This is a genomic window from Kitasatospora sp. NPDC097605 (assembly GCF_040302725.1).
Classification (GTDB): Bacteria; Actinomycetota; Actinomycetes; order Streptomycetales; family Streptomycetaceae; genus Kitasatospora.
Window position 1 is genome coordinate 114,158 of sequence record NZ_JBEOSF010000015.1, and the last position, 56,474, is coordinate 170,631.

51 protein-coding genes and 1 pseudogene (2 of these 52 running past the window's edge) are annotated in these 56,474 nt (G+C 73.3%); 27 read left to right on the top strand and 25 right to left on the bottom strand.

The features are described from left to right. A protein-coding gene (locus ABTX81_RS18965; protein ID WP_350546892.1) for a hypothetical protein crosses the window boundary here: on the bottom strand, positions 1–1,239 show its 5' portion. It extends 141 nt beyond the left edge of the window; only the first 1,239 of its 1,380 coding nucleotides appear in the window; its start codon is at positions 1,237–1,239; the stop codon falls past the left edge of the window. Positions 1,240–1,416: 177 nt separating this feature from the next. Between ABTX81_RS18965 and ABTX81_RS39670 the strand changes: the two are divergent. The 3 genes and pseudogenes from ABTX81_RS39670 to ABTX81_RS18985 all read left to right on the top strand — a co-directional run bounded on the left by ABTX81_RS39670 (position 1,417) and on the right by ABTX81_RS18985 (position 3,685). After that, a pseudogene (locus ABTX81_RS39670) lies at positions 1,417–2,573 on the top strand (dihydrofolate reductase family protein). 56 nt (positions 2,574–2,629) lie between these two features. Further along, positions 2,630–3,286: an HAD-IA family hydrolase gene (locus tag ABTX81_RS18980; RefSeq protein WP_350546898.1), complete on the top strand. Its 657-nt coding sequence runs from the start codon at positions 2,630–2,632 to the stop codon at positions 3,284–3,286. A 120-nt stretch (positions 3,287–3,406) separates the two neighbouring features. Then, complete coding sequence (locus ABTX81_RS18985; protein ID WP_350546900.1) at positions 3,407–3,685, top strand: peptidoglycan-binding domain-containing protein; 279 nt, start codon at positions 3,407–3,409, stop codon at positions 3,683–3,685. A gap of 83 nt (positions 3,686–3,768) precedes the next feature. Here the strand turns inward: ABTX81_RS18985 and ychF are convergent, their stop codons facing one another. Beyond that, positions 3,769–4,842, bottom strand: coding sequence for a redox-regulated ATPase YchF (ychF, locus tag ABTX81_RS18990; RefSeq protein ID WP_350546902.1), 1,074 nt, complete (start codon positions 4,840–4,842; stop codon positions 3,769–3,771). A 528-nt stretch (positions 4,843–5,370) separates the two neighbouring features. Between ychF and ABTX81_RS18995 the strand changes: the two genes are divergently transcribed. Then, on the top strand, positions 5,371–5,811 hold the full coding sequence (locus ABTX81_RS18995; protein ID WP_350546905.1) for a DUF6542 domain-containing protein: 441 nt from the start codon (positions 5,371–5,373) through the stop codon (positions 5,809–5,811). 36 nt (positions 5,812–5,847) lie between these two features. Here the strand turns inward: ABTX81_RS18995 and ppgK are convergent, their stop codons facing one another. Further along, positions 5,848–6,594, bottom strand: a complete 747-nt coding sequence (ppgK, locus tag ABTX81_RS19000; RefSeq protein ID WP_350546907.1) for a polyphosphate--glucose phosphotransferase — start codon at positions 6,592–6,594, stop codon at positions 5,848–5,850. A gap of 199 nt (positions 6,595–6,793) precedes the next feature. Further along, positions 6,794–7,771: a 4-hydroxy-3-methylbut-2-enyl diphosphate reductase gene (locus tag ABTX81_RS19005; RefSeq protein ID WP_350546909.1), complete on the bottom strand. Its 978-nt coding sequence runs from the start codon at positions 7,769–7,771 to the stop codon at positions 6,794–6,796. 87 nt (positions 7,772–7,858) lie between these two features. Between ABTX81_RS19005 and ABTX81_RS19010 the strand changes: the two genes are divergently transcribed. The 4 genes from ABTX81_RS19010 (at position 7,859) to ABTX81_RS19025 (ending at position 11,518) form a co-directional block, all read left to right on the top strand. Then, positions 7,859–9,220 (top strand): APC family permease, encoded by a 1,362-nt coding sequence (locus tag ABTX81_RS19010; protein WP_350546911.1) that lies wholly within the window; start codon positions 7,859–7,861, stop codon positions 9,218–9,220. Positions 9,221–9,230: 10 nt separating this feature from the next. Continuing rightward, complete coding sequence (gene xseA / locus ABTX81_RS19015) at positions 9,231–10,442, top strand: exodeoxyribonuclease VII large subunit (RefSeq protein WP_350546913.1); 1,212 nt, start codon at positions 9,231–9,233, stop codon at positions 10,440–10,442. Positions 10,443–10,497: 55 nt separating this feature from the next. Next, the gene (locus ABTX81_RS19020; protein ID WP_350546915.1) at positions 10,498–10,761 is read left to right on the top strand and encodes an exodeoxyribonuclease VII small subunit; all 264 of its coding nucleotides are present in this window, start codon (positions 10,498–10,500) and stop codon (positions 10,759–10,761) included. Between the two features lie 157 nt (positions 10,762–10,918). Next, complete coding sequence (locus ABTX81_RS19025) at positions 10,919–11,518, top strand: malonic semialdehyde reductase (RefSeq protein ID WP_350546917.1); 600 nt, start codon at positions 10,919–10,921, stop codon at positions 11,516–11,518. Between the two features lie 127 nt (positions 11,519–11,645). Here ABTX81_RS19025 and ABTX81_RS19030 read toward each other — a convergent pair whose 3' ends face one another. Beyond that, positions 11,646–12,200 carry a DUF4245 domain-containing protein gene (locus tag ABTX81_RS19030; RefSeq protein WP_350546919.1) on the bottom strand — a complete coding sequence of 185 codons (555 nt, stop codon included), beginning with the start codon at positions 12,198–12,200 and terminating at the stop codon, positions 11,646–11,648. Between the two features lie 196 nt (positions 12,201–12,396). Here ABTX81_RS19030 and glpX point away from each other — a divergent pair, with 196 nt between their 5' ends. Beyond that, entirely contained in the window at positions 12,397–13,437 is a 1,041-nt protein-coding gene (glpX, locus tag ABTX81_RS19035) for a class II fructose-bisphosphatase (RefSeq protein ID WP_350546923.1), read from the top strand. A gap of 97 nt (positions 13,438–13,534) precedes the next feature. On the opposite strand, the gene ABTX81_RS19040 is transcribed toward glpX, so the two are convergent. Both ABTX81_RS19040 and ABTX81_RS19045 read right to left on the bottom strand, forming a co-directional pair. Then, on the bottom strand, positions 13,535–13,891 hold the full coding sequence (locus tag ABTX81_RS19040) for a WhiB family transcriptional regulator (protein WP_350547079.1): 357 nt from the start codon (positions 13,889–13,891) through the stop codon (positions 13,535–13,537). Between the two features lie 345 nt (positions 13,892–14,236). Continuing rightward, complete coding sequence (locus tag ABTX81_RS19045; RefSeq protein WP_502892807.1) at positions 14,237–14,968, bottom strand: DUF1707 SHOCT-like domain-containing protein; 732 nt, start codon at positions 14,966–14,968, stop codon at positions 14,237–14,239. Between the two features lie 223 nt (positions 14,969–15,191). Between ABTX81_RS19045 and ABTX81_RS19050 the strand changes: the two genes are divergently transcribed. The 3 genes from ABTX81_RS19050 to ABTX81_RS19060 all read left to right on the top strand — a co-directional run bounded on the left by ABTX81_RS19050 (position 15,192) and on the right by ABTX81_RS19060 (position 17,534). Further along, positions 15,192–16,859: a fumarate hydratase gene (locus ABTX81_RS19050; protein WP_350546925.1), complete on the top strand. Its 1,668-nt coding sequence runs from the start codon at positions 15,192–15,194 to the stop codon at positions 16,857–16,859. Between the two features lie 145 nt (positions 16,860–17,004). Then, positions 17,005–17,277 carry a type II toxin-antitoxin system Phd/YefM family antitoxin gene (locus ABTX81_RS19055; RefSeq protein WP_350546928.1) on the top strand — a complete coding sequence of 91 codons (273 nt, stop codon included), beginning with the start codon at positions 17,005–17,007 and terminating at the stop codon, positions 17,275–17,277. Further along, on the top strand, positions 17,274–17,534 hold the full coding sequence (locus ABTX81_RS19060; protein WP_350546930.1) for a Txe/YoeB family addiction module toxin: 261 nt from the start codon (positions 17,274–17,276) through the stop codon (positions 17,532–17,534). Before ABTX81_RS19055 ends, ABTX81_RS19060 begins: the two co-directional genes overlap by 4 nt. Before the next feature lie 16 nt (positions 17,535–17,550). Here the strand turns inward: ABTX81_RS19060 and ABTX81_RS19065 are convergent, their stop codons facing one another. Further along, positions 17,551–18,312, bottom strand: a complete 762-nt coding sequence (locus ABTX81_RS19065) for a GntR family transcriptional regulator (RefSeq protein WP_350546932.1) — start codon at positions 18,310–18,312, stop codon at positions 17,551–17,553. Between the two features lie 218 nt (positions 18,313–18,530). Between ABTX81_RS19065 and ABTX81_RS19070 the strand changes: the two genes are divergently transcribed. Then, on the top strand, positions 18,531–18,809 hold the full coding sequence (locus tag ABTX81_RS19070) for a hypothetical protein (RefSeq protein ID WP_350546934.1): 279 nt from the start codon (positions 18,531–18,533) through the stop codon (positions 18,807–18,809). Positions 18,810–19,334: 525 nt separating this feature from the next. Here ABTX81_RS19070 and ABTX81_RS19075 read toward each other — a convergent pair. Next, positions 19,335–19,601, bottom strand: a complete 267-nt coding sequence (locus ABTX81_RS19075; protein WP_350546936.1) for a hypothetical protein — start codon at positions 19,599–19,601, stop codon at positions 19,335–19,337. A 217-nt stretch (positions 19,602–19,818) separates the two neighbouring features. Here ABTX81_RS19075 and ABTX81_RS19080 point away from each other — a divergent pair, with 217 nt between their 5' ends. From ABTX81_RS19080 to ABTX81_RS19090, 3 genes are all read left to right on the top strand, one after another. Beyond that, complete coding sequence (locus tag ABTX81_RS19080) at positions 19,819–22,797, top strand: AfsR/SARP family transcriptional regulator (RefSeq protein WP_350546938.1); 2,979 nt, start codon at positions 19,819–19,821, stop codon at positions 22,795–22,797. 614 nt (positions 22,798–23,411) lie between these two features. Beyond that, positions 23,412–24,179 (top strand): class I SAM-dependent methyltransferase, encoded by a 768-nt coding sequence (locus tag ABTX81_RS19085; protein ID WP_350546940.1) that lies wholly within the window; start codon positions 23,412–23,414, stop codon positions 24,177–24,179. Between the two features lie 120 nt (positions 24,180–24,299). Further along, the gene (locus tag ABTX81_RS19090) at positions 24,300–26,111 is read left to right on the top strand and encodes a SpoIIE family protein phosphatase (RefSeq protein ID WP_350546942.1); all 1,812 of its coding nucleotides are present in this window, start codon (positions 24,300–24,302) and stop codon (positions 26,109–26,111) included. A 67-nt stretch (positions 26,112–26,178) separates the two neighbouring features. On the opposite strand, the gene ABTX81_RS19095 is transcribed toward ABTX81_RS19090, so the two are convergent. Next, complete coding sequence (locus tag ABTX81_RS19095; RefSeq protein ID WP_350546944.1) at positions 26,179–28,377, bottom strand: MMPL family transporter; 2,199 nt, start codon at positions 28,375–28,377, stop codon at positions 26,179–26,181. Positions 28,378–28,610: 233 nt separating this feature from the next. Here ABTX81_RS19095 and ABTX81_RS19100 point away from each other — a divergent pair, with 233 nt between their 5' ends. Further along, positions 28,611–29,234, top strand: coding sequence for a TetR/AcrR family transcriptional regulator (locus tag ABTX81_RS19100; RefSeq protein WP_350546946.1), 624 nt, complete (start codon positions 28,611–28,613; stop codon positions 29,232–29,234). 6 nt (positions 29,235–29,240) lie between these two features. On the opposite strand, the gene ABTX81_RS19105 is transcribed toward ABTX81_RS19100, so the two are convergent. Beyond that, positions 29,241–30,197, bottom strand: a complete 957-nt coding sequence (locus tag ABTX81_RS19105; protein ID WP_350546948.1) for a LysR substrate-binding domain-containing protein — start codon at positions 30,195–30,197, stop codon at positions 29,241–29,243. Between the two features lie 191 nt (positions 30,198–30,388). On the opposite strand from ABTX81_RS19105, the gene ABTX81_RS19110 reads away from it, so the two are divergent. Next, the gene (locus tag ABTX81_RS19110) at positions 30,389–30,940 is read left to right on the top strand and encodes a peroxiredoxin (RefSeq protein WP_350546950.1); all 552 of its coding nucleotides are present in this window, start codon (positions 30,389–30,391) and stop codon (positions 30,938–30,940) included. A gap of 3 nt (positions 30,941–30,943) precedes the next feature. Continuing rightward, positions 30,944–31,486 carry an alkyl hydroperoxide reductase gene (locus tag ABTX81_RS19115; protein ID WP_350546953.1) on the top strand — a complete coding sequence of 181 codons (543 nt, stop codon included), beginning with the start codon at positions 30,944–30,946 and terminating at the stop codon, positions 31,484–31,486. Positions 31,487–31,562: 76 nt separating this feature from the next. On the opposite strand, the gene ABTX81_RS19120 is transcribed toward ABTX81_RS19115, so the two are convergent. From ABTX81_RS19120 to ABTX81_RS19135, 4 genes are all read right to left on the bottom strand, one after another. After that, entirely contained in the window at positions 31,563–32,993 is a 1,431-nt protein-coding gene (locus ABTX81_RS19120) for an AI-2E family transporter (protein WP_350547085.1), read from the bottom strand. Between the two features lie 434 nt (positions 32,994–33,427). Next, the gene (locus tag ABTX81_RS19125) at positions 33,428–34,198 is read right to left on the bottom strand and encodes an aggregation-promoting factor C-terminal-like domain-containing protein (protein ID WP_350546956.1); all 771 of its coding nucleotides are present in this window, start codon (positions 34,196–34,198) and stop codon (positions 33,428–33,430) included. A gap of 455 nt (positions 34,199–34,653) precedes the next feature. Further along, positions 34,654–35,988 (bottom strand): RNA 5'-3' helicase PhoH2, encoded by a 1,335-nt coding sequence (phoH2, locus tag ABTX81_RS19130; RefSeq protein WP_350546959.1) that lies wholly within the window; start codon positions 35,986–35,988, stop codon positions 34,654–34,656. A 251-nt stretch (positions 35,989–36,239) separates the two neighbouring features. Beyond that, complete coding sequence (locus tag ABTX81_RS19135; protein ID WP_350546961.1) at positions 36,240–37,034, bottom strand: isoprenyl transferase; 795 nt, start codon at positions 37,032–37,034, stop codon at positions 36,240–36,242. A 422-nt stretch (positions 37,035–37,456) separates the two neighbouring features. Between ABTX81_RS19135 and ABTX81_RS19140 the strand changes: the two genes are divergently transcribed. Continuing rightward, the gene (locus tag ABTX81_RS19140; RefSeq protein ID WP_350546963.1) at positions 37,457–39,070 is read left to right on the top strand and encodes a chitinase; all 1,614 of its coding nucleotides are present in this window, start codon (positions 37,457–37,459) and stop codon (positions 39,068–39,070) included. 151 nt (positions 39,071–39,221) lie between these two features. On the opposite strand, the gene ABTX81_RS19145 is transcribed toward ABTX81_RS19140, so the two are convergent. Then, complete coding sequence (locus ABTX81_RS19145) at positions 39,222–39,938, bottom strand: prepilin peptidase (protein ID WP_350546965.1); 717 nt, start codon at positions 39,936–39,938, stop codon at positions 39,222–39,224. Between the two features lie 249 nt (positions 39,939–40,187). On the opposite strand from ABTX81_RS19145, the gene ABTX81_RS19150 reads away from it, so the two are divergent. Continuing rightward, positions 40,188–41,402, top strand: a complete 1,215-nt coding sequence (locus ABTX81_RS19150) for a pyridoxal phosphate-dependent aminotransferase (protein ID WP_350546968.1) — start codon at positions 40,188–40,190, stop codon at positions 41,400–41,402. A 169-nt stretch (positions 41,403–41,571) separates the two neighbouring features. Here the strand turns inward: ABTX81_RS19150 and ABTX81_RS19155 are convergent, their stop codons facing one another. Continuing rightward, complete coding sequence (locus ABTX81_RS19155) at positions 41,572–43,413, bottom strand: phosphoenolpyruvate carboxykinase (GTP) (RefSeq protein WP_350546971.1); 1,842 nt, start codon at positions 43,411–43,413, stop codon at positions 41,572–41,574. 284 nt (positions 43,414–43,697) lie between these two features. On the opposite strand from ABTX81_RS19155, the gene trhA reads away from it, so the two are divergent. Continuing rightward, positions 43,698–44,375 (top strand): PAQR family membrane homeostasis protein TrhA, encoded by a 678-nt coding sequence (gene trhA, locus ABTX81_RS19160; RefSeq protein ID WP_350546974.1) that lies wholly within the window; start codon positions 43,698–43,700, stop codon positions 44,373–44,375. Here trhA and ABTX81_RS19165 read toward each other — a convergent pair. Beyond that, entirely contained in the window at positions 44,346–44,858 is a 513-nt protein-coding gene (locus ABTX81_RS19165) for a hypothetical protein (protein WP_350546977.1), read from the bottom strand. The two genes, trhA and ABTX81_RS19165, sit on opposite strands and share 30 nt — an antisense overlap. A 309-nt stretch (positions 44,859–45,167) precedes the next feature. On the opposite strand from ABTX81_RS19165, the gene ABTX81_RS19170 reads away from it, so the two are divergent. Together ABTX81_RS19170 and ABTX81_RS19175 are read left to right on the top strand one after the other, a co-directional pair. Then, positions 45,168–46,727 (top strand): MFS transporter, encoded by a 1,560-nt coding sequence (locus tag ABTX81_RS19170; protein ID WP_350546980.1) that lies wholly within the window; start codon positions 45,168–45,170, stop codon positions 46,725–46,727. An 8-nt stretch (positions 46,728–46,735) separates the two neighbouring features. Then, positions 46,736–47,392 (top strand): TetR family transcriptional regulator, encoded by a 657-nt coding sequence (locus tag ABTX81_RS19175; RefSeq protein WP_350546983.1) that lies wholly within the window; start codon positions 46,736–46,738, stop codon positions 47,390–47,392. Positions 47,393–47,398: 6 nt separating this feature from the next. On the opposite strand, the gene ABTX81_RS19180 is transcribed toward ABTX81_RS19175, so the two are convergent. Both ABTX81_RS19180 and ABTX81_RS19185 read right to left on the bottom strand, forming a co-directional pair. Beyond that, positions 47,399–48,262 (bottom strand): hypothetical protein, encoded by an 864-nt coding sequence (locus tag ABTX81_RS19180; protein WP_350546985.1) that lies wholly within the window; start codon positions 48,260–48,262, stop codon positions 47,399–47,401. An 8-nt stretch (positions 48,263–48,270) separates the two neighbouring features. Continuing rightward, on the bottom strand, positions 48,271–48,927 hold the full coding sequence (locus ABTX81_RS19185) for a papain-like cysteine protease family protein (RefSeq protein ID WP_350546988.1): 657 nt from the start codon (positions 48,925–48,927) through the stop codon (positions 48,271–48,273). A 286-nt stretch (positions 48,928–49,213) separates the two neighbouring features. On the opposite strand from ABTX81_RS19185, the gene ABTX81_RS19190 reads away from it, so the two are divergent. Then, positions 49,214–50,146: a hypothetical protein gene (locus ABTX81_RS19190; protein ID WP_350546992.1), complete on the top strand. Its 933-nt coding sequence runs from the start codon at positions 49,214–49,216 to the stop codon at positions 50,144–50,146. Between the two features lie 17 nt (positions 50,147–50,163). Here ABTX81_RS19190 and ABTX81_RS19195 read toward each other — a convergent pair whose 3' ends face one another. The 5 genes from ABTX81_RS19195 to mca all read right to left on the bottom strand — a co-directional run bounded on the left by ABTX81_RS19195 (position 50,164) and on the right by mca (position 55,215). Further along, positions 50,164–50,922 carry a sterol desaturase family protein gene (locus tag ABTX81_RS19195; protein WP_350546995.1) on the bottom strand — a complete coding sequence of 253 codons (759 nt, stop codon included), beginning with the start codon at positions 50,920–50,922 and terminating at the stop codon, positions 50,164–50,166. 145 nt (positions 50,923–51,067) lie between these two features. Then, positions 51,068–51,928, bottom strand: a complete 861-nt coding sequence (locus tag ABTX81_RS19200; RefSeq protein WP_350546998.1) for a GNAT family N-acetyltransferase — start codon at positions 51,926–51,928, stop codon at positions 51,068–51,070. Between the two features lie 40 nt (positions 51,929–51,968). Continuing rightward, positions 51,969–54,026: a thioredoxin domain-containing protein gene (locus ABTX81_RS19205; RefSeq protein ID WP_350547002.1), complete on the bottom strand. Its 2,058-nt coding sequence runs from the start codon at positions 54,024–54,026 to the stop codon at positions 51,969–51,971. 42 nt (positions 54,027–54,068) lie between these two features. Continuing rightward, positions 54,069–54,260 (bottom strand): hypothetical protein, encoded by a 192-nt coding sequence (locus ABTX81_RS19210; protein WP_350547006.1) that lies wholly within the window; start codon positions 54,258–54,260, stop codon positions 54,069–54,071. Between the two features lie 49 nt (positions 54,261–54,309). Beyond that, a complete protein-coding gene (gene mca, locus ABTX81_RS19215; protein ID WP_350547013.1) occupies positions 54,310–55,215 on the bottom strand; it encodes a mycothiol conjugate amidase Mca in 906 nt (301 codons plus the stop codon). A 240-nt stretch (positions 55,216–55,455) separates the two neighbouring features. Here mca and ABTX81_RS19220 point away from each other — a divergent pair, with 240 nt between their 5' ends. Continuing rightward, positions 55,456–55,866, top strand: coding sequence for a DUF4307 domain-containing protein (locus ABTX81_RS19220; RefSeq protein ID WP_350547016.1), 411 nt, complete (start codon positions 55,456–55,458; stop codon positions 55,864–55,866). Positions 55,867–56,138: 272 nt separating this feature from the next. Then, positions 56,139–56,474, top strand: the 5' portion of a protein-coding gene (gene greA / locus ABTX81_RS19225) for a transcription elongation factor GreA (RefSeq protein ID WP_350547018.1). Its footprint extends 162 nt past the window's final position; the window shows 336 of its 498 coding nt (coding positions 1–336); the start codon lies at positions 56,139–56,141; the stop codon falls past the right edge of the window.

A 56,474-nucleotide genomic window follows, 5' to 3' on the forward strand; every position in this document is an offset into this window, starting at 1 on the left:
CGGGACGTCCGGCGCGGCCTCCCAGCCGCCCGCGTCGGAGGTCGGCAGGTCGAGCAGCTTGACCGGCTGCGAGCCGGGCTGCCCGTCCCAGCGGTAGAGCGCGTACGGGTCCGAGTTGTCGTCCGCCGCCCAGGAGCCGGCCACGATCAGGTACTGGCCGAGCGCGTTGCGCCGCAGGTCGCGCACCGAGAGCCCGCCGAGGTCCAGCTCGATCGGCTCGCCGAAGGTGGCGTGCGAACCGCTGAACAGCGACGGGAAGTTGGTGACCGGGACGATCAGCGCCCGGCCGCCGGTGACCGCCGGGGTGAGCGGCGCGCGGAAGCCCACGTACGCGGTGGTGGTGCTGCCCGGCGCGAACTCCAGGCCCTCGACGTTGAAGCCGTCGACCTGCTTGGGCACCTGCCCGGCCGCCGAGCCGGCCGCGAAGCCGTAGCGGTTGCCGTGCGCCTTGTCCCAGTTGACCAGGTCGTTCCGCAGGACGGTGGAGGAACCGGCCAACGACAGCTGGGTGGTGGCGCCCGAGCCGGTGACCGTGGTGGCGAACACGGTGTGCCGGGCGGTCTTGATCTCGCCGTCCTTGTTGTTGCCCAGCGAGCCGGTCCAGTAGACGGTGTCGCCGACCCGGGTGGCGCCCTCGATGTCGATCTCCTTGGTGACGCCGAGCGCGGAGGAGAAGTCCCAGGTGCGCACCGGGGCGCCGGAGGCGTTGCGGTCGTACAGCCGCAGCATGTTGGACTCGTCGTCGGCCACCACGATGTACCCGTTGCCCGCGTCCACCGCCGCCGAGGCGTCGCTGGAGCCGGTCAGGTAGCGGCTGTCCGCCGAGAACCCCACCGCCGCCGAGGCCGCGTAGTGCAGCGTCTTCGACGCCGTCTTGCCGCCCAGCCCGGTGACCTTGACGGTGAGGTCGGTGTAGCCGACGCCCTGCGCGGCGACCGCGAGGGTGCGCGCGGAGCCGGTGCCGGTGACGGTGACGTCCCCGGTCCTGGCCACGGCGGTGCGGGTGCTGGCGGTGGCGGCGACGGTGAGCGAGGAGACCGGGGCCCCGCTCTGGGCGACCGTGACGGTGACCGTCGGGTCGCCGGTGGCACCGACCGCGCCGGACAGGTAGGCGGCGGAGAGCGTGATCGTCGGGGTGCCGTAGGTCACGGCGGCGGCGGGACCGGCCGGCAGCGCGAGCAGCGACAGGGCGGCGGTGGCGACGGCCGGCGGCAGCAGGCGGCGGGAGGGACGGGACACGGTGACTGCCCTTCGATGTGGGGGGCGGTGCGAGGTCCGGACCAGGGTGGGGCCCGTCGGCCAACGCCGCCCCGACGGCAGCGGGCCGTCCGGCGAACACCAGCCCTCGTCCGTCCTCCGCGCGACGCCCGCGCCGTACCGTTGGACGGGCAGCCGCCTCACAGAACGGTTCCCACCATGCCCGCGCCGCGCCCCTTCGTCCTGCTGAGCGCCGCGATGTCGCTCGACGGGCACCTCGACGACGCCTCCCCCGAGCGGCTGCTGCTCTCCGGCCCGGCCGACTTCGACCGGGTGGACGCCGAGCGGGCCGCGAGCGACGCGATCCTGGTCGGCGGCAACACCCTGCGCGCGGACAACCCCCGGCTGCTGGTCAACGACCCCGGCCGGCGGGCCGCCCGGCGCGCGGCGGGCCGCCCGGAGCACCCGCTGAAGGTGACGCTCAGCGCGAGCGGCCGGCTGGACCGCTCGCTGCGGTTCTGGCACACCGGCGGCGAGCGGCTCGCCTACACCACGGACGCCGGGGCCGCCGTGCTGCGCCCGGCGCTGGACGGGCTGGCCGAGGTGGTGGCGCTCGGTGCGGCGGTGGAGCTGGGCACGGTGCTGGACGACCTCGGCGCGCGCGGGGTGCGGCGGCTGATGGTCGAGGGCGGCAGCGGGGTGCACACCCAGTTCCTGGCCCAGGGGCTGGCGGACGAGCTCCAGCTGGTGGTGGCCCCGCTGCTGGTCGGCCAGGAGCGGGCACCGCGGTTCGTCGGCCCGGCGGACTTCCCCGGCGGCCCGGCCCGGCGGATGCGGCTGCTGGAGGCCCGTACGGTGGGCGACGTCGTCCTGCTCAGGTACGCCCCGAAGGAGTCCGCCCCGTGACCGACCCGCGCCCCGCCGACCCGCGGCCCGCCGACCTGTCCTTCCTGCGCCGGGCCGTCGAGCTCTCCCGCCGCTGCCCGCCCTCGGAGACCGCCTTCTCGGTCGGCGCGGTGATCGTGGCCGCCGACGGCACGGTGCTGGCCGAGGGGTTCAGCCGCGAGACGGACGGCCACGACCACGCCGAGGAGGCCGCCCTCGGCAAGCTCCCGGCCGGCGACCCCCGGCTGCGCGGGGCGACCGTCTACAGCTCCCTGGAGCCCTGCGGGCAGCGTGCCTCCCGCCCGGTGCCCTGCGCCGAGCTGCTGATCGCAGCCGGCGTCCCCCGGGTGGTGGTGGCCTGGCGCGAGCCGTCCACCTTCGTCGCCGAGACCCGGGGCGCAGCCCGGCTGGAGGCGGCCGGCGTCGAGCTGGTGGAGCTGCCCGAGCTGGCCGAGGAGGCCCGCGCGGTCAACGCGCACCTGCTGGGCTGAACCTCTTTTGTACCCTTGTTGAACAATCTCCTCCGACTCCCCCCTGGAGCCGCCCCGTGCCCGCGACGACCTTCACCCCCCGCGCCCTCCTCCTCGACATGGACGGCACCCTGGTCAACTCCGACGCCGTGGTCGAACGCTGCTGGCGCCGCTGGGCCGGGGCGAACGGCCTCGACCCGGCCGAGGTGCTGCGCGTCGCCCACGGCCGCCAGGGCCACGCCACCATGGCCGTCCTGCTGCCCGACCGCCCGGTGGAGGTCAACCTCGCCGAGAACGACCTGATGCTCGCCGCGGAGAAGGCCGACACCGAGGGCGTCGTCCCGATCCCCGGCGCCCCCGCCTTCCTCGCCGCCCTGGCCGGCCTCCCGCACGCCCTGGTCACCTCCGCCGACGCCCCGCTCGCCCGCGTCCGGATGGCCGCCGCCGGCCTCCCCCTGCCGCCGGTCCTGGTCACCGCCGAGTCCGTCGGCGCCAGCAAGCCCGACCCCGAGGGCTTCCTCAAGGGCGCCGCCGCCCTCGGCCTCGCCCCCGCCGACTGCCTCGCCTTCGAGGACTCCGAAGCCGGCATCGCCGCCGCCCACGCCGCCGGCGTCCCGGTCATAGGCATCGGCCCCCGCGCCGCCGCCCACCACCCCACCGCCCACGCCCCCACCCTCGAATCCCTCACCATCACCCCGGGCCCCGCCGGCGCCCTCACCGTCACCCTCGCCTGACCCCGACGGCGGGACCCCCGCCCGCGTGCGCTGCGCCCCTCCAGGACCTGTGCTTCTCTGGAAACACCCCCGGAAAGGCCCGTCCGCCCGTCCGGGTGCGATCGGAAAGGAATTCCGAAGGTGACAGACACCCAGCCGACCCAGCGCTGCAACTTCACCAACGCCCGTCCCACCCTCAAGCAGGGATCGTCGGGGGACACGGTGAAACAGGCGCAGTGTTACCTCAATTCCTCGCTGACCGGGGAGCCACTCGTCGTGGACGGCGTATTCGGCCCCGTCACGGACGCCGCGACCAGGCGTTTCCAGGTGTGCGCCAAAATCACCGTGGACGGCATCATCGGGCCCCAGACCTGGTCGTTCCTGACGTTCTTCTCGAACTCCCCCGGATTCGCCTGCTGAATGGCGCGCCGGATGCCGCCGGAAACGCCGAGAGGCCGCCCGAGCACGCTTTCGCGCGCGCCGGGCGGCCTCTTTCGGTGGTGTCAGACGTTGAAGCGGAACTCCACGACGTCGCCGTCCTGCATGATGTATTCCTTGCCCTCGATGCGGGCCTTGCCCTTGGCGCGGGCCTCGGTGAGGGAGCCGGTCTCGACGAGGTCGGTGAAGGAGATGACCTCGGCCTTGATGAAGCCCTTCTGGAAGTCGGTGTGGATCACACCGGCCGCCTCGGGGGCGGTGGCGCCCTTCTTGATGGTCCAGGCGCGGGCTTCCTTGGGGCCGGCGGTGAGGTAGGTCTGCAGGCCGAGGGTGTCGAAGCCGACGCGGGCGAGGGTGGCGAGGCCGGGCTCCTCCTGGCCCATCGACTGGAGGAGCTCCAGGGCCTCGTCGTCGTCCAGCTCGATCAGCTCGGACTCGATCTTGGCGTTGAGGAAGATCGCCTCGGCCGGGGCGACCAGCTCGCGCTGGGCCTGCTTGAAGGCCTCGTCGCCCAGCTCGTCCTCGTCGACGTTGAAGACGTAGAGGAACGGCTTGGCGGTCAGCAGGTGCAGCTCGCGGATCGGGGCGGTGTCGAAGCCGGCCTCGAAGAGGGTCTTGCCGGTCTCCAGGATCGCCTGGGCGGCCTCGGCGGCGGCCAGGACGGGGGCGGTGTCCTTCTTGAGGCGCGCCTCCTTCTGGAGCCGGGGCAGCACCTTCTCGATGGTCTGCAGGTCGGCCAGGATCAGCTCGGTGTGGATGGTCTCGATGTCGTCCTTCGGGGACACCTTGCCGTCCACGTGGACCACGTCGGGGTCGGTGAAGGCACGCACGACCTGGCAGATGGCGTCCGACTCGCGGATGTTCGCGAGGAACTTGTTGCCCAGGCCCTCGCCCTCGCTGGCGCCGCGGACGATGCCCGCGATGTCGACGAAGTCGACGGTGGCCGGGAGGATGCGCTGCGAGCCGAAGATCTCGGCGAGCTTGTTCAGCCGCTCGTCCGGGACGCCGACGACGCCGACGTTGGGCTCGATGGTGGCGAACGGGTAGTTGGCCGCCAGCACGTCGTTCTTGGTCAGGGCGTTGAACAGGGTCGACTTGCCGACGTTCGGCAGGCCGACGATTCCGATCGTGAGCGACATGAAGCGCAGTCCCGTGGGCTTGGAGGAGTTGGGCCGGCCCGGACGCCGGGCCGATCCCCCAGTCTACGGGCAGCGGGTCGGCCGTCCGCCGCCCCCGGCGGCGGCACCGGGAAGGCGCCGGAGCGGCACCGGGAACCCTCCACGCCCGCCGGGACGCCCGCCCCGGGGCGACGGCGCGGTTCGAACGGGAATCCGCTGGTCACGCGTTCCCCCCGGACAGTTGAGCGCCGGTCACATCAATACGCCGTCCGGAGACACGGACCGAGCCCCGACGGCCCATTACACAGTGTGGCGATGATCGGACCGTACGTTGGGTGGGTGGAGCAGAGCATCCGTACCCAGCCGCCAGGGCCCAGACGCCGACCGCCGAACGGCGCGGCCGGGGCCGCCGTCCCCGGGCCGGGCCGGGCCCGCGAGAGCGCGGGGGAACCGGCCGACCCGGCCGCGAGGGCCCGTGGGAGGAGCCCCGGGAAGGCCGCCGGGAAGGCCTCGGGGCGGTCCGGCGGCCCCGGCTCCCGGCTACGCCCCGTGTCCGGACCGCCGGACCGGCCCCGGATCGCCGGCCGGCTCTACGGCCGCCGGCGCACCGGCCGGCCGGCCCGGCTGACCGCGGTCGGCACCGGGGTGCTCGCGGTGGCGGCGACGGTGGCGGTGGCGGGCCTGGACCGGCTGCTCTTCGGCGAGCCCGGGATCCTGTTCGGCACCGGCTACCTGCTGGTCTGCTTCCAGCTGGCGGTCCGGGTCCGGTACGTCGACCTGCTGGCCGCGCCGATCAGCGGACCGATCGCCTTCGCGGCCGCGCTGCTGCTGTTCGGCCCGGTCACCTCCACCGGGGTGACGGCCCAGCTGGTGGCGCTGGCGACCAACCTGGCCACCCGTTCCGGCTGGCTGTTCACGGGCACCGGGCTGGCCGCCGCGATCGTGCTGGCCCGGTTCGTCGCCCAGCGCCGGATCCACCGCGCGCGCTGATCCTCCGCGCCCGCCGGGCAGCGGCGGGCCGGGGGGTCAGGCCGTGGCGCGGGCCGCCGCCATGGCCGCGCCGACGATGCCGGCGTCGTTGCGCAGCTCCGCCGGGACGACCCGGGCCACGCGCTCGCGCAGCAGCGGCAGGAACTTCTCGTGCTTGCGGCTCACCCCACCGCCGATCACGATCAGCTGCGGCGAGAACAGCATCTCCACCAGGTCCAGGTACTCGTCCACCCGGCCGGCCCACTGGGTCCAGCTCAGCCCGTGCCGCTCCTTGGCCGCCGAGGAGGCCCGCCGTTCGGCGTCCTTGCCGCGCAGTTCCAGGTGGCCGAGCTCGGTGTTGGGCACCAGCACGCCGTCCACGAACAGGGCACTGCCGATACCGGTGCCGAAGGTGAGCACCAGGACCACCCCGGACCGGCCGCGGCCGGCGCCGTGGGCGGTCTCGGCGAGGCCGGCCGCGTCGGCGTCGTTGAGCACCACGGCCGGCAGGTCGAGCGCCTCGCGGAACAGGCCGGCGGCGTCCAGGCCGACCCAGCCCTTGTCGACGTTGGCGGCGGTCGTGGTGCGGCCGTCGACGACCACCCCGGGGAAGGTCAGGCCCACCGGGCCCCGGTGGCCGAAGTGGCGGACCACCTCGCGGACGGCGGCGACCACGGCCTCCGGGGAGGAGGGCTGCGGGGTGAGGACCTTGTGCCGCTCCTGGGCGAGCACGCCCCGGGCGAGGTCGACGGGGGCGCCCTTGATGCCCGACCCGCCGATGTCCACACCGAATACCGCCGTCATGACGACCGCCCTCCGCCGAAGTTGTCCACAGGCCTGTGCACAGAACGCACAGAACCTGCCCCTGCACCGAACCTACGAGAACCCGCCCGGCCCCGCACAGCGGAGGACCCGGCACCCGAACGGGTCACCGGGTCCTGCGCCGAACGGCCGAACGGGCCCGCGGCCGCCCACAGCTCGCCGGCGGCCGCCGGAACACGCCCTACAGCTTGCCGGCGGCCTCGGCCCGCAGGTCGCGGCGGAGCTCCTTGGGCAGCGAGAAGACCAGGTGCTCCTCGGCGGTCTTGACGGTGGAGACCTCGTCGTAGCCGCGCGCGGCCAGCCACTCCAGCACGCCCTCGACCAGGATCTCCGGCACCGAGGCGCCGCTGGTCAGGCCGACCGTGGTGACGCCCTCCAGCCACTCCTCGCGGATCTCCTCGGCGAAGTCCACCAGGTGGGCGGCCTTGGCGCCGTACTCCAGGCCGACCTCGACCAGGCGGACGGAGTTGGAGGAGTTCTTCGAGCCGACCACGATCAGCAGGTCGGTCTCCGGGGCCATCTGCTTGACCGCGACCTGGCGGTTCTGGGTCGCGTAGCAGATGTCGTCGCTGGGCGGGCTGACCAGCAGCGGGAAGCGCTTCTTCAGCTCGCCGACGGTGGCCATGGTCTCGTCCACCGAGAGCGTGGTCTGGGAGAGCCAGACGACCTTGGACTCGTCGCGGACCCGCACGTCGGCGACGTCCTCGGCACCGTCCACCAGGTGGATCCGGTCCGGGGCCTCGCCCATCGTGCCGATGACCTCCTCGTGGCCCTCGTGGCCCACCAGCAGGATGTCGTAGCCCTCGTCGGCGAAGCGCACGGCCTCCTTGTGCACCTTGGTCACCAGCGGGCAGGTCGCGTCGACGGTGGCGAGCTTGCCGGCCCGGGCCTCGTCGTGCACCGAAGGCGCGACGCCGTGGGCCGAGAAGACCACGATCGAGCCCTCGGGCACCTCCTCCGTCTCGTCGACGAAGATCGCGCCCTTCTTCTCCAGGGTCTGCACCACGTACTTGTTGTGGACGATCTGCTTGCGGACGTAGATGGGGGCCCCGTACTGCTCCAGGGCCTTCTCCACGGCGATCACGGCGCGGTCGACGCCCGCGCAGTAGCCCCGGGGGGCGGCGAGCAGGACACGGCGCTGCGCGGTGTTGGAGGACATGGCTCCATCGTACGGGCGCGGCACGGCCGCGCCGACGGGAGCCGCGTTCCCGCCGGAAGCGGTCACGGGTGCTCAAATGTGGAAGCTATGAGCGAGCGAGTCGAGCCGGGCGGCCTGGACCGGCGGGGCGGGCTGCGGCGCAGCCTGGGCGTGCGCGACCTGATGGTGTACGGGCTGCTGTTCATCGCCCCGATGGCCCCGGTGGGCGTGTTCGGGGTGCTCGACGCCAAGAGCCACGGGGCGCTCGCCGCGGTGTACCTGGTGGCCACCGTGGCGATGGGGTTCACCGCCGTCTCGTACGCCCGGATGGTGCGGGCGGTGCCGCAGACCGGGTCGGTGTACGCCTACGCGCGGGCCGGGCTGGGCGACGCGGCCGGGTTCGTCGCCGGCTGGATGGCGATGCTCGACTACCTGCTGATCCCGGCGGTCGCCTATCTGTTCTCCGGCATCGCGCTCAACTCGCTGGTGCCGGACGTCTCGCGCTGGGTGTGGACGGCGCTCGCGGTGGTGCTGACCACCGGGCTCAACCTGGCCGGGGTGCGGACGGCGGCCGTGGTGGGCCTCGCGGTGCTGGCGATGGAGCTGGCGGTGTTGGCGGTGTTCGTGGTCGCGGCCGTGGTGGCGCTGGCCCAGGACGGCGCGCGGCGCGACTGGGCGACCCCGTTCACCGCGGTCGGCGGCTTCTCGACGACCGCGGTGCTCTCGGCGGTCTCCGTGGCCGTGCTGTCCTACCTGGGCTTCGACGCGATCGCGGGCTTCGTGGAGGAGGCGGTCGGCGCCTCGGCGGCGGTGGCCCGGGCGGTGCTGTGGTGCCTGGCGCTGTCCGGTGTGCTGTTCGTGGCGCAGACCTATCTGGCGGCACTGCTGGAGCCGCTCACCCCGCTCCAGCTGGCGGCGGACCCGGCGGCGCAGGGCTCGGCGTTCTACGACACGGTGGAGGCCTCGGTCGGGCACTGGCTGCACGTGCTGGTCGCGGCGAGCAAGGCGATCGGCGCGGCGTTCGCGGCGCTGGCCGGGCAGGCGGCGGCCGGGCGGCTGCTGTTCGCGATGGGCCGCGACGGGCGGCTGCCGCGTTACCTGGGGGCGGTCGACCCGGGCTCGGCGGTGCCCCGCCGGGCGCTGCTGGTGTCGGCGGTGATCACCATGGCGGCGGCGGTCTGGGCGGCGAACCGGGACGACGGCCTCGACCGGCTGACCTCGGTGGTGAACATCGGCGCGCTCACCGCGTTCACCCTGCTGCACGCCTCGGTGGTGGGCTGGTACGCGGTGAAGCGGCGCTCCCGGAACCCGCTGACCGACGTGGTGGTGCCGGTGCTGGGCGTGGCGGTGATCGGCGCGGTGGTGGCCGAGGCCTCGGGCGCCGCGCAGGTGGTGGGGCTGGTCTGGCTGGCGGTCGGACTGCTGGTGCTGCTCGGCCGGCGCTCTTCCGCTGTCGGCGGACGCCGATAGCCTCGTACGCATGGCCAACCCCAGTACCCCCGAAGCGCCGCTCCCGGTCGGCAAGGTCTCCGCGCTGATCGGGGGCTGGATCGACCGGCTCGGCGCGGTCTGGGTGGAGGGGCAGATCACCCAGCTCAGCCGGCGGCCGGGGGCGGGCGTGGTGTTCCTGACGCTGCGCGACCCGCAGGCCGACGTCTCGCTGACCGTGACGTGCTTCCGCTCCGTCTTCGACCAGGTCGCGGACGCGGTGCAGGAGGGCTCGCGGGTCATCGTGCACGCCAAGCCGGAGTGGTACGCGGCGCGCGGCCAGCTCTCGCTGCGGGCCGCCGAGATCCGGCTGGTCGGGCTGGGCGAGCTGCTGGCCCGGCTGGAGCAGCTGAAGCGGCGGCTGGCCGGCGAGGGCCTGTTCGCCGCGGACCGCAAGAAGCCGCTGCCGTTCCTGCCGCAGTGCGTGGGCCTGGTCACCGGCCGGGGCTCGGCGGCGGAGCGGGACGTCCTGGAGAACGCCCGGCGGCGCTGGCCGGCCGTCCGCTTCGAGGTCCGCAACGTGCCGGTGCAGGGCGTCAGCGCGGTGGAGCGGGTGAGCGCGGCCGTCCGGGAGCTGGACGAGCACCCCGAGGTGGACGTGATCGTCGTGGCCCGGGGCGGCGGCAGCGTCGAGGACCTGCTGCCGTTCTCGGACGAGGGCCTGGTGCGGCTGGTCGCGGCCGCCCGGACGCCGGTGGTGAGCGCGATCGGCCACGAGCCGGACCAGCCGCTGCTGGACTTCGTCGCCGACCTGCGCGCCTCCACGCCGACCGATGCCGCCAAACGGGTGGTTCCGGACGTCGGCGAGGAGCTGGCCAAGGTCCGCCAGCTGCGCGACCGGGCCCGGCGGCACGTGCTGGCCCGGATGGAGCGCGAGCAGCACGGGCTGGACGGGGTGCGCAGCCGCCCGGTGCTGGCCGCGCCGCAGCGGATGCTGGACGGGCGCGGGCAGGAGGTGGACGGGCTGCTGGAGCGGGCCCGGCGCACCCTGCGCCACCGGCTGGACCACGCGCAGAGCGATCTCGGGCACACCCTGGCCCGGGTGGTGGCGCTCTCCCCGGCGGCCACCCTGGAGCGCGGCTACGCGGTGCTGCAGCGGGGCGACGGCACGGTGGTGACCGACCCGGCGCAGGCGGTGGCGGGCGAGGGGCTGCACGCCCGGGTGGCGGGCGGCGGCTTCGACGTCACGGTGGCCGGCGGCTGAGCGCGGGGCGGGCGGGGCGGTCCGCGCTGTCGGTCCGGGCCCCTACGCTGGCGGCATGGCAGATCAGGAGCAGGACGCGACGGCCGCCGCCGTGCAGACCCCGACCGCGGACGACGCGCTGGGCTACGAGCACGCGCGGGACGCGCTGCTGGAGGTGGTCCGGCAGCTGGAGAACGGCGGCACCTCGCTGGAGGAGTCGCTGGCGCTGTGGGAGCGCGGCGAGCAGCTGGCGAAGGTCTGCCAGCGCTGGCTGGACGGCGCCCGCGAGCGGCTGGACGCCGCGCTGGCCGCCGAGGAGGGGGCTCCGCCGCGGGGGTGAGGCGGAGCGGCGCGGGGCGGGGTGAGACAGGTCACAGCCGGGGTGGGGAACAGTTGAATGTTCACCCATGTTGGGACGTGATGATCGGCTCCGGCCGGTCACACCGACAACGAAGACGGACCCCACCGTTCTCCTTCCTCCCCCGAGGTGCATTGACATGACCACCGACGCCCTGGTTCTCGACGCCGCCGCCCAGGACCTGCTCTTCCGCGAGGCCCGCACCGCCAACACCTTCACCGACGAGCCGGTCTCCGACGAGCAGGTCCAGGCGATCTACGAGCTGGTGAAGTTCGGCCCGACCGCCATGAACCAGCAGCCGCTGCGCGTCGTCCTGGTCCGCTCGGCCGAGGGCCGCGAGCGCCTGGTCCAGCACCTCGGCGAGGGCAACAAGGCCAAGACCGCCGCCGCCCCGCTGACCGCCATCCTGGCCGTGGACAACGAGTTCCACGAGGAGCTGCCGACCGTCTTCCCGCACTTCCCCGGCGCCAAGGACTACTTCACCGAGCGCCCGGTCCGCGAGTCCTCGGCCGCGATGAACGGCGCCCTGCAGGCCGGCTACTTCATCATCGGCGTGCGCGCCGCCGGCCTGGCCGCCGGCCCGATGACCGGCTACGACGCCGAGGGCATCAACAAGGAGTTCTTCGGTGACGGCGAGCACTCCGTGCTGGCCGTGGTGAACATCGGCAAGCCGGGCGAGAACGCCTGGTACCCGCGCTCGCCGCGGCTCGCCTACGACGAGGTCGTCACCACCGTCTGAGCGTGAACCGTCCGAGCCCGGCGCCGGACGTGCCAAGGGCCCCGCACACGGCGTGTGCGGGGCCCTTCGCGTTCACCCGGCCGGCCCCGCCGGAGCGGAGATCTCCGCTCCGGGGTCGGAAACCGGACTACTTCAGCGCCTGCGCCAGCTCGGCCAGCTCCTCGTAGGAGGCGGTGCCGGTCAGCACGGTCGTCGCGCCGCCGGACTGCACGGTGAGCGCCCGCGCCTTGGGGCCCTGCACCCGCTCCCAGGTCTGTCCGGCGACGTCCACGGTGCCGTCCGGCTCGCCGTCGGCCACCGCCGCCTTGAGCACGTCCTCGGGCTTGGCGTCGCTCTGCTCCACGGCCGCGTACTGGCCGGCGGGGGTGACGAAGCCCAGGTGCCAGGCGTTGCCCTTGCCGCCGCCCAGCGATGCCGGGTTGTACGTCACCGAGGTGGCCCGCCACTGCGCGGGCAGGCCCTCCGGGGAGAGCAGCGGATACGGCGCGGCCCGCTTCGCGGAGGCCGCGGCCACCGAGTACTCGACCGTGCGGACCCCGTCGCCGTCCGCGTCGTGCGGCAGGAACAGGTACCCGATCCAGACCACGACGCCGACGGCCAGCATCGACAGGATCATGTCCCGTACGGTCTGCCGACCCCTCATGCCCTTGCTCTCTCCAGCCACCCCCACATGGTGACTCATGCCGACGCGCACCCCCGCACCCGGGGTGTCCGCGTCCGGGTGAACGGGGCGGAACCTGCCGCTCCCGTCCCCGCCGGGGGACCGCGCCACAGACACCCGTCCCGGGGGCAGATACGATCGCAACACCCTCACCACGGCGTTCGACCAGGCAGTAGTCGGGCGCTCACTGGCCGTCGCGTACAGAGAGGTAACGACGATGACCACGCAGTACCCGCACCACCTGCCCAGCGCCCTGGAGGTCGCGCCGGAGGCTCCGGACCGGAACCTCGCGCTCGAGCTCGTCCGGGTCACCGAGGCCGCGGCGCTCGCCGCCGGCCGCTGGGTCGGCCGGGGCGACAAGAACGGCGCCGACGGCGCGGCCGTCCGGGCCATGCGCACCCTCGTCTCCACCGTCTCGATGAACGGCGTCGTCGTCATCGGCGAGGGCGAGAAGGACGAAGCCCCGATGCTGTACAACGGCGAGCGGGTCGGCGACGGCACCGGCGCCGAGTGCGACGTCGCCGTGGACCCGGTCGACGGCACCACGCTCACCGCCAAGGGCATGAACAACGCGGTCGCCGTCCTGGCCGTCGCCGACCGGGGCACCATGTTCGACCCGAGCGCCGTGTTCTACATGGACAAGCTGGTCGCCGGCCCGGAGGCCGCCGACTTCGTCGACATCACCGCGCCGCCGGCCGTCAACATCCGCCGGGTCGCCAAGGCCAAGGGCATCGCCGTCGAGGACGTCACCGTGGTCGTCCTCGACCGCCCGCGCCACGAAGGCCTGGTCCGGGAGATCCGCGAGGCCGGCGCCCGGATCAAGTACATCTCCGACGGCGACGTCGCCGGCGCCATCATGGCCGCCCGCGAGGGCACCGGCGTGGACCTGCTGATGGGCATCGGCGGCACCCCCGAGGGCATCATCGCGGCCTGCGCGATGAAGTGCATGGGCGGCGTGATCCAGGGCCGGCTCTGGCCCAAGGACGACGCCGAGCGCCAGAAGGCCCTGGACGCCGGGCACGACCTCGACCGGGTGCTCTCCACCGACGACCTGGTCAGCGGCGAGAACGTGTTCTTCGTCGCCACCGGCATCACCGACGGCGAGCTGCTGCGCGGCGTGCACTACCGCCAGGAGACCGCCACCACCAGCTCGCTGGTGATGCGCTCCAAGAGCGGCACCATCCGGGAGATCAACTCCACCCACAAGCTGTCCAAGCTGCGGGCCTACAGCGCGATCGACTTCGACCGCGCCAACTGACGCACCCCAGCACGACACGCCCCGCGGTCTCGGCGAAATCCCCCTTCGCCGAGACCGCGGGGCTGTGCTTTCGTCACTCGCCGGGCGCCGGCCGGGATCAGCCCGCGATGCGCCCCTGCGCCCCCGGTACCCGGGCCGCCTCGCGCAGCTCGACGTCCCGGCGGCGGCGGCGCGCCAGCACCACCCGGCGCTCGGCGGCCGTCAGCCCGCCCCAGACCCCGTAGGGCTCCGGCTGCGCCAGCGCGTGCTCCCGGCAGTCCAGCAGCACCGGGCAGCGGGCACACACCTGCTTCGCCTGCTCCTCGCGCGACAGCCGGGCCGCGGTGGGCTCCTTGGACGGCGCGAAGAACAGGCCCACCTCGTCCCGCCGGCAGGCCGCGGCGGTGTGCCACGGGTTGTCCTCGCCGGCCGGCTGCGGGGCCGGGCGCCGCTCCAGCAACTGGGCCGCGACCACCGGCGAGGCGGCGGCGGACGGCCGCGCGGCCGTCGCGGGGGCGGCGGACGAGGTGGTGCGGGACTCGATCGGATGCAGCACGGCCGTACTCCTGACGAGGCTCTCGGACACGGGGAAGCTCGCTCCCCTGCCCAGCTGCGGGCCCCCGTTCACACCCCCGGGCCGGCCTCAGGCCGCCTCCGGTACGCAGCCGTACAAGAAGCGATGTGCCAGAGGAACTACCCCGCGCCCGCGCGATTCATGCACACTGCACGCAACCGACTACAGCGTGCACCCGGCGCAACGACGAGTGCCCGGCCGGGAGTTGCCTCCGGCCGGGCACCGGGCCCGTCGTCCGCGCGCGGCTCAGTCGGCGCCGAGCTGCTTGCGCACCCACTCCTTGAGCTTCTTGCCCCGGCGTGGCTTGGCCTCGCACCCGCCGAACACCGCGGTGCCCTTCACCCGCACCACCGGCGCGTACGGGTCGGCCGCGGTCTGCTCCTTGACGTCGAAGCCGCCGAAGATGCCGACGCCCCCGCCGTGCAGGCTGACGTTCTCCGGCACCTTGATCTCCACCCCGCCGAAGATCGCCACCACGTCGATCACCACCTCGGGCGACTCGAAGACGGCGTCCGTGAGGTCGATCTCCACCCCGCCGAAGATCGCCACCGCCCGCAGGTTCGAGCCGACCCGCCAGCGCCCCTTGCGCGACGAGCCGCCGAAGACCGCCAGCATGGTCGGCGCCTCGTTGCGGGCCGGCAGCCGCACCGGGCCCTCCGGCCGGGGGCCGGCCGCCGGATCCGGGGCGCCCAGCGGCGCCTTCTCAAAGGAGATCTCCCGGTGCACCGGGAGGTCCCGGGTCAGCGGCACGAGGTCGCCCAGGGTCTTGGCCGCGTAGGCCGCCTCGATCCGCTCGGCGTGCTCCTCGACGTCCAGCCGCCCCTCGGCGTAGGCGTCGCGCAGCAGCTCCGCCACCCGTTCGCGGTCGGCGTCCGAGGCCCGCATCTCGGCCTGCGCCACCGGGGCGTGCGCGGGCCGCGCGGGCGGCGCCGCCACGGGCTTGGTCATCGGTACGGGCCCCTGCCCCTGATCGTCCATCTGCTGGTCCTGCGGGTCCTTCGACGGCGAGTTGTCCACGGCGCAAGCCTAGTCAACGGGGCAACCCCCGCATCCACCCCCGGGTGACCCTGGTCACGCAGGTGGACCTTCCCGCGTGCGGGATATCGGCGGGTCCTACCCTTGAGGGTGCTTTCGCCCCTCCAGGGTGCTTCGCCGACGCAGCCGGAACACCGGCAACACTGGACACCTAAGGACCGCCCCCATGGCTCCCACGCCGGACTTCGAGTACAGCGACCTGCTCCCCCTGGGCGCTGACCCGACCCCCTACCGCAAGCTCACCTCCGAAGGCGTCTCCACCTTCGAGGCCGGCGGACGCACCTTCCTCCAGGTGGAGCCCGAGGCGCTGCGGCTGCTCACCGCCGAGGCGATGCACGACATCTCGCACTACCTGCGCCCGGCCCACCTCGCCCAGCTGCGCCGCATCCTGGACGACCCGGAGGCCAGCCCGAACGACCGCTTCGTCGCGCTGGACCTGCTGAAGAACGTCAACATCTCGGCCGGCGGCGTCCTGCCGATGTGCCAGGACACCGGCACCGCCATCGTCATGGGCAAGCGCGGCCAGAACGTGCTCACCACGGGCGGCGACGAGGCCTCGATCGCGCGCGGCGTCCACGACGCGTACACCAAGCTGAACCTGCGCTACTCGCAGATGGCGCCGGTCACGATGTGGGACGAGAAGAACACCGGCAACAACCTGCCGGCCCAGATCGAGCTGTACGCGACCGACGGCGACGCCTACAAGTTCCTCTTCATGGCCAAGGGCGGCGGCTCGGCCAACAAGTCGTACCTGTACCAGGAGACCAAGGCGATCCTGAACGAGGCCAGCATGCTCTCGTTCCTGGAGCAGAAGATCCGCTCGCTGGGCACCGCGGCCTGCCCGCCGTACCACCTGGCGATCGTGATCGGCGGCACCAGCGCCGAGTTCGCGCTGAAGACCGCCAAGTACGCCTCCGCGCACTACCTGGACAACCTGCCGACCTCCGGCGACGCGAAGACCGGCCACGGCTTCCGCGACCTGGAGCTGGAGGCCAAGGTCACCGAGCTGACCCAGAAGATCGGCATCGGCGCGCAGTTCGGCGGCAAGTACTTCTGCCACGACGTGCGGGTCGTCCGCCTGCCCCGCCACGGCGCCTCGCTGCCCGTCGCGATGGCCGTCTCCTGCTCCGCCGACCGCCAGGCGCTCGGCAAGATCACCGCCGAGGGCGTCTTCCTGGAGCAGCTGGAGACCGACCCGGCGAAGTACCTGCCGGACACCACCGACGAGCACCTCGACGACGACGTGGTGCGCATCGACCTCGACCAGCCGATGTCCGCGATCCGCGCCGAGCTCTCCAAGTACCCGGTGAAGACCCGCCTCTCGCTCACCGGCACCCTGGTCGTCGCCCGCGACATCGCGCACGCCAAGATCAAGGAGCGCCTGGACGCCGGCGAGGGCATGCCCAAGTACCTCCAGGACCACCCGGTCTACTACGCCGGCCCGGCCAAGACCCCCGAGGGCTACGCCTCCGGCTCCTTCGGCCCCACCACCGCCGGCCGGATGGACTCCTACGTCGACCAGTTCCAGGCCGCCGGCGGCTCGATGGTCATGCTCGCCAAGGGCAACCGCTCCAAGCAGGTCACCGACGCCTGCGCCCAGCACGGCGGCTTCTACCTCGGCTCCATCGGCGGCCCCGCCGCCCGCCTCGCCCAGGACTGCATCAAGAAGGTCGAGGTCCTGGAGTACGCCGAGCTCGGCATGGAGGCCGTCTGGCGCATCGAGGTCGAGGACTTCCCGGCCTTCGTCGTGGTCGACGACAAGGGCAACGACTTCTTCCGCGAGACCACCGAGGGCCCGCTGATCACCAACCTCCGCGTCCGCTCCAAGGAGTGATCCTCCCCCGCACCCCCGCCACCGCCCCGGCCGCCCAGCGCGCCCGGGGCGGTGGCGTCCGGCGGGTCGATTCGGCATGGCGTCCCGTACCGGAAACTCGTACCATTCCGGTACGGGATCAGCCGTCTGAGCGGAGGACACACCGATGACGATCAGCGCCAGCGACGCACGCACGCAGCTCTTTCCCCTGATCAAGAAGGTCAACGACGACCACGTCCCGATAAGGATCACCTCCAGGGGCGGTGACGCCGTCCTGATGTCCGCCGAGGACTACGACTCCTGGCAGGAGACGATCTACCTGCTGCGCTCCCCCGCGAACGCCCAACGCCTCATGGCGGCCGTCGCCCGCGACAGGGCCGGCGATCCGGGCATCGCCCGGACCATGGAGGAGTTGGAAGCCCTGGCGGGTGAGGTGTGAGGAGCGTCCACTTCGATCCGGACGCCTGGGAGGACTTCCTGTTCTGGCTGGGTTCGAACCGGAAGGCCGCGCAGCGGATCACCCGCCTGATCGGCGAGATCCAGCGTGATCCGTTCAGTGGGATCGGCAAACCGGAGCCCTTGAAAGGCGACCTCGCCGGCTACTGGTCGCGCCGGATCGACGACGAACACCGCCTCGTCTACCGCGCCGACGAGAAGGAAGTGAAGATCCTCAAGGCCCGCTACCACTACCAGTGACAGCGGGGGCCGGGGGTCAGGCGTCGAAGTCGTACTCGAGGACGTAGGAGGCGGCGTCCAGGGTCATCTCGTTCAGTTCGACGACCTGGCCCTCGTCGGCGAAGGCGGTGCGGCAGATCAGGATGACGGGGGTGCCGGCGGAGAGGTCCAGGCGGGCGGCCTCGTCGGCGCTGGGCATCCGGGAGCGGACCTCCTCGCGGAAGTGCACCGGCTTGGCGCCGATCTCGGCCAGGCGGGCGTAGGTGCCGCCCGGACCGGTGTCCTCGCGGGTGATCGCGGTGCCGGCGACCAGGCCGGCCGGCAGGTAGGAGGTCGAGAGCAGCACCGGCTTGCCGTCCAGGACGAAGCGCCGGTGCCGCACGCACATCGGCGCGCCCGGGTCGACGCCGAGCACCCGGGCGACGTGCTCCGGCGCGCCCCGCTCGGTGACCGCCACCTGGTCGACGACCAGGCTGCGGCGGTCGATGTCGGCCGACCATATCGAGCGGCCCGAGCCCCACTGGCCCTGGGCGAGCCGCTGGATCCCGCGCCGGCGCAGCGGCCGGAAGTCCCGGACGAAGACGCCCGCCCCGCGGCGGGCCTCGGCGATGCCCTCGCTCTGCAGCACGCCGAGCGCCTGGCGGGCGGTCATCCGGGCCACGCCGTAGGTGTCCATCAGGTCGTTCTCGCCGGGGAGCCGGTCGCCCGCGCGGTACTCGCCGGCGTCGATGGCCGCCTTCAGCGTGTCGGCGATCCGTTGGTACTTGGGCTGCTTCTCGCCGCTACTGCTGCCGACCATCGCCTTCTCCCTCGTCACTCGCTGGAAATCGTAGGCGCGCCTTCGGTCTGCGGTAAGCCGATAGGACCGGTTCGACCGTTGACATCTCTAGAGATATTAGCTTCTCTAGAGATGCTGGGTAGTCGCCGAGCAGAGCCGAACCAAGCCAAGCCACGACAGCGACCAGGGCCGGCCACCACCGTCGCCGCGCCCGCACCGGAGCAGCAAGGAGCAGCGCGGTGAGCATCCGAAAGCGCGCCGCCGCGGCCTACCGGCCGCGCGTGGGGGAATCCGTCCTCGACACCAGGACCGGACGCACCGGCATCTACATGGACACCATCGGTGGGGAGCACTACCTCCGCCCGCCCGAGGGCGGCCGCGAGTGGACCGCCCGCCCCGAGCACGTCTCCCCCGCGGCCCCGGCCGGCGCGGGTTCCGCCGAAGGCGCCGCCGACGCCGGTCCGGCGGAGCGGGCGGGACCGGCGGGCCGCGCCGACCCCGCGCCCGCCGCGGCCTGACACCTGCCCCATCGGACAACTCCACCGGCGAATTCCGGCCACCGGGCATGCCACGGGCCGCCCGCCGTGTCGGCGGGCGGCCCGGACGTGTGCCGACGACTGCCCGTCAGGGGCAGTTGCCGACGGCTCCGGCGAAGGCGCCGACGGCGGTGGCCACGGAGGCGGCGGAGACGACCGCCGTCGATCCGGCGACCACGACGAGGCGGCGAAGCGTGCTCACAACCGGTTTCCCCCCGCATCGGGGCCGCCGCCCGGCGGCCCGGTGTGTCCGGCGAGGTGCCGCCGCCGCTCCCCGGCCGGGCGCGGCGCCCTCGCCTCATGACGCGTGCCCCGCACCGCCCGGACGGCGGGGTGCGGGGCACGCGGGTGGCGTGTGGGCTACGGGTGACCGGCGATGATGCCGGCGGAGGCGCCGGTGGCCGTCACGAGGTAGCCGGTGGTCACCACGATCGTCGAGACGGCGACGACCGCGAGGCGACGGAGCGTGTTCAAGCGTTCCCCCCTGGAACCGCTGAGGCGATGGTCCTACGGGTGGCTGGCGATGATGCCCTGCGGCTCGCGCTCGGTGGCCGCCTCGCCGCCACCCGCCGTCTCGGTCTCCGTGATGTACTGCGCCTCGTCGCCGAAGAAGTCGTCCTCCAGGTCCGCCTTGCGGTCGGCCGACGGCTCGGCGTACTCGGCCTGCTCCGAGGTCGCGGCGACCGCGCCCTCGACGGCCTGGCCGGCCGCCGCGGCGACGGCCTCGTCGGCCGGCACGGTCGCCACGGGGGTCTCGCTCTGGTCGTTGGCCATGCGTGGGCCGCCTTTCGGTCATCAAATGGCTTCCGCCCCACCGACTTGGCACGGGCGCGGAGTCAGTATCGTAGGGTTGATTAAATGTCCGATAAACATCGTGCGGCTGACCGTGCCGTCCGGCAGAGTCGGCCCCCCGCCTAAGCTGAGGCCACCACAAGGGCGGAACCGCCGAGCGCCCTACCGGGAAATCGACACCAGGCCATCGGGGGACCACATGGAGTTGCGGGAGACGCCGCCTGCACCGGCGCTGCGCTTCCAGGTACTCGGTCCGGTCCAGGCCTGGCTCGACGGCAGGCAGCTCGCCCTCGGTTCGCCCCAGCAGCAGGCCGTCCTGACGATGCTCCTGCTGCACGCCGGGCGCCCGGTCACCACCCAGGACCTCGTCGACGGGCTCTGGGGCGACCGTCCGCCCGCCCAGGCCGTCGCGGCGCTGCGCACCTACGTCTCGCGGCTGCGCACGGTGATCGAGCCCCGCCGCGAGGTGCGGCGCCCCGCCGAGTTCCTCGTCTCCGTCGCCGACGGCTACGCGCTGCACATCCCGGCCGAGGCCCTCGACATGACGGTCTTCGAGCACCTCTCCGCCGAGGCCGCGACCGCCCGCAACGCCGGGGACCTCGACAACGCCCACCAGTTGCTGGTCCGCTCGCTCGCGCTGTTCGCCGGCCGCCCGCTCACCGGTGTCCCCGGCCCGTACGCGGACGCCCAGCGGCAGCGCCTGGGCGAGCGGCAGGTCTCGGTCGCCGAGGAGCGCTGCGCGCTCGCCCTCGACATCGGCCTGCACGCCGAAGTGGTCGGTGAGTTGAACTCGCTCACCGCCGAGCACCCACTGCGCGAGCGGCTGCGCGAACTGCTGATGCTGGCGCTGTACCGCTGCGGCCGGCAGGCCGAGGCGCTCGGGGTCTACACCGACACCCGCAAGCTGCTGATCGACGAGCTGGGCGTCGAACCGGGCGCCGGGCTCTCCACCATGCACTCCCGGATCCTGGCCGCCGACCCGGCGCTGACCCTTCCCGCCGTGCCCGCGCCGTCGGCCGCCACCCGCGAGGAGAGTCCGGCCGCCCCGCCGGCCCCGGCCCAACTGCCCGCCGATGTCTCGGACTTCAGCGGCCGGTCGGTGATGGTGTCCGACCTCTCGGCCGTGCTGATGAACGCCACCGGCCAGGCCGTCGTCGTCACCTCGCTGGCCGGCATCGGCGGCGTCGGCAAGACCACGCTCGCCGTGCACGTCGCCCACCGGGTGCGCGCGGAGTTCCCGGACGGGCAGCTCTACGTCGACCTGCGCGGCGCCGGTGCCTCGCCCGCCGACCCGGCGGTGGTGCTCGGCGACTTCCTGCACGCCCTCGGCGTCACCGAGAACCCGGACTCGCTGGAGCAGCGCGCCGCCCTCTACCGCTCGCTGCTCGCCAGCCGGCGCATGCTGATCCTGCTCGACAACGCCCAGGGCGCCGAGCAGATCCGGCCCCTGATCCCCGGCGTCTCCGGCTGCGCGGTGCTCGCCACCAGCCGCTCCCGGCTGGCCGGCATCCCCGGCGCGCACCTGGTGGACGTCGAGGAGCTGACGCCGGAGGAGGCGCTGGCGCTGTTCTCCGCGATCGTCGGCGAGCAGCGCGTCGCCGCCGAACCGGAGGCGGCCATGGCGGTGGTGACCGCCTGCGGTTTCCTGCCGCTCGCCGTCCGGATCGCCGCGGCCCGGCTCGCCAGCCGCCCCCGGTGGAGCGTCTCGGACCTCGCCCGCCGCTTAGCCGATCAGCGCCGGCGCCTCGACGAGCTCCAGCTCGGCAACCTCGCCGTGGAGACCACCATCGGGCTCGGCTACGGACAGCTCTCCCCCGCCGAGGCCCGGGCCTTCCGCCTGCTCTCGACCGTGGACTCGCCGGACCTGCCGCTGCCGGCGGCGGCGGCCCTGCTCGGGACGGAGGAGACCGAGGCCGAGGACCTCGCCGAGGCGCTCGTCGAGGCCAACATGCTGGAGACCTTCTCCGCCGGCCGCTACCGGTACCACGACCTGCTCCGGCTCTACGCCCAGCGGCAGAACGAGCGGGTGGGGGACGTCGAGGAGCAGCAGGCCGCCGTGCTGCGGCTGCTCGACCTGCTGCTCGCCACGGTCCGCAACGCCGCCCAGGCCATCGAGCCCGACGACCAGCTGCCCGAGCCGCTGAACGAGCCGGGCTCCGCCGGCATCCCGCTGATCACCAGCGAGTACGCGCAGGAGTGGATCCGGGCCGAGATCGGCCTGCTGCTCAGCTCGGTCGAGGCGGCCGTCCAGGGACCGAGCGCGCTGCTGCGGCCCGCCGTCGACCTGCTGATCATCCTGGACAGCCTGGTCGAGGACCCGACGCACGGGCCGCGGGTGCGCCGCATGCTGGAGACCGCCGAGCGGAGCGCGGAGGAGCACGGGGACGCGGCGGCGCTCGCCCGGGTGCACTTCGCCTTCGGCACCCTGCAGTCCGTCACCGGCGACTTCCAGAGTTCCGAGCAGTCCCTGCGCAAGAGCCTGGACCTCCTGGGCCCCGAGGACATGACCGTCATGCGGTCGGCGGCGGCCAACACCCTGGGCATCATCCTCAGCCTCGGCAACCGCCCGGCGGAGGCCGCGCCGTTCTTCGAGCAGGCCCTGGTCATCAGCCGCGTGGTCGGCACCCCGATCGGCGAGGCCCGGCTGCTCGCCAACCTCGCCCGGGCCCAGCTCGGCCTCGGGCAGATGGAGCAGGCCGTCCGCTCGGTCACCGAGGCGGTCGCCACCGCGCGCGCCTCGAAGAACGGCCCCTGCCTGGCCGACACCCTGTACCAGCTCGGCGTCGTGCTCTCCTCCGCCGACGATCCGGCGACCGCCGCCGAGCACCTGCGCGAGTCCCACCGGCTCTACCAGTCGCAGCAGAACCGGCTGCGCGAGGGCTACACCCTGGCCCGGCTCTCCTCCGCCCTGCTCGCCGCCGGCCAGCACGCCGAGGCGGCCGAGGCGGCCGAGGAGTCGCTGGCGATCGGCCTGGAGATGGACTCCGCCTACTGCCAGGGTCTGGCCAGTGCCGCGCTGGGCGAGGCCTTGCTCGCCCTCGCCCAGCCCGCACGTGGACTGGCGTGTCTGCGCGGAGCGCACGCCATCTTCACGCGGCTCGGTGTGCCCGAGGCCTCCCCCGTGGCGGACCTCATCTCCCAGCAGCACACCGAGCCCCTCTCTCCCCCCGCGCCGTAGGCCTCCGCTCCCCCGTGTCCCCCCGGGAGGCCTTCCCCCGTGAGCGTTCGGTGTTCCCGCAGCCCCCCGGCTGCGGGAACACCTTCAACGCTTCCCCGGCGCTGGACACCACTGTGCACCGGCCGGATTGACGTTCAATAAACGCCCGGTTGTCGGCCCGTCGATCGACGGAACCGCAGGTCGGCGGGGCTGTGAGGGGCGACCCTACGGCGCGCGGGGCCCACTCGCACCACCCCGGCCCGCGCCCTGCGCTTCCGGGCAGGAGGGCGGTGTCGGCCAACCGCCGCGAGTTGGCCGGAAACGGACCCCATGGCGGAGTGATCACGCATATTCTCGGAAACCAGTACACACACAAGTGCACTTCTCGGGTGGAGCATCCCGAAAAGGCAGCGCGGCGGCGCTCCCGCAGTGCAGAGTGTCTCTGTGCAAAGAGTCTGTGCAAAGTGTCAGCGTGCAGTCAGCGTGGCAATGCAGTCATTGTGACGCGGGGAGCGTGACGTACCGCCACCGGCAGCGGGCCGGCGGGGCAGCGCGGGCGCCGGGAGGAGACGGCGGCCCTGCCTCGCGCCTCGTCCAGCCGACCGGAGGCCCGGCCGGAAAGGTGCCTCTCAATCGTGACGACCGGACAGATATCGGATCCGTTCCCCGTCGGCGAGGACGCGGGTGGCGACGACGGGTCCGACGTCCTGCGCCGCCGGGCCGCGCGCGCCCTGCAGGCGGTCGCCTTCGACACCATCGGCACCGGCTACGCCGAGGCGTTCCCCTCGAAGGACGGGCAGCTGGCCTGCGGACACCGGCTGCTGACCGCGCTGGAACCGGGCGCCGCGGTGCTGGACGTCGGCTGCGGCAACGGCGATCCGACCGTCCGCCAGCTGGTCGCGGCCGGCATGCGGGTCACCGGCGTGGACCTCTCGGACGTCATGCTGACCCTGGCCCGGCAGGCCGGCCACCCGGGCCCGCACCCGCCCGTCCTGCACCGCATGGACATGTACGACCTCGCCACCGAGCGCGCACGCTCGGCCTGGAACGTCCCGCGGCTGGGGCCCGCCGGGCGGGGCACCTTCGACGCGGTCACCGCCTTCTTCTCGCTGATCCTGCTCCCCCAGGACGAGATCCCCACCGTGCTGGGCCGGTTGCGCGAGCTGCTGCGGCCCGACGGACTGCTGGCACTCGGTATGGTCGAGGCGGATCTCGATCACGTTCCCCTGCCGTTCCTCGGCCGGGAGCTGCGGATCAGCGGATACCTGCGGGAGGATCTCGAACGGGTCCTGCTGGCCGCCGGGTTCGCGGTCGAGGAGCGGGAGGGACGTCCGTACGCGCCCGCCAGCACCTCGCTGCCGCCGGAGGAGCAGCTCTTCCTCCGCTGTCGGCGGACCGGCTGACGGCCCGGACCGCAGGACCGGGCAGGACCAGGCAGCACCAGGCTTTCCCCAGGCAGACCCAGGCAGACCCAGGCAGTCCCTGACAGACCACAGACCGTACCGATCCCAGGACAGGCACCCGTGCGCGACCAGCTCAATCCCGAGGCCGGAGAGCCGCCTGCCCTGCCGACCCCGCGCCGCCCGTCGTCTCCCCCGGAGCGGGTCCCCGAGCGCCTCGCCTACCTCGACTCCGCGACCCGGCGGATCAACAGCGCGCTCGACCTCGCCGCCACCCTGCGCAACGCCGGCCGGGTGCTCGTCCCCGCCCTCGCCGACGCCGCCGTCATCCACCTGCGCGACCCGCTGCCCAACGTCGAGCGCGAGCCCGGCTTCCCCGAGCAGCTGAGGATCCACCACAGCCAGGGCACCCGGCTGGGCCGGCGCGGCCGCCCGACCGGCGACGACCGCCGCGACCGCTACGGCAGCCGGTACGGCGCCCGCTCCACCGCCGACCCCGGCCCGGCCACCCCGGTCACCCGGGGCGGCGCGCTCGCCCACACCCTGCTCAGCCGCCGCCCCGCCGAACCGGTCGTGCTCGGCGCCACCGGGGCGGGCGGCAGCACCCGCACCACCGAGCTGCTGCGCGAGCTGTACGGCGCCCGCGGCCTGGCCCGGCTCAGCCCGGGGACCTCGGTGCTCGCCCTGCCGCTGCGCGGGCGCAAGACCGTGCTCGGGCTGCTGGTGCTGATCCGGCGTCCGTCCGCCAAGAGCGGCCGGCCCGGCTTCGACGCCACCGACACCGCCACCGCCGCCCACCTCGCCACCCAGGCCGGGCTGGCCGTCGACACCGCGCTGCGCTACGCCCGCGAGTGGGAGATAGCCAACGAGCTCCAGCGCAGCATGCTGCCGCTGCGCCTGCCCCAGCCGCACGGCGTCCGGCTCGCCCAGCGCTACCTGCCCGGCGAGCGCGGCGCCCAGGTCGGCGGCGACTGGTACGACGCGGTGCCGCTGCCCGGCAACCGGGTAGCGCTGATCGTCGGCGACGTGATGGGCCACTCGCTGACCTCGGCCGCCATCATGGGCCAGCTGCGCACCAGCGCGCAGACCCTGGCCGCGCTCGACCTGCCGCCGCACGAGGTGCTCTACCACCTGGACGAGCAGGCCCAGCGGCTCGGCCGCGAACAGCACCTGGCCACCTGCGTCTACGCCGTCTACGACCCGATCGCCAACCGGGTGGTGCTCGCCAACGCCGGGCACGTGCCGCCGGTGATGGTCCAGCCCGACGGCACGGCCGAGCTGCTCGACCTGGAGGCGGGCGCGCCGATCGGCGTCGGCGGGGTCGACTTCTCCTCGGTCGAACTGCCCGCCCCGCCCGGCTCGGCCCTGCTGCTGTTCACCGACGGCCTGGTGGAGACCCGCAACCGCCCGCTCAGCGACGGCCTCGAACTGCTCCGCGCCCGGCTCGCGGGCGCCCACCGGCACGCGCCCGAGCACCTCTGCCAGGAGGCGCTGCGGATCCTGCCGCCCGGCGACCGGGGCGACGACATCGCGCTGCTGGCCGCCTGCTTCGACGGCATCCCGGCCGGCGACGTCGCGCACTGGTACCTCCAGCCGCGCAACGAGACGCCGGGCCGGGCGCGCCGGCTGGCCGCGCACACGCTGCGCCGCTGGGGCCTGGAGGAGCTGACCGAGGCGACCGAGCTGATGGTCAGCGAGCTGGTCACCAACGCCGTCCAGCACGCCACCCGCCCGGTGACGCTGAGCCTGGTCCGCACCACGCGGCTGCGCTGCGAGGTCGGCGACGACAGCCCGCTGCTGCCCCGGCCGCGCCGGACCGGGCCGGAGGACGAGCGCGGGCGGGGCCTGCAGATAGTGGCCCGGTGCGCCGAGCGCTGGGGCGCGACCCGGCTGGGCACCGGCAAGGTGGTCTGGTTCGAGCAGCGCCTGCCCTGACGGGCGAAGGGACCGCCCCCGGCGCGGTTCGCCGGGGGCGGCCCCTGGAGAGGCCCCTGCGGGGACGTCAGACCTTCTCGGGCACCTTGGTGTCCGGGGCGGCGTCGCTCGCGGCGGGCTCCAGCCGGGCCATCAGCTGCTCGCCCTCCATGTCGACCCGCGGCACCACCTTGTCCAGGCTCTTCGGGAACCACCAGGCGGCCCGGCCGAACAGCGCCATCGCGGCCGGCACCAGGGCCATCCGCACCACGAAGGCGTCCACCAGCACGCCCACCGCGAGCGCGAAGCCGATCGGCTGGACGATCGGGTCGTGGCCGAAGACGAACGAACCGAAGACCGCGATCATGATCAGCGCCGCCGCGGTGACCACCCGGGCGCCGTTGCGCACCCCGGCCACCACCGCGTCCCGCGGCGTCATGCCGTGCGCATGGTGCTCCTTCATCCCGGAGACCAGGAACAGCTCGTAGTCCATCGCCAGCCCGAACAGCACGCCGATCAGCAGGATAGGCACGAAGCTGACCACCGGGCCGACCTTCGGCACGTCGATCAGGCCGTCCAGCCAGCCCCACTGGTAGACCGCGACCACGGCGCCGAGCGAGGCCGTGATGGAGAGCAGGAAGCCCGCCACCGCCTTCAGCGGCACCAGGACCGAGCGGAAGGCCAGCGCCAGCAGCACCAGCGCGATGCCCACGATCACCGCGACGAACGGCGGCAGCGCGGCGGAGAGCTTGGCGGAGACGTCGATGTTGGCCGCGGTGGTGCCGGTGACGGCGATCCCGGCGCCGGTCCCGGCCTGGAGCTCGTCGCGCTGGTCGCGGATGTCGGTGACCAGCTGCCGGGTGTCGGCGTGGTCCGGGCCGGTCTTCGGGATGACCGGGACGAGCGCGGTGCGGCTCGGCCGGTCGAACTGCGGCGGGAGCAGGGTCTGCACACCGGGCAGGGTGGCGAGCCGGCCCGCCACGTCCTGCACCGCCTGCTCCGGCTGCGCGGAGCCCGCGGCGTCGACGACGACCACCAGCGGGGCGTTGAAGCCGGGGCCGAAGCTGCGGTCGACCAGGTCGTACGCGGTGCGGGCCTCGGTGCCCTTGGCCTGCGAGCCGCCACCGGGCAGGCCGAGGGTGAGGCTCGCGGCGGGCACGGCGAGGGCGACCAGCGCGGCGAGGCCGGCCAGCAGGACGGCGAGCGGGCGGCGCACCACGAAGCCCGCCCAGCGCTCGCCGAGCGTCGTGCGCCCGGTGGTCCGCAGCGCGCTCCGCCAGACCGGCAGCCGGTCGATGCCGCGGCCGGCGAAGCCGAGCAGGGCGGGCAGCAGGGTGATCGCGACGAGCACCGCGATGACGACGGCGGCGGAGGAGGCCAGGCCCATCACGGTCAGGAAGGGCACACCGGCGACGGCCAGGCCCGCCAGGGCGGCGACCACGGTGAGCCCGGCGAAGACCACGGCGCTGCCGGCGGTCGCGTTGGCACGGGCGGCCGCCTCCTCCGGCTCCAGCCCCTCGGCGAGGTGGCGGCGGTGCCGGGAGACGATGAACAGCGCGTAGTCGATGCCGACCGCCAGGCCGACCATCAGCGCCAGCACCGGCGCGGTGGAGATGATCTCGACCGAGCCCGCCACCGTGATCACGCCGGCCATCGCGACGCCGACCCCGATCAGGGCGGTGGCCAGCGGGAGCCCGGAGGCGGCCAGCGAGCCCAGGGTGACCACCAGGACCACCCCGGCGACGACCAGGCCGATCACCTCGCCGCCGTCGACCTTCGCCATCTCGTTGTAGGCGTCGCCGCCGAAGGCGACCGAGAGCCCGGCCGCGCGGGCCGGTTCCGCCGCCGCCCTGACGGCGTCGCGCTGCTGGTCGGTGATGTCGCCGAGCACGGTGTCGAAGGAGACCAGGCCCAGCGCGACCTTGCCGTCCGGGGAGAGCGCGCCGGTGGCGTACGGGTCGGGGACGCCGGTGACGCCCGGTACGGCGGCGATCCGGGCGACCGCCGCGCCGACCGCCTCGGCGTTCTCGGGCGCGGCGATGCCGCCGGGCGCCTCGGTGGCGAAGACCACCTGGGCGGAGCCGTGGCCCTGCTCGGGGAAGGTGCCCTTGATCCGGTCCAGGGTGGCCTGGGCCTCGGTGCCGGGGACCTTGAACTCCTCGGAGGTCGCGCCGCCGAAGGCCGCCGCCGAGCCGCCGACGGCGATCAGCAGGGCGAGCCAGACGGCGAGCACGGTGCGCCTGCGGCGGAAGCAGAGTCGGCCCAGGCGGTACAGGTACGTGGCCATGCGTGCACCTTCGGTCGGGTCGTGCGGGAAGGTCGTGCGGGAAGGTCGTTCGGGAAGTCGTGCGAGGGCGTGCGAGAGGGCGTGCGGGCCGGTTCGGCCGACGGACGCGGGCACCGGGCCCGGTCGCCCGCACCACCGTACGCGCAACTTGTTCAGCTGACAAAGTCGATCGACGGGAACGTGTGACGCAATCGTCCGATCCAGTTGTCCGAACATGGCGATACCCTGGCCCAATGGCTCATGTCCCGGCCGCCGAACGGCGCCCCCAACTCATCCAGGCCGCCATCGACCTGATGGCCCGCGAGGGCGTGGCCGCCGGCAGCACCCGCGCCATCGCGGCGGAGCTGGGCGTGGCGCAGGCGACGGTGCACTACACCTTCGGCACCAAGAAGGACCTCTACCGCGCCGTCGTCGAGGAGCTGACCGCCGACTTCATCGGCCAGGTGCGGGCGTCCGCGCCGGACGAGGGCCCCTTCGGCGGGCAGGTCCGCACGATGGTGTACGCGCTGTGGGACAGCGCCGTCGGCGAGCGCGGCAGGTGCGCGCTGATCACCGAGTTCTCAGCGATGGCGCTGCGCGACCCGGACCTGCAGGAGATCATGCGGGCGGTCCAGCACGAGATCGAGGCCACCGCCGCCGAGCTCCTCACCGGGCTCGCCACCGCCCACGCGCAGCCGCTGGCGCTGCCCGCGCGGGAGATCGCGGTGTACTTCCTGGCCGGCTTCAACGGACTGACCGACCGCTACATGGTCCTCAAGGCCGCCGGCGAGGACCCCGAGGAGGAGTCCCGCCGGGCCCTCGACCTGCTGGTCGCCACCACCATCGGCCTCTGCCTCGGCACCCCCGCGGCGCCCTAGAGCCGGCTAGCCGGGTTCGACGATCCGGACCGGCAGCTCGGCCAGCACCTCGCGCAGCGTGACGGCGAAGCGGTCGAACTCGGCGCTGCGGGCCGAACCCGGCCGGGTGGCGAGGCCGATCCGGCGGCCCGGGGCGGGCGGGGCGAAGCGGACGGCGGACAGCCGGTCGGCGCGGCCCGCCTCGACGTCCAGCGCGGTGGCGGGCAGCAGGGTCACCCCGAGGCCGCCGGCCACCAGCTGCACCAGGGTGGACAGCCCGGCCGCCCTGGTGGTGGAGCCGGCCGGGTCGGCGCCGACCTCGCGGCAGATGTCGAGGGCCTGGTCGCGCAGGCAGTGGCCCTCCTCCAGCAGCAGCACGTCCAGATCGAGCAGCACGTCGCGCGGCACGTCGACCCGGCCGGCGAGGTCGTGGTCGGGCGGGACGACCAGGACGAAGTCCTCGTCGAACAGCGGGATGTCGCGGGTCGGCGCGTTGCCGCCGGCCGGCAGCGCCAGCAGCAGCACGTCCAGCCGCCCGGCGGCCAGCCCCTCCAGCAGCGAGGGCGTCCGCTCCTCGTGGACGTGCAGTTCGAGCTCCGGGTAGCGGTCGCGGACCAGCCGCAGCACCGTCGGCAGCAGGTACGGCGCGACGGTCGGGATGACGCCCAGGTGCAGCGGCCCGGTGAACGGGCGGCGGGCGGCCTCCACCTCCTCGGTGAGCGACTGCAGGGAGGCGAGCACCCGGCGCGAGTGCTCCAGGACGCGCTCCCCCAGTGGAGTGATCATCACCCGGCGCGTCGTACGCTCGACGAGCTGCGCGCCCAGCGACTCCTCCAGTGCCGCGACCGCCCCGGAGAGTGCCGGCTGGCTCGTCCCGGTGGCCGCCGCGGCCTCCCGGAAGTGCCGGTGCTCGGCCACCGCCACGAAGGCCTTGAGCTGGGCGACCGTGGGTGTCCGGGGGCTGCGCGCAGTGGCGTTCGCCACACTCGCGTCGGGTTTGCGCGCGGGGGCCCTGCGACGGGCGGGGTGGGAGGGGGGCGTGGGGCTGTTGATAACTCTCTCCGATCAGACACATCGAGTGTAGCTATTTCCCTGATCAGTCCACGATGTGGAATGGTGGAGCTCGTTCCGCAAACCGGACAAACTCCCCTCACCTCACTTCAGGAGAAGCGAACGTGCTCACGATCGGTGACCAGTTCCCGGCCTACAACCTCAAGGGCGTGGAAGGGCCGTCCGCGGACAAGCTGGAGTTCAAGGACTACTCCTCGGAGGACCAGAAGGGCTGGCGCGTCGTCTTCTTCTGGCCGATGGACTTCACCTTCGTCTGCCCGACCGAGATCGCCGCGTTCGGCAAGCTGAACGAGGAGTTCGCCGACCGCGACGCCCAGATCCTCGGCGTCTCCGGCGACTCGGAGTTCGTGCACCACGCCTGGCGCAAGGACCACAAGGACCTCAACGACCTGCCGTTCCCGATGCTGGCCGACGTCAAGCACGACCTGATGCGCGCCTGCGGCGTCGAGAACGCGGACGGCACCGCCCAGCGCGCCGTCTTCATCATCGACCCGAACAACGAGGTCCAGTTCGCCATGGTGACCGCCGGCTCCGTCGGCCGTAACCCCAAGGAGGTCCTGCGGGTGCTGGACGCCCTGCAGACCGACGAGCTGTGCCCGTGCAACTGGAACAAGGGCGACGACACCCTCGACGCCCAGGCCCTCCTGGCGGGCTGACCCATGGCCCTCGACGACCTGAAGTCCGCCCTCCCGGACTACGCCAAGGACCTCAAGCTCAACCTGGGCTCGGTCATCGGCAACTCCGACCTCCCCGCCCAGCAGCTGTGGGGCACCGTCCTCGCCTGCGCGATGGCCACCCGCAGCCCGGCCGTCCTGCGTGAGCTGGAGCCCGAGGCCAAGGCCAACCTCTCCCCGGAGGCGTACAACGCCGCCAAGGGCGCGGCCGCGATCATGGGGATGAACAACGTCTACTACCGGACGCTGCACCTGCTCTCCGACAAGGAGTACAGCAGCATGCGGGCCGGTCTGCGGATGAACATCATCGGCACCCCGGGCGTCGAGAAGATCGACTTCGAGCTCTGGTGCTTCGCGGTCTCCGCGATCAACGGCTGCGGCCAGTGCCTCGACTCGCACGAGGCCGTCCTGCGCAAGGCCGGCGTCGAGCGCGAGGTCGTCCAGGCCTCGATGAAGATCGCCGCGGTCCTCCAGGCCGTCGCCGGCGTCCTCGACTCCGAGGCCGCCCTCGCGACCGTCACCGCCTGACCCGCACCACCCCGGACGGGCCCCTCCCCCGGACTCCCCCCGAGTCCCGGCGAGGGGCCCGTTCGTGTGGGCGGGGTCAGGGGGCCGGGGGGCGGGTGGCGGCTTCGCGGGCGGCTTCGAGGGCGGTGAAGACGGCCTGGCCGGCCTCGTTGCGGCGGCGGAGGTGGGTGACCACGGTGTTGGTGACGGCGATCAGGGGGACGGCGACGATGGCGCCGCCGATGCCGCCGATGATGGAGCCGGCGGCCACGCCGAGGACCACGCCGAGCGGGTGGACGCGGACGGCGCGGCCGAGGATCAGCGGCTGGAGCACATGGCCCTCGATCTGCTGGACGGCGATCAGCACCGCCAGCACCATCAGCGCCGTCCAGGGCGTCGTGGTGACCAGCGCGATCAGCACCGCGACCGTCCCGGTGACCAGCGCGCCGACCAGTGGGACGAAGGCGCCCAGGAAGATGATCACCGCGAGCGGCAGCGCCATCGGCACGCCGAGCAGCTGGATCCCGATGCCGATGCAGACCGCGTCGATGAAGGCCACGCAGACGGTGCCGCGCACATAGGCGGTGAGCGTGGCCCAGGCCTTCGGACCGGCACCGGCCATCGCATAGCGGGAGTGCCGGGGCAGGCCGCGCAGCGCCCAGTTCCAGATCCGCTCGCCGTCGTAGAGCAGGAAGAAGGTGGTGAAGAAGGCGAGCAGGACGGCGGTCAGCACTTCGACGGCGATCTGCGCGCCGGTGATGCTGGCCGAGGTGATCTGCTCGGTGTTGGTGCTGATCGCCTTGGTGATCTGGTTGGCGAAGTCGGTGATCTGCTGCTCGGTCAGGTGCAGCGGCCCGGTGATCAGCCAGTCCCGCAGCTGGTCGACACCGGCCTTGACCTTGCTGGTGACGGTCTCCAGGTTGGTGGTCACCTGCCAGACCACGAACCAGCCGACCAGTCCGATGCCGGCCAGTCCGCTCATGAACACCCCGCCGGCGGCCAGCGAGCGCGGGACGCCGTGGCGGCGCAGCCAGGAGACGGTGGGTTCGAGCAGCGCGGAGATCAGCAGCGAGGCGAGCACCGCGAAGGCGACCAGCCGCAGCATGTCGACGATGTAGAAGACGACGTACAGCGCGGCGCCGAGCAGCAGCAGCCGCCAGGTGGACTCGGCGGCGACCCGCAGGCCCCACGGCACCGCCTCGGCGGGGGTGGCGGGCCGGCCGAAGTGGCCGTGGGAGGGAGCGGCGGCGGGGACGGCGGCGGGCGAAGGAGCGGGGGCGGGCGCAGGCTCGGGAGCGGGCGCCGGAACGGCGGACGGCTGGGTGGACCCGGCCCGCGGGCCCGGCAGCGGGTCGGCCGGGAGCGGGGCCGGCGCGGGAACGTGCACGGGGACGGCCGCGGGCAGCGGCGGTTCGTGGAAGTCGGCCGCCATCGCGGCCCGCCGGCGACGTTCGATCACCGCGGCCGCGCTCGCCACCACGGCCATCCCCTTGGCCACGGCCTTGAAGGCCTTTCCGCCCCGCGCCATGCTCACTACCACTTCTCCCCGCCGGAGCCGCCCGGTACGGCGGCACGCCGTGGGTCCGCCACGGCCGTCAGGAAGACGCTACCCGGCCGGGCGCCGGTGAGTCCGCCCGGCGGGCGGGATCCACGCCGGATCCCGGGGGCCGTTTCCGGGGCAAACCAGCACGTCCCGGGTGGTTTCAGGCACAGGACAGCGGGGAGGAGTCGGTCGGGAACCCCAAGCCACCTGTCGGCGGACCGGCCGGCGCGGGGAGCTACCAGGACCCCTCCCCGTCCCCGCGTCCGCACCCAGGACCGCACCGCCCGCGGGCGCACTGGTCAGCGCGGCCCGGGCGGGGCGGCCCGCCCGTGAACGCGGATCGAACGGGGAACGCCGCGGCCCCGGTCACGGCGGAAGCGTGACCGGGGCCGCGGTGGTGCTCCTGTTGCCAGGTGCTCCTAGTACCAGTGGTGCGACTGCCAGAACGACCAGGCACCGCACGGGCTGCCGTAGCGGCTGTTCATGTAGTTCAGGCCCCACTTGATCTGGGTGGCCGGGTTGGTGCGCCAGTCGGCGCCGGCCGAGGCCATCTTCGAGCCGGGCAGCGCCTGGACCAGGCCGTACGCGCCGGAGCTCTTGTTGGTGGCGGTGTAGTTCCAGCCGCTCTCGCGCTTCACGATCTGGCTGAAGCACTGGAACTGGGTGTCGTTGCCGACGATCTGCTGGGCCAGCTCCTGCACCGAACCGGGGCTGACCGAGACCGTGGAGGCGGGCGCGGAGCTGTCGGTGGCGGCCATCGCCGAGCGGGCCTTGGAGCGGTTGGCGGCGGCCTCGTCGGCCTTGCGCTTCTCCTCGGCGGCCTTCGCGGCCTTCTCCGCCTCGGCCTTGGCGGCTGCCTCGGCAGCCTCCTTGGCGGCGGCGTCGGCCTTGGCCTGTGCCTCGGCGGCGGCCTGCTGGCGGGCCGCCTCCTCGGCGGCCTTCTGCTCCGCGGCGGCCTTGGCGGCGGCGTCGGCGGCGGCCTGCTGGGCGGATGCCTGCGTGCCGATGTTGTCGCTGATGGTCTGCGCCTGGGCGCCGGAGGGGACTTCGGCAAGCAGGGTCGCACCGGCGATGTCGACCGTCTGCGTCACCTTGCCCTCGCTGCCCGAGGCCATGCCCACGACGGCACCGACAGCGGTGACGGCGGTGGCGGAGGCGACAGCAACTCCCCGGACCGAGATCCGAGTCACATGGATTCCTTCCAGCATCGCCCACGCGTGACCGTACGGGCGCAACATGCCCCTTGGCGCTGCCCTCCGTACGGTGCTGGTCACGGGAGGGACTGACCCGGCGTCCGGCCGAGGTGAGGCGACCGGGCGTTGTGATCGGGCGGCGTACGGCTCACGGTCTTCAATTGTGCGCCCACCGACCGGAGTTGGCGGATCGTCCGGGCCGGACCCCCGGTCTCCCGGAAGCCCTGCCATGCCGTACGCGGGGCCTGACAGAACCCTCACCATGCCGCACCGGGCCCTGTCGACGCAATTCCCCGTTGCGTGGCGGATGTCACATTCACCGAACCGGCGTTCGTCGAACACAAAGCACTCGATGTGATGAAAGGAAGGGGCCCGCTCCGCCAGGAACGGGCCCCTTGCCGGGATTTGACGCTTTCGCCGAAGGATGTCCGGATGATCCGGATATCAACGGCTCACGGGTTGACGTCCTCCAGCATCTCCGTCACCAGCGCCGCGATCGGCGAACGCTCCGAGCGGGTCAGCGTGATGTGCGCGAAGAGCGGATGCCCCTTCAGCTTCTCGACCACCGCCACCACGCCGTCGTACCGGCCCACCCGGAGGTTGTCCCGCTGCGCCACGTCGTGGGTGAGCACCACCCGCGAGCCCTGGCCGATCCGGGACAGCACCGTCAGCAGGACGTTGCGCTCCAGCGACTGCGCCTCGTCCACGATCACGAAGGCGTCGTGCAGGGAACGCCCGCGGATGTGGGTGAGCGGCAGGACCTCCAGCATGCCCCGGGAGATGACCTCCTCGATCACGTCCGGCGTGGTGACCGCCGAGAGGGTGTCGAAGACCGCCTGGGCCCAGGGGCTCATCTTCTCGGTCTCGGAGCCCGGGAGGTAGCCGAGTTCCTGCCCGCCGACCGCGTACAGCGGCCGGAAGACCATCACCTTGCGGTGCTGCTGCCGCTCCAGGACCGCCTCCAGGCCGGCGCAGAGCGCCAGCGCGGACTTGCCGGTACCGGCCCGGCCGCCCAGCGAGACGATCCCGACCTCCGGGTCGAGCAGCAGGTCCAGCGCCACCCGCTGCTCGGCGCTGCGCCCGCGCAGGCCGAACGCCTCGCGCTCGCCGCGCACCAGCCGGACCCGCCCGTCACCGGTGACCCGGCCGAGCGCCTTGCCGCGCTCGGAGGTGAGCACCAGTCCGGTGTGCACCGGCAGCTCGGCGGCGCCCTCGACGTCCACCCCGGCGTCGTGGCCGGCCGCGAACAGCGCGTCCACGTCGTCGGCGGGCACGTGCAGCTCGGACATGCCCGTCCAGCCGGAGGTGATCGCCAGCTCGGCCCGGTACTCCTCGGCGAGCAGGCCGACCGAGGACGCCTTGATCCGCAGCGGGAGGTCCTTGGAGACGACGGTGACGTCGTACCCCTCGGCCTGCAGGTTGCGGGCCACCGCCAGGATCCGGATGTCGGCCTCGCCGCCGCCCGCCCGGTAGCCGACCGGCAGTATCGACGTGTCGGAGTGGTTGAGCTCCACCCGGATGGTGCCGCCGAGCTCGCCGACCGGGATGGGCTCGTCGAGGCGGCCGTACCGGATCCGGTAGTCGTCGAGCAGTCGCAGCGCCTGGCGGGCGAAATACCCCAGCTCCGGGTGGTGCCGCTTGGCCTCCAGCTCGGTGACCACGACCACCGGGAGAACGACCTCGTGCTCCTCGAAGCGGGTCATGGCGAGCGGGTCCGCCAGGAGCACACTGGTGTCGAGAACGTACGTGCGCCGGTCTGGTGTCCGGCGGCTCTTGGAACTGACCACTAGGCCTCCAGGGCGGATGACCCTGCGTCATCCGCGGCAAGCCGGCCCCCGCTGCCCCGGTGGCCTCGGGGCCGGTCTGATCGGAGTATTCCCAGGCGGGGGGCGGTGCATTCGCGCCCCCGGAGAACTGACGGATCATTGCGGGTGAACGTTTGGCCTCGCCCGGCCGCCGGGTAGGCCAGCCCCTACGGTGGTCAATCCCGCTCGCCCGGGACGCCGGCCCCGGTGTCCCGGGGCGTTCCGGCCCTCCGTCAGAGGCCCATCCGCCGGTTGCGCTGCTCGAAGGCGCGCAGCGCCCGCAGGAAGTCGACCTTGCGGAAGGCCGGCCAGTACGCCTCGCAGAAGTAGAACTCGCTGTGCGCGCTCTGCCAGAGCAGGAAGCCGGAGAGCCGCTGCTCGCCCGAGGTGCGGATGACCAGGTCGGGGTCGGGCTGGCCCTTGGTGTACAGGTGCTCGGCGATGTGCTCGACGTCCAGGATCTCGGCCAGCTCCTCGATCGAGGTGCCCCGGCCGGCGTGCTCCTGGAGCAGCGAGCGGACGGCGTCGGCGATCTCGTGCCGGCCGCCGTAGCCGACGGCCACGTTGACGGTGATGCCGTCGATGCCCGCGGTCTCCTCGGCGGCCCGCTTCAGGACGTCGGCGGTGTGCTGCGGCAGCAGGTCCAGCGCGCCCACCGGGTTGATCCGCCAGCGGCGGGCGGCGGCCAGGTTGGTGACCGCGTCCTCGATGATGCCGAGCAGCGGGACCAGCTCGTCGGCCGGGCGGTCGAGGTTGTCGGTGGAGAGCATCCACAGGGTGACGACCTTGACGTGGGTCTCGTCGCACCAGCCGAGGAACTCGCTGATCTTGTCCGCGCCGCGCTGGTGGCCGTACGCGGTGGACCCGCCGGTCGCGCGGGCCCAGCGGCGGTTGCCGTCGAGGATCACGCCGATGTGGTGCGGGGTGCGGGCGAGGTGCACCTCGACCCGGCGACCGTAGAGGCCGTACATCCCGTCCAGCAGGACGCGCAGACCAGGCGTGCGTTCGACGACATCGCGCAGACCCATGGTTTTCGGCCCCTCCGTACTCACTTCACCGGGTGCTTCAGAACCCCCGGCGCAGCCTACTCCCGCGCCGTGGCGGCAGGGAAAGCCGCAGGTCGCGGGAGGGTCACGGTCCTGTGCGAAGTCTGTCCCGGCGGGCGTGTCCGCGGTGGCCGGAACGCGCCCGCACGGCGTCCCGGGGACGCCCCGGGGAACGGCCGGCGGCCGGATACGGAACGGTCTCCGATTCCTTAAGGAATCCGTAAGCCGACGGTTCAATGCTTGACGACCCCCAATGGTCTAGTCCAGCTTTTGTTCCCAGGGCGGAACAGAACACCGGACCCGCCCTCGTCAAGGCAGTACTTCGGACGCAATGCCCTCCCCCACACGCGGCCGCCGCGCCCCCCACCGCGGCGGCCGCTCCTCCCCCACAGGAGCGCACCTCCATGGCCCGTACGCTGAACCGGCCCGTGTCGCACAAGCGCCGCCGCGGCCCCGTCCCGGCCCTCGCCGCGGGCGCCACCGCCCTCGCCCTGGCCGGCACCGGTCTCGCCCTCTTCGCCGGCGGTGCCAACGCGGCCGCCGGGAACCTGGTCACCAACGGCGGCTTCGACGGCTCGCTGAGCGGCTGGGTCTGCGCCGGCGCCGCGAGCGCCGTCACCACGCCGGTCCACTCCGGCTCGGGCGCGCTGCAGGCCACCCCGAGCGCCGGTGACACCGCCGAGTGCACCCAGACCATCAGCGTGCTGCCCAACACCAGCTACACCCTGAGCGCCTGGGTCCAGGGCCCGTACGCCTACCTCGGTGCCCGCGGCACCGGCGGCACCGACCCGAGCGTCTGGTCCAACCAGAACAGCTGGAACCAGCTCTCCACCACCTTCACCACCGGTGCGAGCGCCAAGAGCGTCACCGTCTACCTGCACGGCTGGTACGGCCAGAGCGCCTTCCTCGCCGACGACGTGGTGCTGAGCGGCCCGGGCGGGCCGGTCACCCCGAGCCCGACCGCGACGGTCACCCCCACCGTCACCCCCACGGTGACGCCGACCGCGACCGTCACGCCCACGGCGACCGCCACGCCGACCCAGACCGTCACCCCGACCCCCACCCAGACGGTCACCCCGACCCCCACGGCGACCAGCACCGCCAACCCGAACCCGGGTCTGCCGAAGCACCTCATCACCGGCTACTGGCACAACTTCGACAACAAGGGCAACAACCTCCAGAAGCTGAGCGACGTCCAGAGCGCGTACGACATCATCGCGGTGTCCTTCGCCGACGCCGTCCCGGCCCGCGCCGGCGCCATCACCTTCAAGCTGGACCCGGAGCTCGCCTCCGGCCTCGGCGGCTACACCGACGCGCAGTTCCGCGCCGACGTGAAGGCCAAGCAGGCGGCCGGCAAGAAGGTCATCATCTCCGTCGGCGGCCAGAACGGCGCCATCTCGGTCAACGACGCCGCCGCCGCCCAGACCTTCGTCGACACCGCCTACGCCGTCATCAAGGACTACGGCTTCGACGGCATCGACATCGACCTGGAGAACGGCGTCAACCCGACCCACATGGGCAACGCCCTGCACGCCCTCCAGGCCAAGGTCGGCCCCGGCTTCGTCCTGACGATGGCCCCGGAGACCATCGGGATGTACTCCACCGCCGGCGCCTACTTCCAGCTGGCGCTGAACACCAAGGACATCCTGACCGTCGTCAACACCCAGTTCTACAACTCGGGCGGCATGAACGGCTGCGACGGCAAGGTCTACACCCAGGGCACCATCGACTTCATCACCTCGCAGATCTGCACCCAGATCCAGGGCGGTCTGCGGCCCGACCAGGTCGGCATCGGTGTCCCCGCCTCCAGCAAGGCGGCGGGCGGCGGCTACGTCGCGCCGAGCGTCGTCAACAACGCGCTGGACTGCCTGGCCACCGGCAAGAACTGCGGCAGCTTCGTCCCGCCGGCCAAGTGGCCGACCATCCGGGGCGCGATGACCTGGTCCACCAACTGGGACTCCGTCAACGGGAACGCCTTCTCCAACACGGTCGGCCCGTTCGTCCACCAGATGCCGTAACTCCCCCCGGCGCGCCGCTCCTTGAGGGTGGGGCCTGCGCGTCGGCGGCGGGCCCGTCGTACCTGACCGGTACGGCGGGCCCGTTCGCTTTCCCGGACCGCTCCACAGGACCGTTCCCTGGGACCGCTCCCTGGGGCCGCTCCGCAGGACGCTAGGCGTGGCCGAGCACCGCCAGCAGGGCGCCGAGCAGCAGGAACGGCCCCAGCGGCACCTCCCGGCCGCGCACCGGGCGGCGGCGCACCAGCGCGGCCAGCAGGACGCCGACCGACCAGAGCCCGGCCAGCAGCACGAAGGCGGCCAGGCCGGCGAAGGCGGCGGACCAGCCGTACCGGCCGAGCAGCGCGCCCAGGCCGAGCGCCAGCACGGTGTCCCCCGCGCCCACCAGCCCCAGCTGGACCGGGACTTCGAACAGCACCCCGGCGGCCAGCGCCACCAGCAGGCAGCGCAGCAGCGTCCCCGGGTCCCGCTCGGCCAGCTGCACCGCCGTGAGCAGCACCGCGAAGCCCGCCGCCAGCGTCCAGGTGAGCGGGTACGGCAGCCGGTGCACCCGGGCGTCGGTGAAGCCGAGCACCACGCCGGGCCCGGCCAGCCAGAGCAGCAGCAGCGCGTCCGCCGGGTGCGCGGCGGCGAGCGCGGCGGCCGCCGCGGCGGCGGTGACCGCCTCCACCCGCCAGGGTCCGGGGCCGAGCCCGGTCCGGCAGCCCGGGCACCGCCCGGTCGGCGGCAGCCCGCGCAGCTCCCGCCCGCAGGACGGGCAGGCCAGGCACCACGGCTCGCCCTCCGGCACGGCGTACCGCACCACCAGGCCGCGCAGCGCCGGTGCCACCAGCAGCCCGGCCAGTACCGCTCCCAGCGCGCTCGCGATCACGGCTCGCCCCCTCTGTCCCTCACACGGTTGCCGACGACCGGCGCCGGCACCAGTGTGCCGTCCGTCTCCTTCCGGACGGCACCCCTCCGTTCTTCCTCGTCCCCGGCGCCGTTCTCCACGCTTCCGGAGGGCGGCCGAGGCATCCGCCTCCTGATCGAAGGCGGAGCGGAACGGTGGCGTCCGGGCGGTCCGACAGGTGCCCGACGACACGCGCCGAAGGGCCTGTTCGTGCCCCTAAAGTAGGCAGGCATGCAGGTCATCCAGTCCAGCAAGCTCGCCAATGTCTGCTACGACATCCGCGGTCCGGTACTCGACGAGGCGATGCGGCTGGAGGAACAGGGCCACCGCATCCTGAAGCTCAACACCGGCAATCCGGCGCTGTTCGGCTTCGACGCGCCGCCCGAGATCCTCCAGGACATCCTGCGCAACCTCTCCACCGCGCACGGCTACGGCGACTCCAAGGGCCTGCTCTCCGCGCGCCGCGCCGTGGTGATGCACTACGAGGAGCGCGGCCTGGACGGTCTGACGGTCGAGGACGTCTTCCTCGGCAACGGCGTCTCCGAGCTGATCCAGCTGGCGATGACCGCGCTGCTGGACGACGGCGACGAGGTGCTCGTCCCGGCGCCGGACTACCCGCTGTGGACGGCGTCCGTCTCGCTGGCCGGCGGCACCGCCGTGCACTACCGCTGCGACGAGCAGTCCGAGTGGTACCCGGACCTCGCCGACATCGAGGCCAAGGTCACCGACCGCACCCGGGCGCTGGTGGTGATCAACCCCAACAACCCGACCGGCGCGGTCTACCCGCGCGAGGTGCTGGAGGGGCTGGTCGGGATCGCCCGGCGGCACCGGCTGGTGATCTACGCGGACGAGATCTACGACAAGATCCTCTACGACGACGCCGAGCACATCCCGCTGGCGAGCCTGGCGCCGGACCTCTTCTGCGTCACCTTCAACGGCATGTCCAAGTCCTACCGGGTGGCGGGCTTCCGCTCCGGCTGGATGGTGCTCTCCGGTGACCGCGCCCGGGCCCGCAGCTACGTCGAGGGCCTGACGGTGCTCGCCTCGATGCGGCTCTGCGCCAACATGCCGGCCCAGCACGCGGTGGCCGCGGCGCTCGGCGGACGGCAGTCGATCAAGGACCTGATCCTGCCCGGCGGCCGGCTGCTGGAGTCCCGGGACGCCGCGTTCCGGCTGCTCAACGAGATCCCCGGGGTCAGCTGCGTGAAGCCGAAGGGCGCGCTCTACGCCTTCCCCCGGCTGGACCCCAAGGTCTTCAAGATCAAGGACGACGCCCAGATGGTGCTCGACCTGCTGCGGGCCGAGCGGATCCTGCTGGTGCAGGGCACCGGCTTCAACTGGCCCGAGCCGGACCACTTCCGGCTGGTCACCCTGCCGCGCGCGGAGGAGATCACCGACGCGGTCACCCGGATCGGCACCTTCCTGGGCGGCTACGCCCAGCCGTAGGGACGGGCGGCCGGGCGGGCCCGGAAAGCGCTACGGCCGGAGTCCCGGTCCGGGCGATCTCCTTGGTCGGGGAAAGATCGTCCGTCGGGGCTCCGGCCGTCCTGTCGCTTGCCGGTGCGCGGTTCGTGCGGCGCACCGGCCTCTCTACCGCTCCTGCTGAGGCTCAGGCTCAGCCGAGGCGGGCGACCAGGTCTCGGTACTCGTCCCACAGCGCGGCGGGCGTGTGGTCACCGAACATCTCCAGGTGGGCCGGGACGAGCGCGGCCTCCTGGCGCCAGATGTCGGCGTCGACGGTGAAGAGCAGGTCGAGGTCCTCCTTCGACAGCTCCAGGCCGTTCAGGTCGAAGCCCTCGACGGTCGGCAGCACGCCGATCGGGGTCTCGACGCCCTCGCCGGTGCCCTCCAGGCGCTCGACGACCCACTTCAGCACGCGGCTGTTCTCGCCGTAGCCCGGCCAGACGAACTTGCCGTCGGCGTTCTTGCGGAACCAGTTCACGTAGTAGATCTTCGGCAGCTTGCCGGCGTCCGCCTGGGCGCCGACCTTCAGCCAGTGGGCGAAGTAGTCGCCCATGTTGTAGCCGCAGAACGGCAGCATCGCGAACGGGTCGCGGCGCAGCTCGCCGACGGTGCCCTCGGCGGCGGCGGTCTTCTCGGAGGCGATGTTGGCGCCGAGGAAGACGCCGTGCTGCCAGTTGAAGGACTCGGTCACCAGCGGGACGGCGGTGGCGCGGCGGCCGCCGAACAGGATCGCCGAGATCGGCACGCCGGCCGGGTCCTCCCACTCGGGGGCGATGGTCGGGCACTGCGCGGCCGGGACGGCGAAGCGGGCGTTCGGGTGGGCGGCCGGGGTCTCGGACTCCGGCGTCCAGTCGTTGCCGCGCCAGTCGGTCAGGTGGGCCGGCTTCTCGTCGGTGAGGCCCTCCCACCAGACGTCGCCGTCGTCGGTGAGCGCGACGTTGGTGAAGACGGTGTTGCCCCAGAGGGTGTCGATCGCGTTGGCGTTGGTGTCGACACCGGTGCCGGGGGCGACGCCGAAGAAGCCCGCCTCGGGGTTGATGGCGTACAGGCGGCCGTCGGCGCCGAAGCGCATCCAGGCGATGTCGTCGCCGATCGTCTCGACCTTCCAGCCCGGGATGGTGGGCTGGAGCATCGCCAGATTGGTCTTGCCGCAGGCCGACGGGAAGGCGGCCGCGACGTACTTGGGCTCCGCCTCGCCCGCGGGGCCCGCCGGCGGGGTGAGCTTCAGGATGAGCATGTGCTCGGCCAGCCAGCCCTCGTCGCGGGCCATGGTCGAGGCGATGCGCAGCGCGTAGCACTTCTTGCCGAGCAGGGCGTTGCCGCCGTAGCCGGAGCCGAAGGACCAGATCTCCCGGGTCTCCGGGAAGTGCGAGATGTACTTGGTGCTGTTGCACGGCCACGGCACGTCCGCCTCGCCCTCGGCGAGCGGGGCGCCGACGGTGTGCACGGCCTTGACGAAGTCGCCGTCCTCGCCGAGCTGGTCCAGCACGGCCCGGCCCATGCGGGTCATCACGCGCATCGACACGGCGACGTAGGCGGAGTCGGTGATCTCGACGCCGTAGGCGGCCAGCGGGGAGCCGACCGGGCCCATCGAGAACGGCACGACGTACATGGTGCGGCCCTTCATGGCGCCGCGGAACAGGCCCTGCTCGCCCTGGAAGAGCTCGCGCATCTCGGCGGGAGCCTTCCAGTGGTTGGTCGGGCCGGCGTCCTTCTCCTGCTCGGAGCAGATGAAGGTGCGGTCCTCCACGCGCGCCACGTCGGAGGGGTCCGAGGCGGCGTAGTAGGAGTTGGGTCGCTTCTCCTCGTTGAGCTTCTTGAAAGTGCCCTGGGCGACGAGCAGGTCCGCGAGGCGCTGGTACTCCTCCTCGGAACCGTCGCACCACTCGACGCGGTCCGGCTGGGTGAGCTCCGCGATCTCGTTCACCCACGCCAGCAGACGCTGGTGGCGGGTGGGCGCGGCGCTGAGAGCAGCCGAGTTCTCGTTCGACACGATCGCTCCGTTTCACGCCATCCCGGCGGGGAGACGGCGTAGCGGGGGTTGAGGGTGCTTGCAGCGTAGCTCCGGACCCCCGCCCTCAACGCGGCACTTCGGCAGAATTGACGCATCTTTTACTACAGTACGGATGACTACCAGCCAGTAGGACCACACATGAGGCAACTCCGAAGGCCCATCGACCCCCCGTCCAATACTCCAAAACGTCCAAGTCGTGATGAGCGCCACTTCCTACGAATCGGTAACCTACGGACCCGTAGGTAGCGGGTAGCATGCCGCTCATGACTGCTGCTGAGCTCCTGGTGAGCGCGGAGCTTGCCGAGATCAAGCCGAAGTGGCGCGGCTGGCTGCACGCCGGAATGTTCCCCGCCACGGTGGCCGCCGGGATCGTGCTGATCTGCCTGGCCGAACCGGGACCCGCGAGGATCGCGTGCGCGATCTACTCCGTCAGCGCCTGGCTGCTCTTCGGGGTCAGCGCGGTCTACCACCGCTTCCACTGGGGGCCGCGCGGCGACGCGATCCTGCGCCGGCTGGACCACGCGAACATCTTCCTGATCATCGCGGGCACCTACACCCCGTTCACCATCCTGCTGCTGGACGGCGCCGCCCGGCAGGTGCTGCTCTGGGCGGTCTGGGGCGGCGCGCTGGCGGGGATAGCCTTCCGGGTCTTCTGGGTCGGCGCGCCGCGCTGGCTCTACACCCCGGTGTACCTCGCGCTGGGCTGGGCCGCCGCGTTCTTCCTGCCGGACTTCCTGCACAACGGCGGCGTCGCGGTCCTGGTGCTGATGCTGGTCGGCGGCGTGCTCTACAGCATCGGCGGCGTGGTGTACGGGCTCAAGCGGCCCGATCCGTCACCGCGCTGGTTCGGCTTCCACGAGGTGTTCCACGCCTTCACCCTCGGAGCGTTCATCACGCAGTACGTCGGGGTCTCACTGGTGGCCTACAGCGCGGCCGGCTGAGCCCGGCGCCCCGTGACGGGCGGTCGGCCGGTCGTGCGACCGGACGGCCGCCCGTTCCGCCGTCCACTCCCGGACCGGGCGCTCGTGCACCCGGTCGTGCGGGGCGCGCTCGTGCGGCCCGTCGTGCCGGCGCTCGTGCAGCCGGTCGAAGCGCTCGTGGGAGTGCTGGCCGCGGACCTGCCGCCCGGCCTGCCGCGCGTCGATCGCCTCCCGGGCCCGTCGGCAGCGCTCGCAGTGCGCGGCGTCCACCAGGCCGCCGGCCCCCCGGTGCCCGCCCGCCGCCGACCGCCGGTCCGGCTCGGGGACCTGATGGAGCAGCCGCCAGCGCCGGCCCACGTAGACCATCAGCAGCAGCACCTCGATCCCGGCGACCACCAGCACCAGCACGGCGCCGTTGATCAGATAGGCCGCGACCACGGCCAGCGCCGAGGCCACCACCACCGCGGCACCCCAGATCTGGGCACCCGACTCCCGAACGGCCATAACGGCTTCCCCTTCCTGCGCCGGGCTCGTGGTCGGCCCCTGCCGCCCCACCCCTTCTCCGCTCTCGGCACGCACCGGCCCGCACTGACCGACGGCCACATCGTATCTACCGACAGTCACCCGTTACCGCCCGAACGCGGCGAACGACAGATCAACGTTGCGTCAATTCCCCGTGCGGAACGCGCACTTCCAGGACACATGACGGAGAGTGACGAAGACTCGACGGTCTACGGGCATTGACGGCGGGCGTTTTCTGGGAGTTACTGTCATTTGACAGTGACTCTCCTTCGCGGGCTCCGGAGGTTTCCCGTGTCCACTCCGCCCACCGACCAGGCGGCCCCGTCCGGCCCGGACCCACGGCGCTGGCTCGCGCTCGTCGCGGTCGCGCTGAGCGTCCTGGTGATCAGCCTCGACATGACGGTCCTGAACGTGGCCCTGCCCACGCTGGCCTCGCAGCTCCAGGCCACCACCGGGCAGCAGCAGTGGATCGTCGACTCCTACACCGTGGTCTTCGCCGCCGTGATGCTCCCGGCCGGACTGATCGGCGACCGCTTCGGCCGCCGCTTCACCCTCACCCTGGGCCTCGCCCTGTTCGGCCTCGCCTCGGCCGTCGGCATGCTGGCCGACAGCCCGGCCACGCTGATCGCCGCCCGCGCCGCGATGGGCCTGGCCGGCGCGCTGGTGATGCCGATGTCCATGGCGGTGATCCCCGGCCTCTTCCCGCCCGGCGAGCAGCGGCGCGCCACCGCGATCCTGGCCGCCGCGCTGGCGGTCGGCACCCCGCTCGGCCCGCTGATCGGCGGCTTCGTCCTCCAGCACTACTGGTGGGGCGCGATCTTCGCGCTCAACCTGCCGCTGGTGGCGATCGGCATCACCGCCTGCGCCGTCCTGCTGCCGGAGACCCGCAACCCCGCCGCGCCCCCGATCGACCTGCCCGCCACCCTGCTCGGCGCCGGCGGGCTGGCCGCGCTCACCTACGGCATCATCGAGAGCCCGGAGCGCGGCTGGGCCGATCCGCTGGTGCTCGGCACCGTCGGCGGCGCGCTGGTCGCGCTCACCCTGCTGGTCCTGCGCAGCCGGCGGCAGCGCGCCCCGATGCTCGACCTGTCGCTGCTCGCCGACGCCGCCTTCCGCTGGTCGACGGTGGCCGCGACGATGGTGTCGCTGGTCCTGTTCGGCGCGTTCTTCGTGCTGCCGCTGTACTTCCAGAGCGTCCTCGGCGCGGACGCCTTCGGCACCGGCCTGCGGCTGATGCCGATGATGCTCGGTCTGATGGTGGCCGCCCGGCTCAGCGACAAGCTGGTCGCCCGGACCAGCCCCCGGACCGTGGTCGCGCTGGGCCTGGGCCTGCTGGCCGGCGCCCTGCTCATCGGCAGCCGGACGTCGGTCTCCGACGGCTACGGCCTCGCCGCCGTCTGGCTCACCCTGCTCGGGACCGGCATGGGCCTGTCCCTGATCACCGCGCAGGCCACCGCGCTGCTCACGCTGCCGCCCGCCCGGGCCGGGGTCGGCGCCGGACTGCTGCAGACCTTCCGCCAGGTCGGCGGCGCCATCGGGGTGGCCGTCTTCGGCAGCCTGCTCGCCGACGCCTACCGGGGCGCGCTGGACACCGGCGGGCTGGCGGCGGGCGCGGCCGAGCAGGCCGGCACATCGGTGGTCGCCGCCGACGCGGTCGCCGCGGCGGCCGGCGACCCGGCGCTGGCCGCCTCCGCGCACGGCGCCTATGTGCACGGGATGACGGTGGTGCTGCTGGTCTCCGGGGCGATCGCGGTGCTGTCGGCGGTGCTGGTCGCGGTGCGGATGCCCGCCGTCGAGCCGGCCGGGCCGCCCGTCGACGCCACCGCGGTGCCGGCGGCCGATCACGGATAATCGAAGACATGAACGCAACGCGGCCGGCAGCGGCACCTCCGGCGGGACCGGGCAACCCGATCCAGGCGATGCTGGAGGCGCCGCTGTCGCTGCGCGAGCGGAAGAAGCTGAAGACCCGCCAGGCCATCCGGCGCGAGGCGTACCGGCTGATCGCCGAACAGGGGTACGAGAACACGACGGTGGACCAGATCGCGGCCGCCGCCGAGGTCTCCCCGTCCACCTTCTTCCGGTACTTCGCCGCCAAGGAGGACCTCGTCCTCACCGACGAGTACGACCCGGCGATGATCGAGGCACTGCTCGCCAGGCCCTCCGACGAACCGTTTCTGCGCTCCTGCCGGGAGGCCCTCATCGGCCTGATCCGGCAGCTGCAGGAGCACGAGCGCGAGGAACTGCTCGTGCGGATGCGGCTGACCAAGGAGGTCCCCGCGCTGCGCGCCCGGATGATCGACACCGGCAACGAACCGCAGCGGCTCTACCTCACCGTGCTCACCCGGCGGGCCGGCGTCCGGGAGCCCACCTTCGCGATGCGGATCACCGCCGCCGCGATCGGCGCGGCCACCATGGAGACGGTGCTGCGGTGGGCCGAGGGCGGCGGCACCGAGAACATCGCCGAGCTGGTGGACCGCGCCTTCGCGATCCTGGAGGACGGGTTCACCGGCCTGTAGTGAGCGCTACCCGTTCCACCGGGACGGGCGCCGCCGCCGCAGGGCCACGCCCGCGCCCGCGAGCGCGGTGGCGCCCAGGGCCGCGGCGGCCGTCACGGCCGGCAGCGCGCTGCCGCCCGCACCCTGGGCGGCGGCCGGCTCGTAGCCACCGCCCCGGCCTGCCCGGTCGTACGCCGAGCCGGGCAGCTTGTCGCCGTACCGCTGCCGGACCAGGCCCTGGTAGGCGGCCAGGCTCACCCCGGACTCGCCCACCGAGCGGCGCGCCTCCTCGTCCAGGGGCAGCACCCGGCCGTCCCGCAGCACGTACCAGGCGTTGATCTGCGGCTCGCGGAACGCCGTCCCGCCACCGCCCTCCGCCGCCCGCGCGGCGTAGTCGCCCTCGTCGCCGCCGGTGGCGATGTTGACCACCCGCCAGCCGCCGCCCTGCTTCACCGTCCAGACCGAGGCGACCTGGCCGTCCGCCGCGACCACCCGGCTCGCGGTGAACTCGGCCCGTGCCACCGGGGCACCCGGTGTGCCGGAGACGAAGGCCGCGTCCAGCGTGTACACCGGCACGGTGTCCCCGGTCAGCCGGGGCGCGGTGGCGGCGGCCGCCGCCTCCTCGGCCGCGCCCGGGGCGAGCCGCCCGGTCGGCGGGACGCCCTTGCGGGCGAAGAAGCGGCCCAGCTGGTCGAGCACCGCGGGGCTCCGCACCGCGTCACGGGCCTGCGCCAGCTCCGCGGCGGGCACCGGCTCGGGCACCCCGGCGGCTCCGGGCGCACCGGCCGGGCCGGTGGCGGACGCGGCCGGCGCGAGCGCCAGCCCCAGGCCGGCGGCGAGCAGGACGGCCGCCGCGCCGCGGACGACCGCGGCCTTGTGCATGCTGCTCATGTCGCCCCTCACGCGCCGATCCGGTACAGGGAGTGGGTCCAGGAGAACGTGCCGTTCGACACGTAGTAGGTGTAGTCCGCCCAGTTGTAGCGGTAGTTGGACGGCCACGGGTCGCCCCAGTAGACCCAGTTGCTCGCGGTGTCGTACCCGTACAGGACGTGCATGTGGCCGCCGCCGGAGCTCCACTGGATCCGGGTCTCGACCGGCCGGTCCGCGTTCACCTCGCTCTGCACCGTGCTGTAGCGCAGATAGCCGGTGACGTACGAGCCCGGGTTGATGCCGATCCAGCTCAGCGCGTTCTGCACATCGCCCAGGGTGGCCTGGCTGTTGGGGCAGCCGGAGTTGGTGGAACGGCCGAACGCGGCATTGCAGAACTGGTTCTGGCTGTAGTCGTAGCCGTACCAGGTGGCGATGGTGTTGCCGCTCGCCGCCCAGCACCAGTTGCTCTGCTGTTGCTGCTGCATGGTGAGGTTGAGCTTCTTGAAGGTGCCGGCCAGGTCGGCCGTGGCGCCCGCGGCGGCCGCGGGCCGCACCCGTGGCAGTGGGGCCGCGGCCGCGGGGGCGGCCTGGGCGGGGGTGACGGCCGCGACGCTGAGCGCCGGGCCGAGGACGCCGAGCGCGAGCACCGACACGGCGCGGCGCAGGCGTATCCGGGAGACGGACATGGGGGATGTCCTCCTTGCGACAGGCAGAGGAGTCGTGGGGGGTGGGGTGCGGTCCGGATCGCGCCACCGAGCATCGCGCCGTTGACATGGCCGGTCAACGGCCCTCGGACCGCCGGCCTCCGGGTGTGAACAGGGCCGCGCCCGCTGTGAACGCCGGCGCCGGAACCCCGCCCGGAACGTCAGGACCGGTGACAAACCCCCCTGCCCGTGTGAATATTCACGCCCGACCGGGCCCACCGCGCGGGCCCGCACCGGCCCGCACCGTCCCGCCACCCGAGGAGGCCGCATGCAGCGGACCGACCAGCCCGACCTCGTCACCGCGCTGCGCACCGGCCCCTTCGACCTCGCCCTGCGCACCGCCATCACCGCCCGCGGCCTCGCCCTGCACCGCATCCGCGACCACCTCGCGCTGCGCGGCGTCCACATCGGGGTCACCAGCCTCAGCTACTGGCAGCAGGGCCACCGCCGCCCCGAGCGGGCGGAATCGCTCCGCGCCGTCCGGGAGTTGGAAAAGGTCCTGGAGCTTCCCGCGCACTCCCTGACCCGGCTGCTCGGCCCCCGGCGCGCCGCGCCCGCCGCCCCGGCCGGCCCGCCCGTCCGGCCCTACCGCGACCTCATCAGCCCGGCCACCGCCGTCGACGACCTGCTCGCCGACCTGGCCGGCCCGCGCGACACCGGCCTGCACACCGTCACCCACATCGAGCGGATCCGGATCGGCGCCGACCGCCGGCTCCGACGCCGCGACTCCCAGCACGCCCTGCGCGCCCACCGCGACGGCATCGACCGCTACCTCGCCATCCACCAGGGCGACCCCGGCAGCGACATCACCCGGGTCGGCGTCCGCGCCGAGGAGAACTGCCGCCCCGGCCGGATCCGCCGGGACCAGGCCCATGACCTGCTGATCGCCGAACTCCTGCTGGACCGCCGGCTGCGCGCGGGCGACACCCATCTGCTCGGCTACGGCTTCGACGACGCCCCGGCGTCCGAGCCCAGCTGCGAGTACATCCGCGGCTTCCACGCGGGCGCCGGGCAGTACGTCCTGCAGATCACCTTCCACCCGGCCGCGCTGCCGGTCCGCTGCCACCGCTTCGCCCGCCGCTCACCCGCCGAGAAGCCCTACGAGAGCGAGGAGCTGACCCTCGACGGCCAGCACGGCGTCCTCCTGGTCGCCTCCGCCGTCCGGCCCTGCATCCTGGGCATCGGCTGGGACTGGGAGTAGGAGGTGTGTCCTTCGGCTCACGGGAGCGCCGGGTCGGGGGCCGCGCGGCGGGCGTCGTAGCGGGGGTCGATGGTGCCGAACAGCCGGTCCCAGAGCGTGGTGTAGAAGCCCAGGTTGACGGCCGGATCGGCGTGGTGGCCGGCGTGGAACATCGGCAGCGCCACCCAGCGGAACACCGCGAGCCGCCGGACCCGGAGCGGGAAGGGCTCCACGCCGAGGTGCCCGAGCAGGCCGAAGACCAGGTTGACGCCGATGTAACCGGTCAGCGCGAGGGCGGACATCCCCGGCCAGAGCCAGAGCACCGTGATCCACGCGCCGCCGAAGCCCAGCACCTCCAGCGGGTGCAGCACGAAGAGCGTGGCGGGGCGCGGGTCCGGGTAGCCGTGGTGCAGCTCGTGCGCCAGCCGGTAGAGCCGGCGGCGGTGGGCCAGCCAGTGCCCGCCGTACATCAGCGCGTCCATCACCAGCGAGAACAGCAGCAGATCGACCAGCGCGCGCGGCCCCGCGTCGGCCGTGAGCCGGATCCGGCCGGACTGCCAGAGCTGCCAGCCGACCAGTCCCACGGCCGAGTTGAGCAGCACGGCGACCACCGTGAGCAGCCGCTCGCGGCGGTCGGGCGGCGCGGGCGGCGGGGTCACCCGCCGGTCGCCGAAGCGCCGTACCAGCAGCCCGCCGGCCAGCAGGGCCACCGCGAACAGCGCGAGGTTCCCGGCCAGCGCGCCGGCCGCCGCCTCCGCCGGGCTCAACCGCCCGGCCCATTCGAGCACCGCGTCCACCGTCACGCTCCCCGGTCGTCCCACCGCCCCACCGGTCCGACGCCGGGCCGCCCCCGGCGGTTCCCGGCCGCCCGGCCCGCCGCCGTCGGGCGCTCTCAGCCGCTCTCAGCGGCTCTCAGCGGCTCTCTGCGGCTCTCTGCGGCTCTCAGCCGTGGAAGGCCAGCTCCAGGCAGTCCTCCACCGGCCGGTAGCCGATCTGCTGGTAGATCGAGTTGCTGGTCGGATTGGCGAGGTCCGTGTACAGCAGCACCTCCGCGGCCCCGCCGGCCAGGGCGGCGGCCGATGCGGCCGCCGTGACCCCGCTGGCGTAGCCGCGGCCACGGGCGTCGCGCGGGGTGTAGACCGGGCCGATCCGGGACATCCCGGCGACGACCGCGCTGGCCCCGGCCACCGCGACCGGCCGCCCGGCGTCCTCCCACAGGTGCAGCTGGCCGGCGGCGGTCCGGTCGTCCACCACCATCGCCACATCGGGGATGCGGATGTCCACCTCGGCCCCGAACTCGTCGAACCAGCGGATCAGCAGCTCGCGGTCCGCCGCCCCGGCGAGCCGGGGGCGGCCGGCCGGCGGGCGCGGCGGGTCGGTCAACTCGCCGAGCCGGTAGAGGCGTTCATTGTTCTTGACGGTCCCGACGACCCCGGTGGCCCCGGCCCACGCGTCGCCGAACGCCCGCACCGCCGCCACCCCGCCGGACACCCCGGCGAGCGCCGTGGCCCCGGCCCGGGCGGCGGCGAGTTCGGCGGCCAGCTCGGCCGCCGCCCGCTCCGGCATCAGCCCCAGCCGCGGGAGGAACGGCGGCGTCTGCAGGAACACCCCCTCGACCGGGCCGTCCGGCTCGCGGCGCCACCAGCCGAACACCGGCGCGCCGTCGCCGTAGTAGTGCGGGCCGCGCGCGGCCAGCCGGTCCGTGACCGTGAGCAGCACGGTGTTCTCGGCCGGGTTCGCGGCGAGGAAGCCGCCGGCCTGCGCGCGGAAGTCGTCGAGGGAGGTGCTGAGGGTCCAGGGCATGCCCCATCCTCCCTCCCGGCCACCGCGCCGCCCACCGGTTTTACTCGGGTGCGGACACCCCCAGCCGCTCGGCGAGGTCCGCCGGGTCGGTGGTCGGCGCGTCGCAGGTGAAGTGCCGGCAGACGTACGCGGCGGGCGCGCCGTCGACCAGCGGCCGGCCGGCCAGCAGCGGGACCTCGTCACTGCCCGCGCCCGGCTCCCCGAACGCGACCACGGCGCCGGGCGCGGTGCCCAGCAGCGCGGCCCGGTGCAGCGCGGCCGTCCCGGGGTCGCCGGCCGGGCCGATCACCGCGACCTCGCGCGGGCCGTCGGCCAGTGCCTCGGCGGCGGCCAGCCCCCAGCCGACGAACCGCGGCGCGCGCGAGGCCAGTGCCCCGACGATGCCGAGCGCCCGCTCGGCGGCGGTCCGGTGGCGGTCCGAGCCGGTGTACGCGGCGTAGGTGAGCAGGGCGGCCGCGGCGGCGGTCCAGCCGGACGGGGTCGCGTTGTCGGTCGGGTCCTGCGGGCGCCGGATCAGCTCCTCGGCGTCGTCGGCGGTGTCGTGGAGCGCGCCGCTCTCCTCGTCGGCGAAGTGCTTGAGCACGGTGTCGAGCAGCCCGCCGGCCAGCTGGAGCCACTCGGCCTCGCCGGTGACCGCGTACAGCGCGAGGAAGCCCTCGGCGGTGTCCGCGTAGTCCTCCAGCACACCCGCGTTGGCGCCGGGGCGGCCGTCCCGGGAGGTGCGCAGCAGCCGGCCCTCGGGCGTGAGGTGGACGGCGAGCAGCAGGTCGGCGGCGCTCTCGGCGGCCCGGACCAGGTCGGGGCGCTCCAGCAGGGCGCCGGTCTCGGCGAGGGCGGCGATCGCGAGGCCGTTCCAGGCGGCGACCACCTTGTCGTCCCGGGCGGGCGCCGGGCGGGTCGCGCGGGCCGCCAGCATCCGCTCCCGGATCACCTCGTACTCGGCGACGTCCTCGGGGTCGGCGAGGAGCTGGAGGACGGAGGTGCCGTGCTCGAAGGTGCCGCCGGCGGTGACGGAGAACAGCCGGGCGGCGGTGGCCGCGTCGGCGGGGCCGAGCAGGTCGACCAACTGGCCCGGCTCCCAGACGTAGTAGGCGCCCTCGGCGGTGGCGCCGGTCTCCTCGTCGAGGCTGTCGGCGTCCAGCGCGGAGGCGAACGCGCCCTCGGGGGTGCGCAGTTCGCGCAGCAGGAAGTCGGCGGTGGAGAGCGCGACCCGGCGGGCCAGCGGGGAGCCGGTCGCCCGCCACAGGTGCAGGTACGCGCGCAGCAGCAGCGCGTTGTCGTACAGCATCTTCTCGAAGTGCGGCACCACCCAGCCTGCGTCCACCGCGTACCGGGCGAAGCCCCCGCCGAGCTGGTCGTGGATGCCGCCGCGGGCCATCGCCTCACCGGTGCGCACGGCCATCTCCAGCGCGGCCTGCGAGCCGGTCCGGGCGTGGTGGCGCAGCAGGAACTCGACCACCATCGCCGGCGGGAACTTGGGCGCCCCGCCGAAGCCGCCGTGCCGCGGGTCGAAGTCCCGGCTGAGCGCGACCAGCGCCTGGTGCAGATCGGCCTCCCCGGGCGGCTGGTGCACCCCGCTGCCGACCGCGTACACGGAGGCCCGCTCGGCCAGGTCGGCCCGGATCCGGCCGGCCACCTCGCCGACCTCCTCCCGCCGGTCCCGCCACGCGGCGTGCACGCCCTCCAGCACCTGCCGGAACGACGGCATGCCGTGCCGGGGCTCGGGCGGGAAGTAGGTGCCGAAGTAGAACGGCTCCTTGGCGGGCGTCAGGAACACCGTCATCGGCCACCCGCCCTGCCCGGTCGCCGCCTGCACCGCCTCCATGTACACGGCGTCGACGTCCGGCCGCTCCTCCCGGTCGACCTTGACCGCGACGAACCGCCCGTTGAGGTACTCCGCCGTCCCCTCGTCCTCGAACGACTCGTGCGCCATCACATGGCACCAGTGGCACGCGGCATAACCCACGGAGAGCAGCACCGGCACCCCGCGCCGCTCCGCCTCCTCGAACGCCTCGGGCCCCCAGGGCCACCAGTCGACCGGGTTCTCGGCGTGCTGCTGCAGGTACGGCGACGTCGCGTCGGCGAGGCGGTTCGGCATGCCCCCATCCTCGCGCATCCGCGCGGCGGAGGGGGCGTGGCCTCACTCCTTCGGGGACTCCGGCTCCTCGGCGAAGTTCACGCGCTTGAACTGCTTGTTCATCGACTTGGCCAGGAACCAGGTGGCCACGCCGAGGGCGGCGAAGACGAGGAAGCCCAGCAGGCCGGGGGTGACCTTGGCATCGTCGACGGCGAGCTCGACGGCGAGGTGGGTGAGGTTCACGGGGGCACTCATATCTCTATGGTGGCCCGGCTCACGGGGAGCCGGGCCATCGGGGGGTGCTTCAGTCCCGCGTGTCGGCCGACTCGGCCGTCAGGCTGGGGGTCCGCAGGCCGGCGAACAGGTCGTCCTCCGGCAGGTCCACGTCGACCAGGGTACGGGCGAGCTCGTAGTCCTCGGTGGGCCACACCTCGCGCTGGACCTCCAGCGGGACGCGGAACCACGGGCCGTCCGGGTCGATCTGGGTGGCGTGCGCGATCAGCGCGCGGTCCCGGGTCTCGAACCAGTCGTCGCAGCGGACCCGGGTGGTGATCTCCCGCTCCTGGCGGCCGCTCTTCTCCCAGCCGGCGATCCACTCGCCGTAGGGGGAGTCGTGGCCGTTGTCGGAGAGGTACTTGTGCAGGGCGCGGATCCGGCCCATCGGGAAGCCGTGGTTGTAGTACAGCTTCAGCGGCTGCCAGGGCTCGCCGGCCCCGGGGTACGCGTCGGGGTCGCCGGCGGCGTCGAAGGCCACCATGGTGATCTTGTGGGTCATGATGTGGTCGGGGTGCGGGTAGCCGCCGTTCTCGTCGTAGGTCGTGATGACCTGCGGCTTGAACTCCCGGATCAGGCGGACCAGCGGTTCGGCCGCCTCCTTGACGTCCTCCAGGGCGAAGCAGCCCTCGGGCAGCGGGGGCAGCGGGTCGCCCTCCGGCAGACCCGAGTCCACGAAGCCCAGCCAGGCCTGCTTGACCCCGAGGATCGCGCGGGCCTCGTCCATCTCCTTGCGCCGGACCTCGTGGATGTTCTCCTCGATCTCCGGCTTGCCCTGCAGCTTCGGGTTGAGGACCGAACCGCGTTCCCCCCCGGTGCAGGTGGCCACCAGCACGTCCACCCCCTGGTCGACGTACATGGCCATGGTCGCCGCGCCCTTGCTGGACTCGTCGTCCGGGTGGGCGTGCACCGCCATCAGTCGCAACTGCTCAGTCAACGCGTGCGTTCCTTCCACAAATGTCCGGGCGTACCGCGCAATCCGGTCTGCCCACCGTCTGAGCCGCTCATGGGGCCGCGTCACCGCGGGACCCGGCCGCCGCGCCGGGCGCCGACACGGCCGGGCCCGCCCCCGCCGGACCGGCCGCGGGCGTGCCCCTCCTATAGTGACGGACTGGAGGAGCACCGCATTCCCCCGCACCACCCGCGCGGCCCCCTCCCCACGAGAGGACTGAGCCCCATGAGCGCTGGCACCCGGACCCCGCAGCTGCCCGAGGACCGCTACGGGCGCCGCGGCGACCGCGAGAGCGACCGCCGGCTCAAGGTGGCCGGCGCGGTCTGCGGAGTGCTGATGCTGGGCCTGATCGCCTGGCTGGGCGGCTCCTACCTGATCCGCGAGACGAAGATCAACGGCGCGGTGCCGACCTTCCAGGCGCTCTCCGACAGCGAGCTCCAGCTGCACCTGGCGGTGCGCAAGAGCGACGGCACGGCCGGCAGCTGCACCGTCCGCTCGCAGGGCGAGGACGGCGCGGTGGTCGGGGTGGCCGACTTCCCGGTCCCGGCCGAGGGCGACAGCTACGACGCGGTGGTGAGCCTGCGGACCACCGCCCGCGGCACCACCGCCGAGCTGCTGGGCTGTACTCCCGAGTAGCGGCACGGCAGGCATATTCGCTCCGGGGAACGGGCATCCGTAGAGGAGCCCCGTCCGCCGATCCTGTACACCTTGGCGCAACGCTGTCGTCAATGGCAGGCCAACGACCCTCCCGATTGTCGGCGGGAGTTGTTAGGCTCGTGGTTTCGCCCCTTCCGCACCAGCTGGTACGGGAGCGGGCGTTGCTTTGTAGTTAAGACCGATATCAGCACCACTCAACACGCTGACGACTCACACCCTCAGCACAGCCCCAGCACCTACGAGGAGCACCCGTGACCCAGACCAGCGAGAACGTGACCTGGCTCACTCAGTCCGGCTACGACCAGCTCAAGGCCGAGCTGGATCACCTGACCGGCCCCTGGCGGATCGAGATCGCGCAGAAGATCGAGGCCGCGCGTGAGGAGGGTGACCTCAAGGAGAACGCCGGCTATCACGCCGCCAAGGAGGAGCAGGGCAAGTACGAGCTGCGGATCCGCCAGCTCACCCAGCTCCTGGAGCGCGCCAAGGTCGGCGAGGCCCCGGCGGACTCCGGCGTGGTGGCTCCGGGCATGGTCGTCACGGTCGCCTTCGACGGCGACGAGGACGACACCATGAAGTTCCTGCTGGGC

Coding starts and splice junctions, on each gene's coding strand:
- glpX (WP_350546923.1), top strand. CDS start 12,397: ATGACCACGCAGTACCCGCACCACCTGCCCAGCGCCCTGGAGGTCGCG.
- ABTX81_RS19025 (WP_350546917.1), top strand. CDS start 10,919: ATGACCACCGACGCCCTGGTTCTCGACGCCGCCGCCCAGGACCTGCTC.
- trhA (WP_350546974.1), top strand. CDS start 43,698: ATGACTGCTGCTGAGCTCCTGGTGAGCGCGGAGCTTGCCGAGATCAAG.
- ABTX81_RS19190 (WP_350546992.1), top strand. CDS start 49,214: ATGCAGCGGACCGACCAGCCCGACCTCGTCACCGCGCTGCGCACCGGC.
- ABTX81_RS19075 (WP_350546936.1), bottom strand. CDS start 19,601: ATGGCCAACGACCAGAGCGAGACCCCCGTGGCGACCGTGCCGGCCGAC.
- ABTX81_RS19005 (WP_350546909.1), bottom strand. CDS start 7,771: ATGTCCTCCAACACCGCGCAGCGCCGTGTCCTGCTCGCCGCCCCCCGG.
- ABTX81_RS19010 (WP_350546911.1), top strand. CDS start 7,859: ATGAGCGAGCGAGTCGAGCCGGGCGGCCTGGACCGGCGGGGCGGGCTG.
- ABTX81_RS19045 (WP_502892807.1), bottom strand. CDS start 14,968: ATGGACGATCAGGGGCAGGGGCCCGTACCGATGACCAAGCCCGTGGCG.
- ABTX81_RS19100 (WP_350546946.1), top strand. CDS start 28,611: ATGGCTCATGTCCCGGCCGCCGAACGGCGCCCCCAACTCATCCAGGCC.
- ABTX81_RS19220 (WP_350547016.1), top strand. CDS start 55,456: ATGAGCGCTGGCACCCGGACCCCGCAGCTGCCCGAGGACCGCTACGGG.
- ABTX81_RS19175 (WP_350546983.1), top strand. CDS start 46,736: ATGAACGCAACGCGGCCGGCAGCGGCACCTCCGGCGGGACCGGGCAAC.
- ABTX81_RS19165 (WP_350546977.1), bottom strand. CDS start 44,858: ATGGCCGTTCGGGAGTCGGGTGCCCAGATCTGGGGTGCCGCGGTGGTG.
- ABTX81_RS19115 (WP_350546953.1), top strand. CDS start 30,944: ATGGCCCTCGACGACCTGAAGTCCGCCCTCCCGGACTACGCCAAGGAC.
- ABTX81_RS19080 (WP_350546938.1), top strand. CDS start 19,819: ATGGAGTTGCGGGAGACGCCGCCTGCACCGGCGCTGCGCTTCCAGGTA.
- ABTX81_RS19135 (WP_350546961.1), bottom strand. CDS start 37,034: ATGGGTCTGCGCGATGTCGTCGAACGCACGCCTGGTCTGCGCGTCCTG.
- ABTX81_RS19205 (WP_350547002.1), bottom strand. CDS start 54,026: ATGCCGAACCGCCTCGCCGACGCGACGTCGCCGTACCTGCAGCAGCAC.
- xseA (WP_350546913.1), top strand. CDS start 9,231: ATGGCCAACCCCAGTACCCCCGAAGCGCCGCTCCCGGTCGGCAAGGTC.
- ABTX81_RS19020 (WP_350546915.1), top strand. CDS start 10,498: ATGGCAGATCAGGAGCAGGACGCGACGGCCGCCGCCGTGCAGACCCCG.
- ABTX81_RS19200 (WP_350546998.1), bottom strand. CDS start 51,928: ATGCCCTGGACCCTCAGCACCTCCCTCGACGACTTCCGCGCGCAGGCC.
- ABTX81_RS19180 (WP_350546985.1), bottom strand. CDS start 48,262: ATGAGCAGCATGCACAAGGCCGCGGTCGTCCGCGGCGCGGCGGCCGTC.
- ABTX81_RS19055 (WP_350546928.1), top strand. CDS start 17,005: ATGACGATCAGCGCCAGCGACGCACGCACGCAGCTCTTTCCCCTGATC.
- ABTX81_RS19030 (WP_350546919.1), bottom strand. CDS start 12,200: ATGAGTCACCATGTGGGGGTGGCTGGAGAGAGCAAGGGCATGAGGGGT.
- ABTX81_RS19065 (WP_350546932.1), bottom strand. CDS start 18,312: ATGGTCGGCAGCAGTAGCGGCGAGAAGCAGCCCAAGTACCAACGGATC.
- ABTX81_RS19095 (WP_350546944.1), bottom strand. CDS start 28,377: ATGGCCACGTACCTGTACCGCCTGGGCCGACTCTGCTTCCGCCGCAGG.
- ABTX81_RS19140 (WP_350546963.1), top strand. CDS start 37,457: ATGGCCCGTACGCTGAACCGGCCCGTGTCGCACAAGCGCCGCCGCGGC.
- ABTX81_RS19210 (WP_350547006.1), bottom strand. CDS start 54,260: ATGAGTGCCCCCGTGAACCTCACCCACCTCGCCGTCGAGCTCGCCGTC.
- ppgK (WP_350546907.1), bottom strand. CDS start 6,594: ATGACGGCGGTATTCGGTGTGGACATCGGCGGGTCGGGCATCAAGGGC.
- ychF (WP_350546902.1), bottom strand. CDS start 4,842: ATGTCGCTCACGATCGGAATCGTCGGCCTGCCGAACGTCGGCAAGTCG.
- ABTX81_RS19150 (WP_350546968.1), top strand. CDS start 40,188: ATGCAGGTCATCCAGTCCAGCAAGCTCGCCAATGTCTGCTACGACATC.
- ABTX81_RS19185 (WP_350546988.1), bottom strand. CDS start 48,927: ATGTCCGTCTCCCGGATACGCCTGCGCCGCGCCGTGTCGGTGCTCGCG.
- ABTX81_RS19050 (WP_350546925.1), top strand. CDS start 15,192: ATGGCTCCCACGCCGGACTTCGAGTACAGCGACCTGCTCCCCCTGGGC.
- ABTX81_RS19120 (WP_350547085.1), bottom strand. CDS start 32,993: ATGGCGCGGGGCGGAAAGGCCTTCAAGGCCGTGGCCAAGGGGATGGCC.